This window comes from Paenibacillus sp. CECT 9249 (assembly GCF_918697855.1).
Taxonomy (GTDB): Bacteria; Bacillota; Bacilli; order Paenibacillales; family Paenibacillaceae; genus MSJ-34.
On record NZ_CAKKLI010000017.1, the window covers coordinates 1 to 57,671 of the forward strand.

General features: G+C 47.4%; 34 protein-coding genes and 4 pseudogenes. 11 read left to right on the top strand and 27 right to left on the bottom strand.

What is annotated here, in order from left to right; translation table 11 throughout:
- Positions 1-169 precede the first annotated feature (169 nt).
- The 8 genes from LQ229_RS13830 to LQ229_RS13865 form a co-directional block, all read right to left on the bottom strand.
- Entirely contained in the window at positions 170-3,472 is a 3,303-nt protein-coding gene (locus tag LQ229_RS13830; protein WP_230192059.1) for an S-layer homology domain-containing protein, read from the bottom strand.
- 209 nt (positions 3,473-3,681) lie between these two features.
- Entirely contained in the window at positions 3,682-6,918 is a 3,237-nt protein-coding gene (locus LQ229_RS13835) for a PQQ-binding-like beta-propeller repeat protein (RefSeq protein ID WP_230192060.1), read from the bottom strand.
- 288 nt (positions 6,919-7,206) lie between these two features.
- Positions 7,207-10,968 carry an S-layer homology domain-containing protein gene (locus LQ229_RS13840; protein WP_230192061.1) on the bottom strand — a complete coding sequence of 1,254 codons (3,762 nt, stop codon included), beginning with the start codon at positions 10,966-10,968 and terminating at the stop codon, positions 7,207-7,209.
- Entirely contained in the window at positions 10,968-14,048 is a 3,081-nt protein-coding gene (locus tag LQ229_RS13845; RefSeq protein ID WP_230192062.1) for a chitobiase/beta-hexosaminidase C-terminal domain-containing protein, read from the bottom strand. Before LQ229_RS13845 ends, LQ229_RS13840 begins: the two co-directional genes overlap by 1 nt.
- A 216-nt stretch (positions 14,049-14,264) precedes the next feature.
- A complete protein-coding gene (locus tag LQ229_RS13850) occupies positions 14,265-16,826 on the bottom strand; it encodes a LuxR C-terminal-related transcriptional regulator (RefSeq protein WP_230192063.1) in 2,562 nt (853 codons plus the stop codon).
- A 259-nt stretch (positions 16,827-17,085) separates the two neighbouring features.
- Positions 17,086-18,255: an ATP-binding protein gene (locus LQ229_RS13855; RefSeq protein WP_230192064.1), complete on the bottom strand. Its 1,170-nt coding sequence runs from the start codon at positions 18,253-18,255 to the stop codon at positions 17,086-17,088.
- Positions 18,252-18,941, bottom strand: coding sequence for a response regulator transcription factor (locus LQ229_RS13860; protein ID WP_216539087.1), 690 nt, complete (start codon positions 18,939-18,941; stop codon positions 18,252-18,254). The genes LQ229_RS13855 and LQ229_RS13860 overlap by 4 nt, the downstream gene beginning before the upstream one ends.
- 48 nt (positions 18,942-18,989) lie before the next feature.
- Positions 18,990-19,595 carry a hypothetical protein gene (locus LQ229_RS13865; RefSeq protein WP_230192065.1) on the bottom strand — a complete coding sequence of 202 codons (606 nt, stop codon included), beginning with the start codon at positions 19,593-19,595 and terminating at the stop codon, positions 18,990-18,992.
- Positions 19,596-20,568: 973 nt separating this feature from the next.
- On the opposite strand from LQ229_RS13865, the gene LQ229_RS13870 reads away from it, so the two are divergent.
- The 6 genes from LQ229_RS13870 to LQ229_RS13895 all read left to right on the top strand — a co-directional run bounded on the left by LQ229_RS13870 (position 20,569) and on the right by LQ229_RS13895 (position 26,677).
- Positions 20,569-22,053: a spore germination protein gene (locus LQ229_RS13870; RefSeq protein WP_230192066.1), complete on the top strand. Its 1,485-nt coding sequence runs from the start codon at positions 20,569-20,571 to the stop codon at positions 22,051-22,053.
- Entirely contained in the window at positions 22,050-23,234 is a 1,185-nt protein-coding gene (locus tag LQ229_RS13875; RefSeq protein WP_055109518.1) for a Ger(x)C family spore germination protein, read from the top strand. The genes LQ229_RS13870 and LQ229_RS13875 overlap by 4 nt, the downstream gene beginning before the upstream one ends.
- Positions 23,231-24,322: an endospore germination permease gene (locus LQ229_RS13880; RefSeq protein WP_216539091.1), complete on the top strand. Its 1,092-nt coding sequence runs from the start codon at positions 23,231-23,233 to the stop codon at positions 24,320-24,322. Before LQ229_RS13875 ends, LQ229_RS13880 begins: the two co-directional genes overlap by 4 nt.
- A 7-nt stretch (positions 24,323-24,329) precedes the next feature.
- Entirely contained in the window at positions 24,330-24,548 is a 219-nt protein-coding gene (locus tag LQ229_RS13885) for a hypothetical protein (protein ID WP_007130946.1), read from the top strand.
- 1,027 nt (positions 24,549-25,575) lie between these two features.
- Positions 25,576-26,244, top strand: a complete 669-nt coding sequence (locus LQ229_RS13890) for a DUF6431 domain-containing protein (protein ID WP_216539092.1) — start codon at positions 25,576-25,578, stop codon at positions 26,242-26,244.
- A gap of 172 nt (positions 26,245-26,416) precedes the next feature.
- Positions 26,417-26,677, top strand: a complete 261-nt coding sequence (locus LQ229_RS13895) for a hypothetical protein (protein ID WP_007130949.1) — start codon at positions 26,417-26,419, stop codon at positions 26,675-26,677.
- A 351-nt stretch (positions 26,678-27,028) separates the two neighbouring features.
- Here LQ229_RS13895 and LQ229_RS27305 read toward each other — a convergent pair whose 3' ends face one another.
- From LQ229_RS27305 to LQ229_RS13925, 6 genes and pseudogenes are all read right to left on the bottom strand, one after another.
- Positions 27,029-27,448: a VanZ family protein gene (locus LQ229_RS27305; protein WP_356710800.1), complete on the bottom strand. Its 420-nt coding sequence runs from the start codon at positions 27,446-27,448 to the stop codon at positions 27,029-27,031.
- Positions 27,437-28,296 (bottom strand): annotated as a pseudogene (locus LQ229_RS27310) (transposase); the annotation flags it as partial. The gene LQ229_RS27305 and the pseudogene LQ229_RS27310, both read right to left, overlap by 12 nt.
- 220 nt (positions 28,297-28,516) lie before the next feature.
- Positions 28,517-29,873, bottom strand: a pseudogene (locus LQ229_RS13910) (ISNCY family transposase).
- Positions 29,874-30,116: 243 nt separating this feature from the next.
- On the bottom strand, positions 30,117-32,222 hold the full coding sequence (locus LQ229_RS13915; RefSeq protein WP_230192068.1) for an MMPL family transporter: 2,106 nt from the start codon (positions 32,220-32,222) through the stop codon (positions 30,117-30,119).
- Positions 32,223-33,209: 987 nt separating this feature from the next.
- A pseudogene (locus tag LQ229_RS13920) lies at positions 33,210-33,393 on the bottom strand (GrpB family protein); the annotation flags it as partial.
- Positions 33,394-33,693: 300 nt separating this feature from the next.
- A complete protein-coding gene (locus LQ229_RS13925; RefSeq protein WP_095397584.1) occupies positions 33,694-34,287 on the bottom strand; it encodes a TetR/AcrR family transcriptional regulator in 594 nt (197 codons plus the stop codon).
- Between the two features lie 88 nt (positions 34,288-34,375).
- Between LQ229_RS13925 and LQ229_RS13930 the strand changes: the two are divergent.
- Positions 34,376-35,085, top strand: a pseudogene (locus tag LQ229_RS13930) (GAP family protein).
- Between the two features lie 31 nt (positions 35,086-35,116).
- Positions 35,117-35,329 (top strand): hypothetical protein, encoded by a 213-nt coding sequence (locus LQ229_RS13935; RefSeq protein ID WP_054819294.1) that lies wholly within the window; start codon positions 35,117-35,119, stop codon positions 35,327-35,329.
- Between the two features lie 106 nt (positions 35,330-35,435).
- On the opposite strand, the gene LQ229_RS13940 is transcribed toward LQ229_RS13935, so the two are convergent.
- The 9 genes from LQ229_RS13940 to LQ229_RS13975 all read right to left on the bottom strand — a co-directional run bounded on the left by LQ229_RS13940 (position 35,436) and on the right by LQ229_RS13975 (position 47,430).
- Positions 35,436-36,350: an NAD(P)/FAD-dependent oxidoreductase gene (locus LQ229_RS13940; protein ID WP_216539094.1), complete on the bottom strand. Its 915-nt coding sequence runs from the start codon at positions 36,348-36,350 to the stop codon at positions 35,436-35,438.
- Between the two features lie 129 nt (positions 36,351-36,479).
- Positions 36,480-36,671 carry a metal ABC transporter permease gene (locus tag LQ229_RS27120; protein ID WP_306437000.1) on the bottom strand — a complete coding sequence of 64 codons (192 nt, stop codon included), beginning with the start codon at positions 36,669-36,671 and terminating at the stop codon, positions 36,480-36,482.
- Between the two features lie 175 nt (positions 36,672-36,846).
- Complete coding sequence (locus tag LQ229_RS13945) at positions 36,847-37,740, bottom strand: class I SAM-dependent methyltransferase (protein ID WP_230192069.1); 894 nt, start codon at positions 37,738-37,740, stop codon at positions 36,847-36,849.
- Positions 37,741-37,799: 59 nt separating this feature from the next.
- The gene (gene bchH / locus LQ229_RS13950) at positions 37,800-41,498 is read right to left on the bottom strand and encodes a magnesium chelatase subunit H (protein ID WP_230192070.1); all 3,699 of its coding nucleotides are present in this window, start codon (positions 41,496-41,498) and stop codon (positions 37,800-37,802) included.
- Between the two features lie 39 nt (positions 41,499-41,537).
- On the bottom strand, positions 41,538-43,535 hold the full coding sequence (locus tag LQ229_RS13955) for a VWA domain-containing protein (protein ID WP_230192071.1): 1,998 nt from the start codon (positions 43,533-43,535) through the stop codon (positions 41,538-41,540).
- Positions 43,525-44,463: an AAA family ATPase gene (locus LQ229_RS13960; RefSeq protein ID WP_216539097.1), complete on the bottom strand. Its 939-nt coding sequence runs from the start codon at positions 44,461-44,463 to the stop codon at positions 43,525-43,527. The genes LQ229_RS13955 and LQ229_RS13960 overlap by 11 nt, the downstream gene beginning before the upstream one ends.
- Positions 44,464-44,499: 36 nt before the next feature.
- On the bottom strand, positions 44,500-45,327 hold the full coding sequence (locus LQ229_RS13965; RefSeq protein ID WP_216539098.1) for an ABC transporter ATP-binding protein: 828 nt from the start codon (positions 45,325-45,327) through the stop codon (positions 44,500-44,502).
- Positions 45,324-46,325, bottom strand: coding sequence for an iron ABC transporter permease (locus tag LQ229_RS13970; RefSeq protein WP_230192072.1), 1,002 nt, complete (start codon positions 46,323-46,325; stop codon positions 45,324-45,326). Before LQ229_RS13970 ends, LQ229_RS13965 begins: the two co-directional genes overlap by 4 nt.
- A complete protein-coding gene (locus tag LQ229_RS13975; protein ID WP_230192073.1) occupies positions 46,315-47,430 on the bottom strand; it encodes an ABC transporter substrate-binding protein in 1,116 nt (371 codons plus the stop codon). Before LQ229_RS13975 ends, LQ229_RS13970 begins: the two co-directional genes overlap by 11 nt.
- Positions 47,431-48,080: 650 nt before the next feature.
- Here LQ229_RS13975 and LQ229_RS13980 point away from each other — a divergent pair.
- Positions 48,081-48,446 (top strand): helix-turn-helix transcriptional regulator, encoded by a 366-nt coding sequence (locus tag LQ229_RS13980; RefSeq protein ID WP_055109574.1) that lies wholly within the window; start codon positions 48,081-48,083, stop codon positions 48,444-48,446.
- Positions 48,447-48,578: 132 nt separating this feature from the next.
- Here the strand turns inward: LQ229_RS13980 and LQ229_RS13985 are convergent, their stop codons facing one another.
- From LQ229_RS13985 to LQ229_RS14000, 4 genes are all read right to left on the bottom strand, one after another.
- The gene (locus LQ229_RS13985) at positions 48,579-49,073 is read right to left on the bottom strand and encodes a hypothetical protein (protein ID WP_230192074.1); all 495 of its coding nucleotides are present in this window, start codon (positions 49,071-49,073) and stop codon (positions 48,579-48,581) included.
- A gap of 119 nt (positions 49,074-49,192) precedes the next feature.
- Positions 49,193-50,131: a VanZ family protein gene (locus LQ229_RS13990; protein ID WP_230192075.1), complete on the bottom strand. Its 939-nt coding sequence runs from the start codon at positions 50,129-50,131 to the stop codon at positions 49,193-49,195.
- A gap of 1,138 nt (positions 50,132-51,269) precedes the next feature.
- Positions 51,270-54,464: an FtsX-like permease family protein gene (locus LQ229_RS13995; protein ID WP_230192076.1), complete on the bottom strand. Its 3,195-nt coding sequence runs from the start codon at positions 54,462-54,464 to the stop codon at positions 51,270-51,272.
- Positions 54,451-55,218, bottom strand: a complete 768-nt coding sequence (locus LQ229_RS14000) for an ABC transporter ATP-binding protein (RefSeq protein WP_230192077.1) — start codon at positions 55,216-55,218, stop codon at positions 54,451-54,453. The genes LQ229_RS13995 and LQ229_RS14000 overlap by 14 nt, the downstream gene beginning before the upstream one ends.
- A 186-nt stretch (positions 55,219-55,404) precedes the next feature.
- Between LQ229_RS14000 and LQ229_RS14005 the strand changes: the two genes are divergently transcribed.
- Positions 55,405-56,076, top strand: coding sequence for a response regulator transcription factor (locus LQ229_RS14005; protein WP_230192091.1), 672 nt, complete (start codon positions 55,405-55,407; stop codon positions 56,074-56,076).
- Positions 56,077-56,090: 14 nt separating this feature from the next.
- Positions 56,091-57,098 carry a sensor histidine kinase gene (locus LQ229_RS14010; RefSeq protein ID WP_230192078.1) on the top strand — a complete coding sequence of 336 codons (1,008 nt, stop codon included), beginning with the start codon at positions 56,091-56,093 and terminating at the stop codon, positions 57,096-57,098.
- Positions 57,099-57,671: the final 573 nt, after the last annotated feature.

The following is a 57,671-nucleotide window of genomic DNA, read 5'->3' on the forward strand; positions in this document are numbered from 1 at the left end:
ACTTTCGTCGATACGCTTCTACGTACAGATTTCGCCATACGTAGGTATCCTAGCTACGCGGGGGCTTGGCCCTTCCCGCGACCGGACTTTCACCGGCTAGAAGATGCGTGCTTAGCTGGGCACGCCGCAAAAAAAAGGTGCAGAAGCAAAAGCGCTTCTGCACCAAACCTTATTGTGACAACAGCTCCAACAATCTCAGGATACTGGTGACCGCTTCCGCGCGGGTCAGCGTCTCATTCGGCGCGAAGAGATTGCGATCGCGACCGTGAATGATGCCCATGATACGAACCTCTTCCACGTAACTTTTCGCCCATGCCGGAATACGGGCATCGTCTGCAAATCGGGTGTGCGTATGGTCGGTCAACTCCGCTCCTGTTGCTCTTGCGATCATCACCGCCATTTCCACACGAGTGACCGGGCGACCAGGTCGAAATGTTCCATCTTCATATCCTGAAACAATGCCTGCCCTTGCCGCCAAATCAATCGCTTGCTTTGCCCATTCGCCAATTTGCTCCCCGTCCGCAAAAGCAGGCGCATCGCCTCCCGCTTCTCCTTCCAGCCGCAAGGCACGAACGAGCATCAACGTAAATTCAGCGCGGGTGACGGCATGATCCGGTCTAAACGTACCGTCAGGGTATCCGGCAATGATGCCTTTTGCATAGGCTTCCTGAATGAACGGCTCCGCCCAATGACCCGCAATATCCGCAAATAACGGCTCCGGGGAAGGCGGGTCCGGCATCTCCTCTTGCATACGTTCCACGGTGATGGAATACGTTCTGCGCGTTCCGTCTTCTGCAGTGACCACGATGTCAATGATATCCGTATCCGTGTGCAAGGGGATGCGAATGCTTCCCTGATCACTCCGGACTTGCCGACCATTCACGCTGATTCCAGCCTGATGATGTGCAGCACGGATCGTGAGCTGGATGCTGTCAGCATCATGCGGGATCAAAGCCTTGTACGTCGTAATGTCCCCCGAAAATTCCGGTATCAACGCGCCTTCTGACAAGATGAGCTCCCTCAGTGTTGCATTGCCGGAGCGGATATAGACAGGCGGACTCGGCGGTTCTGAAGAAACCGGCTCCCGCTCTAAACGAAAGCGCCGGGATATTCGGTAACTCTCTTGACCAACCTGATCTTTGGCGTAAATGTGCAAATACCAGTCGCCGCCGTTTTTGTCTGCATGACTCAACGTGCTTTGGTTAATGAAAGGTTGCCAATATGCATGTTCATCCAACGGGTCTGAACTCGTTGACCAAACATAACGGAGGGAAGCGGCATCGATCCCGCTGCCGTCGTCCTTCACGTTGACTTGACTGGATATGGTCCGCGAAAGGGTTTCATCGCCGTCGGGTTTCAAATCGATCTCCGGATTCGTGTGATCGATACGGATGAGTACATGCTCGCTCATTTCATTGCCTAATACATCTTCCACTCTGAACCAAAGCGAGTACTGCCCCTCTGTTGTGAAGTCGAGCGGATCATGATAAATCTCCCAAGCCGCTCCTTCATCCAACGAATATGCAATGGGCCGCAGCGCGATCCCGTGGTCATGAGAAGCATAAACCGCTGCGGTCACACTTTGGTTCGTCCACGTTCCGCTGGGATATGCTTTACTGTCATTATCGGTAAAATACAAATCCACATCCAGCTTCAGGCCGCTTCTGCTGATCTTCACGGTCCGCTCAACGATCGTACTCTTATTGCCGATGTCATCCATCGCTTGCGCCTGGATCTTCGTTTGCCCTTCTTCCGTCACCTCTAAGCGGATAGGTGTACCGTTAAATGCACGATCCTCCCACTCCTTGTCGCCGACTTTCACACGAATCGTGTGAACATCTGTCTGCCTTGGGTTAGCGGCGCTGTGGTCGATCGCCACTTCCACTTTGGCAGCATTGGTCCAGCCGTCGGGATGAAGGGTGATCGTCGGCGGTTCCGGATTTCCGCTGTCCACGACGATGTCGAGAGTCTCGGACTTGTCGAATAAGGAGACGGTGATCGTCGCTTTGCCGCCTTTGACGGTGCTGACCTCCCCGTTAGGATCAACACGCACAATTTCGGGGTCATCCGGATCAACGCTATACCTGGCGGTTGTTGTCGCATTGTAGCGATCCCCGTTTTGATGTTCCGTATTCACGGTAATGTGGGTCTTGTCGTCAAGGTTCAACTGATCGTTTGCAATGGACGCAGCCCAGGAGATGAGCGGGTTTTGCCATTGGAGAAATGGCCGATGTCCGTTGTACTGGTACCAGCCCTCTGTGAGATCCCAATCCTTAAATGTTTCCGGATCGCGGAGATCCGCCTCTTCCACAGGTATTCCGATTCCATTGTCAGGGAGTTCACCATCCGTATAGCTATCGGTCAACCAGTAGCTGCCGGCGACCTCAATGATATTTCCTCTTTCTTCATATTCATTATTCGCCCCGACCAGCCCGCCAGTCTCAGAATGACCTGTTACCTTGCCTGTCGCGTAACAATGCTCAACTTCTATCACTGAACTTATTGGCGAATCGTAACCATTTGTAACATTAAATCCGATCAAACCACCCACGTATTGCTTACCGTTGACATTCCCTGTCGCATAGGAGTTCTTAATTCTGACCACACCAGATGGAAGGGCTTCAGCTTTACCAACAAATCCACCTACAAGCTGGTCTCCATTAACCTCCCCAGTCGCATATGAATTCGTGATTTCATTGACACTTCCTATATTTCCCGATGAAATTATGCCAACTAAACCACCTACAAGATTATTTATGCCCGCAACGTCACCAGTTGCAAATGAATCGCGAATCGTAATCTTTTTACCAGTCGAACCCCTAAATAGACCTGCCAGACCCCCGACTTCACGCTCTCCGACAACTTCGATATGGGCGGATGACCCGATCACGTCATTTCTAACAATACCGGCTAACCCGCCAACCTTCATTTCTCCTCGAATAAGGGTTCCCGTTACCGTACTGTTTTCAATCATCCCGTAGCTATACCCTACTAACCCGCCGATGTAATCATACCCCTTGATCTCCACGACCTCGAGATGGACATTCCGGATGACAGCCGTTTCTGACGTTACTCCAAACAAAGATTGGTAGTTCTCATCTTCACGGTTGATCTTTAAACCTGTAATTTGATAGCCGTTGCCATCAAATGTTCCGGTAAAAGGAGAAGAGTATTCCGTTGCGATTGGCAACCATCCTTCTCCGGAACTGTAAGTTGAAAGATTAATATCGGCTCCCAATTTGAAATGGGCATCCAGATAATCTCTCACTTTGTTCAGCTGTTCAGCGGTTTCGATAATATACGGGGCTTCTTCCGTGCCTGAGCCGCCGGCAAAATCACTGCTTAACGGCGCGAATGCACCGTCATCGGCGGCCTGAACCGATATGCCGACATTCCCAAACAGTTGTGTCCAGGTCCATCCGAAAAAAAGAACTAACGCCGCCAACAGAACGGATGATTTAAACGGTCTCATTTTCCTTTCACTTCCTTTCTAATGTGCGGAGACCGCAAGTTCCACATCATTGTCCGTCATAAAGTCCACTCCTCGCCTTCTCCAAGGCTTCCAGATCAATTCTTTCCATCGCAAGCATGGCCTTGTTCACGCACTGCTGTTGTTCCCCGGATTCGTCGGAACTGATCGCTTCCCAATCGGAGGGAAATACTTGTCAGCACGATGCTCTATCATCTATCCAACAATCTTAGCAGCATCACCGTCGCTTCTGCACGGGTAGCCGTTTCGTTCGGCACAAACCGGTTTCCGCCGCGGCCATCGACAATGCCAAGTTTGCGGATGGCTTCGACCGCACCTTTCGCCCACTGCGGAATCGTTTCATCATCGGCAAAGCCGGTTGACGCATTCGCGTTAAGCTGTAGTTGTAACGCCCGAGCGATCATCACCGCCATTTCTACGCGGGTGATCTGTGCGTTTGGCCGGAAGCTGCCATCGTTGTATCCATCCACGATGCCCGCTTGTACGGCCTGCGCAACGGCTTGCTTCGCCCATCCGCCGATCCGGTCATGATCCGTGAAAGTTAGCGCGGAGCCGTCACCTTCCAGTTTCAATGCACCTGCCAGCATCACAGTAAACTCGGCGCGTGTGACTGGATGATTCGGTTTAAATGTGCCATCTGGATAACCGCTGACGATGCCTTTCTCTACAGCACGCATGATGTAGTCCTCCGCCCAGTGTCCGGCAATATCAGAAAATGGCATCGACGATTCATGAGTAGCCGTCTCTCGAATCACGGTCAGCGTATATCGCTTCTCGGTACCGTCTTCCGCACGAACGACAAACGTGAACTCATTGTTGCCACTTGTCAGCTTCTTGCTGATCGGCACCGAGCGTGACAAAAGTACACCATCAACGTACACTTCGGCCGCATCGTGCGCTGCTTGAGCAATAAATACCATTTCCTCTGCATCTGTAAATACGGTGTAATCATGCACATCAGGAGCAAACGAAGGTTGTAAAGTTAACATCCGACCGTTTGCCCATATTTCCAGTGATGAAAGCTTGGCATCGCTGGAAACACGATCCGTACGGGAAGACGGTGATGACGAGGAGCTTCGCTTACGCTCGTCCAGCACGATCACACTTACCTTCGCCTTGATATTCAGCGGATTGTTCACCCACTCAGGCAATTGCAAGGTGCCTATAAATTCATAACGACCAGCCACCTTGCCATTGTATTCAGGGTGAACTTCATTCCAGCTCACTTGCACCTCAATCGTGCGAAGATCGTCCAACGTAACATACACCGAATCGGGTACGGAAACATCCTGCAACTTCGTGTTATAAGGCACATATATCGTATCTGGCCTTTGAATTTCCGTAATCGTTAGCAGTTGGCGCTCAATGTATAAAGAATAAGTGCGCTCCTCCTTTTCATTTTCTGATATAACTTGGATATAAATCGAATTGTCACCGATCTCGAGCACCGCTTCTTGCCCACCAATCACCTCATACGATGCCGATGAGTCGTAAGTTGAAGCTGTTACTGTCACGCGATCCATTGAATAAGGTACCGTCAAATAATAAGTAAACAGATCTGGATTGAAATTTTCTAAAATTTTACCATTGATTCGAATCTCAGACAACTTGGCATTCGACCCCGGTAAAACACGAACCTGTAGCTTTGCCTTCAATTTATCCGGGTTCAGATAATATTCGGGCAATTGCAAGCTTCCAGATATCCAATATGTCCCAGATTGATCCGGATTGTAATCAGAATTCACTATTTCCCAATTGACTCCCACATCCGGCTCTAACGTCTCGTTGTGCAGTTGTATAGAAACCTCGATTGGCAAATATTGCGCTAATTGATCGCTCGTGATATGCTTGCTTATTTCAAGCGTATTGAGATCATTCACCGCTTTTACCACAGCATACGGCGTTGCGCTAACCGGAGCTGACAACTGGCTTCTACTATTCCCTTCAGTAACGGCTTGCACAGCAAACCAATATTTTGTTCCTGCCTTTAACTCATCAACCAGCCATGATGTGTCCATAAGCGGCTCGTCATTTAATGGTTTCCAGTTCGATAAATCCTGCGTATCCGGCGGCTCTGATCCTGTAGCCATATAGATTGCGTAAGAGGAGGCATCAGAAACCACCTCCCATTCAAGCTGCACAGACCTTTCTCCAGCCTTTGCCGTTACGTTAGTCGGAGCATTTATATCAACCTGCCCGATCGCATATAAATGTCCATCGTAAGAACCCACATAAATCGTACCATCGGCACCGATGGCCGCTGATGAAGTAATCGAACCGCCTGTCTGAAATGACCACCGCATATTGCCCGCTGAATCTATCGCGTACAAATTGCTGTCGTGAGTTCCGACATAAAGCATGCCATTGGCATCGACAATCGGCGTAGCATAAGTAACGTATCCAAATTCCGCCGACCATCTGGGGCTAACGTCATCCGCCGCTTGTTGCGGCGCAAATGCATAGAGTTTCGAATGAGTCTTTATATAGATCGTACCGTCAGAACCGATAACCGGAGTGCTGGAGATCGGATCTTTTGCATCAAACCTCCATTGTAATTGACCCGACGAATCCAGTACATATAAATTACCATCCTCTGAACCCAAGTAGATCGTCCCATCATCCCCGATTGCCGGTGTCGCTCTGATCGCACTACCCGTTTTAGTTTCAAAGATCCATTTCGGCTTGACATCATCCGCATCTTGCTCCGGTTCAAATGCATAGAGAATACCTTCGAAATCACCCACATAGATCTTACCATCAGCTGCAATTACCGGGGACGACTTAATCATCGGCCAAAATGCTGATATTTTGTATGACCACTTTTCCCTTCCCGTGTCTCCATCGTCGGAAATTGCATGAAAAGTACCGTCCTCGGTAGCGACATAAATCGTCCCGTCCGCTCCGATGGCTGGTGAAGGGGACACGAAAACCAGTGACCCTATTTTCAAATCCCATTTCAAAGTACCGTCTGGATGAATCGCATATAAATAACTGTCATCCCCCCCGACGTAGATCGTCCCATCAGCTCCGATGGATGGCGACGAATAAATGCCGGGGTTGCCAAAATCACTACCATTGATCGCAAATTTCCATTTCTGCTCGCCACTCGCCGTCAACGCATACAAATGCCCGTCGTCTGAGCCGACATAAATTGTACCGTCTGCAGCTATCGCCGGTGATGAACGTACACGTCCTTCAGTTTTAAATGACCATTTCATATCAAACGCTTCGCTGCCGGAAAACCTCGACTGTCTCGTCCAGTTAAACGCCGTCGGTTGAATCGCTTCCAGGTCATAATTCCCTTGCTCATATCCAGAGCCTTGTATAAACGACTCAGCAGCAGATGCTTCAACGCTGCCATCGACAAGTATAATGGCCATATAACAAAAAATAGCGAATAACAGATTGAATTTTTTATTCATCTTCATATATTTCCCACCTTTGTATCAATGTATCAATGAAGAAAACGCTAAAAACCTGGCAACCATTATAAAAAGATTTACTCATTTCAAACTGAAAACATTGAAGCTAGAGTGAAAGGCTGGGCGGAGCCAGCCCCTCCTCATCAAACCGTACGTGAGGTTTTCCCTCATACGGCTTTCCGGTGATCGTCATCATGCAGCATACAGATTACAAGTGCGTTTCCAGTCTATATAGGACGGACATTGATTTCACTTCGTGACGATGAGGGAAATATTTGTCAGCACGATGCTCTATCATCTATCCAACAATCTTAGCAGCATCACCGTCGCTTCTGCACGGGTAGCCGTTTCGTTCGGCACAAAACGGTTTCCGCCGCGGCCATCGACAATGCCAAGTTTGCGGATGGCTTCGACCGCACCTTTCGCCCACTGCGGAATCGCTTCATCATCGGCAAAGCCGGGTAACGCATTCGCGTTAAGCTCCAGTTGTAGCGCCCGAGCGACCATCACCGCCATTTCTACGCGTGTGATCTGCGTGTTTGGCCGGAAGCTGCCATCGCTGAATCCAACCACGATGCCCGCTTGTACGGCCTGCGCAACGGCTTGCTTCGCCCATCCGCCAATCTGGTCATGATCCGTGAAAGTTAGCGCAGAACCGTTGCCTTCCAGTTTCAATGCACCTGCAAGCATCACGGTAAACTCGGCGCGTGTGACTGGATGATTCGGTTTAAATGTGCCATCTGGATAACCGCTGACAAAGCCTTTCTCTACAGCACGCATGATATAGTCCTCCGCCCAGTGTCCAGCGATGTCGGTAAATGCAATAACCGGTTCATTTGGCTTTGGCATTTCACGATAAATGGTCAGCGTATAGGTTTTCTTCGTGCCATTCTCCGCTTGTACCGTTAGCTCAATCGTATTGTCGCCTTCCTCCAAATCGACTTGAATACTGTCCGTAATTACCTTGCCCTTCCATATCACTTTCGCCGCGGAGTGAGCTTCTTTGACCACAATCTCAATTCGTTCGCCTTCTGTACGGGCCGTATATTCTGTTGTTCCAGAAGTAAATGAAGGGCTTAGTTTCAATAATTTCCCTTCCACCCATACTTGCAGATCCGCAAGATCCGCATTGTTGGACAACACACGGCCGCCCCCGCCACCACCGGAACCGCTGTTACCTCCTGGTGCTCTTGGGGTCGCTATCGCTACATTAGAGAAATCGCTGGCCCCCTTCACAGTGATAGCCTTCACTACAAATGCATACGTTGTTCCGTTCGTCAATCCCGTGACATTGTAGGAATTCGCCGACACATTCGATTGAATGAGCTTCCAGTTCGCCGGATCGACAGGAACTGATGTGCCTTCCGCTTGGTAAACCGCATAAGTCACGCTGCCTGTTCCCGTGACCGCATCCCACTTTAATGTAACGGAACGATCAGCCGCAGAAGCTGTTAAATTCGCCGGTGCAGGTATCGTTGCAATCGTATACTGTTCCTCCAGCACTTCGCTGTCTAGCATGCCGTCTTTTACGGCAATTGCTTTGAGCGTCATCTCTGTTGTCACTTCGATGGGCGCGGTATATTCGGCACTGCTACTAGTAGGCGTGCTGCCATCCGTTGTGTAGTAAATCGTTGCTCCTTCCGTTGTCGTGCTCAATGTTACCATTGTACCTGCCGGGACTGCACCGCCTGATGGTTCTGCAACAGGTTTCGATACTTGCTCTGGCTCCGCTTCTTGTGAGAGACGCTTCACATGAAGGGTATAGGTGACTTGCTCTTGTTGATCCTCTGCCGTTACCAGGATGTCAATTCGATTTAAGCCGACCTTCAGCGGTTGTACTTCGCCACGCACAACCTCGCTGACGACTTCGTAGTTCGCAGCCGGATCGTCAGTTGCCGCTGTCACGGTCACTTGCTCCGTTGCATAAGGAACCACAACATCGTAGGTATAAATATCCGGATCAAAATGTGCCAACGGTTCTCCGTTCAGGGCAATGCCGCTCAGGCTCGCATTCGTATTCGGCAGTACATGAACAGCGATTTCAGCTTGCAACTGTTGTGGATTGTGAACATATCCCGGCAATTGCAACCCCCCTGTAATCGCGTACATTCCGGCTTGATCCGGGTTATAATCAGCATGCTCCAGATCCCATTTCACACCCACGTCCATCGTGACAGGCAAGCTCGTTAATTGAATCTGAATATGTTCGGGAAGGTATGCCTCCAACTTCTCTAATGCAAATCCCTTGCCAACCTTAATCGCACCGGGAGATGCAACAGCCGCAACCGTTGTATACGGCGTTTCGGACGTTGATTCCGAATAGCCGCTTTCCATCTCATCCTTCACGGTCGTTACAGCAAACCAATACAACTTTCCAGCAGTTAAATGGTCGACCGTATAGGACGTTCCTGTTACCGGCCCCTTATCATTGTCAACCATCCATCGGTCGGCAACGGGAGGCGTACCTTCGTCAGCTTCTTGCCTATAGACGTTATAGCCATCGACCGCATCGATTGCAGTCCAACTCAGCTCTACTTTCCCGTCTCCCGCTGTCGCCTGCAAGCCGGTTGGAGGGACAGGTGTACTGTCGCTCACCGCTATGCTAAGCGTTGCATCGCTTCCTGCACTGAACGTAAAGAACAGTGTAGTCGTACCGATCGGCAGGTTGGCCAGGTATTCTTTTGTAATGGTGACGATGTTGCCATTTACGATGTAATCCGTGCCTTTCGATAACGATGTTGTGTCATTCGTAATATCTATGAGCGTATTGCCATTCAACTCCATCGTGACAGCGATCTCTCGCTGCTTCAGGATGTTCTTGTCGAACGACGCCTTGTCCGGATGAATGGTGCTGTCTTGCTTCGCTTCGATGATAAGCGCCAGGGAATGGTAATTGCCCGCCGCAATCGCCTGAATGTCTGACAAGCTCTCGATTTTCTTTGGCGTGAGTTGATTTGCCGTATCGTCATGTCCTAATTGGCCATAAGTACCGTATCCAAACGAGTACACGTCGCCTGACTTCGTTAAAGCAAGGGAATGTTTACCCCCGGCAGCTATCGCCTGAATGTCTGACAAGCCCTCGATTTTCTTTGGCGTGAATTGATCATCCGTATCGCCATGTCCCAATTGGCCAGAATCACCACGTCCGAACGAGTACAATTCTCCTGACTTCGTTAAAGCAAGGGAATGATCATCCCCGGCAGTTATCGCCTGAATGTCCGATAAACCCTCGATTTTCTTTGGCTTGAGTTGATCTTCCGTATTGTCATGTCCTAATTGACCATACCTGCCCCTTCCAAACGAATACACGTCTCCTGACTTTGTTAAAGCAAGGGAATGATTATCCCCAGCAGCTATCGCTTGAACGTCCGACAAGCCCTCGATTTTCTTTGGCGTGATGAGTTGACCATCCGTATTGCCATGCCCTAATTGGCCATACCTACCATATCCAAACGAATACACATCTCCTGACTTTGTTAAAGCAAGGGAATGATTATCCCCGGCAGCTATCGCCTGAATGTCCGACAAACCCTCGATTTTCTTTGGCGTGAATTGATCTTCCGTATTGTCATGTCCTAATTGTCCATACCTCCCCCTTCCAAACGAGTACACGTCGCCTGACTTCGTTAAAGCAAGGGAGTGGAAAGTGCCGGCCGCAATCGCCTGAATGTCCGACAAACTCTCGATTTTCTTTGGCGTGGGTTGATCTTCCGTATCGCCATGTCCTAATCGGCCATACGTACCGTATCCAAACGAGTACACGTCGCCTGACTTCGTTAAAGCAAGGGAATGTTTACCCCCGGCAGCTATCGCCTGAATGTCCGACAAACCCTCGATTTTCTTTGGCGTGGGTTGATTTGCCTTATCGCCATGTCCTAATTGGCCATAATCACTAAGTCCGAACGAAAATACGCCGATTAAGTTTGCATTTGTCTCTGATTCTTGAGCCAAAGCTGACGCTGGTATAACCAGCAGCGATTGAAACAGATTGAGCAAGAGCATGGCAATCAGCCATAGGGATACATGCTTTATCGGGTACTTCATTGAATTCATCATTACTGCAATCCTCCTTCCATATGCTGCCATTGAACAATGGCTAATCGAATCGATGGCTGTGTAAGCCCTCTTTTTTTAAAAATGGTGGAACCTAGTGCTTCTTTGGCAGGCACATTGAGAGAGGGGACGGAGATATTCTCCATCAACCGAAGCAGCATCACAACAGCTTCTGCGCGGCTAGCCGTTTCGTTCGGTACAAAACGGTTTCCGCCGCGGCCATCGACAATGCCAAGTTTGCGGATGGCTTCGACCGCGCCTTTCGCCCATCCAGGGATCGTTTCATCATCGGCAAAGCCGGGTAACGCATTCGCGTTAAGCTCCAGTTGTAGCGCCCGGGCGACCATCACCGCCATTTCTACGCGTGTGATCTGCGTGTTTGGCCGGAAGCTGCCATCGCTGAATCCAACCACGATGCCCGCTTGTACGGCCTGCGCAACGGCTTGCTTCGCCCATCCGGCAATCTGGTCATGATCCGTGAAAGTTAGCGCAGAACCGTTGCCTTCCAGTTTCAATGCACCTGCAAGCATCACGGTAAACTCGGCGCGTGTGACTGGATGATTCGGTTTAAATGTGCCATCTGGATAACCGCTGACGATGCCTTTCGCTGCGGCGCGCATGATGTAGTCCTCCGCCCAGTGTCCAGCGATGTCGGTAAATGCAATAACCGGTTCATTTGGCTTTGGCATTTCACGATAAATGGTCAGCGTATAGGTTTTCTTCGTGCCATTCTCCGCTTGTACCGTTAATACGAACGTATTTTTGCCTTCCTCCAGATCGACTTTCACCCTGTCGGTTATGACTTTTTTATCGTGTAGAATTACTTTGGCTGCGGAATGCGCCTCTTTTACTACAAGTTCCACTTGTTCGGCTTCTGTACGTGCCGTATATTCTGTTGTTCCCGAAGCAAAGGATGGGCTGAGCTTCAACGGTTTGCCTCCCGCCCATACTTGCAGGTCCGCAAGATCCGCATTGTTGGATAACATACGACCGCCCCCGCCACCACCGGAACCGCTGTTACCTCCTGGTGCTCTTGGGGTCGCTATCGCTACATTAGAGAAATCGCTGGCCCCCTCCACAGTGATAGCCTTCACTACAAATGCATACGTTGTTCCATTCGTCAATCCCGTGACGATGTAGGAGTTCGCTGTAACATTCGATTGAATGAGCTTCCAGTTCGCCGGATCGACAGGAGCTGATGTGCCTTCCGCTTGGTAAACGGCGTAAGTCACGCTGCCTGTTCCCGTGACAGCATCCCACTTTAATGTAACGGAACGATCAGCTGCCGAAGCTGTTAAATTCGCCGGTGCAGGTATCGTTGCAATCGTATAATGCTCCTCCAGCACTTCGCTGTCGAGCATGCCGTCCTTCACCGCAATGGCCTTAAGCGTCATTCCCCCAGTCACTTCGATGGGCGCGGTATATTCGGCACTGCTGCTCGTCGGTTCGCTGCCGTCCGTTGTGTAGTAGATTGTTGCATCGTTCGTATACGTGCTCAACGTCACCGTTGTACCAGCCGGGACTGCACCGCCCGCAGGACTGGCGATCGGCTTGGCGACTTGATCAGGAGGTAGGATCGTGTAATGCTCCTCCAGCACTTCGCTGTCGAGCATGCCGTCCTTCACCGCAATGGCCTTAAGCGTCATTCCCCCAGTCACTTCGATGGGCGCGGTATATTCGATGCTGCTGCTAGTAGGCGTGCTGCCGTCAGTTGTGTAGTAGATCATTGCATCGTTCGTATACGTGCTCAACGTCACCGTTGTACCTGCCGGGACTGCACCGCCCGCAGGACTGGCGACTGGTTTCGATACTTGCTCTGGCTCTGCTTCTCGTAAGAGCTTGATCGTATACGTTTTACTTTCTTGCAAATAAGGGGATACTTTCACTTGAACAACTGTTTGTTCACCTTCAACTTCGACCTTGACTCCTTCGACCTGATCGGATTGTCGCTTACCATTCACATACACATCGGCATACTCCGGGTTTTCCAATGTAGCCAGCACATTCACTGAAGTGACGCTATTATCAATTAGAACAGTGTATTCCTGCTCCGAAACATCAAACAAGAACTCCAATTCTCCACCACTTTGATCGGTCAGTTTGATCGTTTTGAGATCACTTGTTGGAATGTTGAGTTGACCTGAACGATTATCACCCCAGGCCACGATCGTCCCATTCTCTTTCAAGGCAAGCGAATGATAGAATCCCGCTGCAATCGCGATCACGCCGCTTTTCGCTGCATCAGGTACAACCGTTTGTCCGTGGTCGTCCGATTCTGTGTTGTCTGAAATGCCCCAGGCAATGACAGAGCCGTCAGATTTCAAGGCTAGAGAGTGTTTTTCCCCTGCCGCAATGGCGATAACGCCGCTTTCCGCCTCTTTCGGCACAGAAGATTGTCCGTAATCGTTACTCCCCCAAGCAATCACCTTGCCCGAAGCAGTTAACGCTAAAGAATGATCAGATCCTGCACTAATGGCTACTGCCTGGCCCTGCACCTCGTCAGGCACATCGAGTTTTCCTCGGCGCCCATCTCCCCATGCAATCACTTCCCCGGCAGCCGTTAACGCTAAAGAATGCCAATACCCCGCCGCAATGGCGACTACGCCGCTCTCCGCTTCTTCCGGCACATCCGATTGACCGTTAGAATTGGAGCCCCAGGCAATGACTTTCCCGGAGGACGTGAGGGCTAACGAATAGAAGGCAGTAGGACCCGCTGCAATGGCTATGATATCGCTTTTCGCTTCCGCCGGTACATTGGCTTCGCCGAATCTTCCCCCTCCCCAGGCGATGACCTCGCCGCCGGATGTGAGAGCGAGAGAGTGGTCTTGTCCTGCGCTCACCGAAACAATATTGGACTGTGCCTCAAGCGGCACCGTTGTTTTGCCATACCCATTCGATCCCCAAGCCAGCACTTCCCCGTCCGCTGTTAAAGCGAGGGAATGGTAACGCCCTCCTGCAATCTGCTGGACCCCGCCCCAACGATCACTCAAGGCTGGATGAAAACTCCCTTGAGCAGACACGTTGTCATAGGGTACCGTGATCAGAAACGACTGGATGAGCAGCAAAGCGATGCACAGCTTCACCAAGCCGCTCCTCCTGTTGCATATGTATGATTGTTCCAAGCTTTTTCCCCATGGATTCATCTCTTACAAATCCTCCTTCAAGTTAATCTCTGCATAGCTTCACCCCATCTATTGTATATTCTTCCAATCCCATTGTGATCAACCCTGCCCGGCACAAAAGATCAAAAAGGTTGAGCAGGGTGGTTGAGATAATTTGTACAAAATAAAAAGAACGGGTCAGAACAATTGTAGTGTTCTGGCACGTTCCAACGCTTGTAAGCGATTTTTGGATTGCAATTTGCAGTAGATATTGTTAATATGTGTTTTTACGGTTGCCAGGGAAACATTCAATTTAAGCGCGATTTCTTTATTAGACATTCCCGTTTCCATCAACCGAAGCACGCTTTGTTCTCTGGCTGTAAGAGCAGCCAACGTTCTATCATGGGGAGTACCGGCTTCCCTTTCGGCTAGCGGAATCAGTCTCCGCAGCCGTTTCACATAGGATAAAGGCACCTTATGGCTGGGGCGGCGAAGCTGATTTTGGCGCAATCGGATATATTGATCCAACAATTGCCCAAGTGATGCTCCTTCGTCGACAAAGGTCCGGATATACCCTTCCGGCCGCGCCAATGCCAGCGCTTCTTCCAGTACGTCCATGGAGTCCGAAATCTTTCCTTGTAAGGATAGGATCATACTCTTGTGAACGAGCAGACGAATTCGGTCGCTTTGCCGTCCTTCTTCTATTGACAGCTGGAGTAGACGCTCCGTCAATGCTGCGGCTTCTTCCATTTTTCCTTGCTCCGCCAATATAGAGGCCAGTAAATCGTATTCCTTGATCATGGATACCGGAATTTCATCACGGAATCGCAAGCGGCTCTTTCTCAGCCATTGTCTCACCGGTTTCTCTTCTCTATGCATCCTGCCCAGCATGGCGCGAAACGAGGCGATTTTCCCGGACAAACGCGAATTCGCCGTCTTGGACGTGAGTTGGGTTAGCTCGCGTAATATGTGCTTTGACGTCGCCTCGTCTCCTTGTACGGTGGCAATGCGGGCAAGCCAGAGCGCTGCGATGGTCGCCAAGCTTCGATGATCATGCAATCTTCCAATATCATAGGCTTGGCGCATCAGCTTTTCCGCTTCGACCAAGCGATTTCGTTCGTACTGCATTTTGCCTAAGTCGATATAAAGATGAGCAACAAAATAGACATTTCGGGTTTCAGACCAAATCGACAGCAAGGACGTTAACACCTGCTCCGCCAATCGAAGGCTGTCATCCGACACGTAGATATCCCACACCGGATGATAGCCATCCTCGTCGCTCCCAAACTCAATGAAGAAATCGCCTTCCGGATGCTTCTCGACATATTCATGTGAAAATTGAACGGCATATTCAAAATCACGATCCAAAAACGTGCGAAATGCAGCCAGAAAAGCGAGTCCGGCTTGCAATGTTTCGGCTTCTTCAGGAGGAAGGGGATCTGTGTCCTCTTCTAGCCTGCGAACCGCTTGCCAATACCCGTCAGTGGCCGCTTCGACATGCCCGGACAAGTACTGGGAAGCGAGTTTTGTCAACAGCATCATCGGTCTGGCAAATAACAGCGTGTCGGGAATTGCGTTTAACCACTTGCAAAGCGTCGTCCATTCATTGGTCATCAGCTCCGGTGTCATCTCCTCTATCAATGATAGCGCATGTTCATAATCGGCAGCCGCAAGGTAATGATCTACCGCTTCATGCGGATAACCGTTCTCTTCCAACCATTTTCCCGCTGTCATGTGAAGTGTTTGCCATTGCCGCGGCTCGCGCATTTTCAACTGCGCCGTCAAAAATTGCCGGAATAAATGATGATACCTGTACCACTCCCGCCACTCGTCCAAAGCTACAAGAAACAAGCTTTCCTTGTCTAATTGTTGCAGATACGCATCACTTTCGGCTATACCGGTTACCGCTTGACAAAGTTCGCCCGTCATCCGATCCAAAATCGATGTATAGAGTAAAAATTGCTGCATCGTTTCGGATTGAAGGGAAAACACTTCATCGAAGAAGTAATCCGATATATCACGTTCCGTTCCCGCCATCTTCCGGATTAGAGATACGGGATCGGTATGTTCGTGCATTGACAAGACCGCCAGTCGCATCGCCACTGCCCAACCCTCTGTCTTTTTTTGTACGGTCGCCACATCTTCATTGGATAATTGTATACCACCGCACTTCGCAAAAAATTCAATCGTTTCGTCCGGAGCAAAGCGGAGATCGCTTGTATCCAACTGGTTCAACCCATTTCCCGCTCTGATTCTGGAAAGAGGAAGCGATGGAGAATTTCGGCTTGCAAGATAGAGATGGACATGTAGTGGTAAACGTTCCAGCAGATAAGTGACGCCCTGCAAGATGGACGTTTCTTCGATATGATGAAAGTCATCCCATACGAGCACCATCGTGTGTGAAATGCGATGTAGCCCGTTGATGAGCGCAGCAATCAGTGACACACCCGATGGATCTTCTGCGGCATGACGAAGCACGGCCTGTTCGTTAAAAGACGGATAAGCTTGTTTTAGCGCCGCAATCGTATGTGCCCAAAAACGCATGCGATCATTATCCCCTTGATCGAGTGAGACCCAGGCGACAGGCTTTTCCAGCGTCATCGCCCATTCACCGAGCAAGGTGGTTTTGCCATACCCGGCTGGTGCTGTGATCAAAGTAAGTGTGCGCTCCAAACCTTCATGTAAACGATGAATGAGGCGTGAACGCACGACCAGCTCGCTTCGTGATTGGGGAATATGAAGTTTCGTGGCTATGATCATGGTTTGACCCCTCCCTTATTTGACAATCGTCATGAGATATGAACATTTTTTCTATTATTTTACCAAAAAACTTTTATTTAGGTAGGGCCTTATCGGAGCATGTCGATGCTCCTTTTACATTTGAGGAATAACACGATGACATCACGTAGTCTCGTCGACGCGACTTTTCTCCGTTGAACCATATCAGGGTGAAATCACTTTGATCGACAATGCTGGGGGTTACTATTAACATGAAATAGAACAAAGTTCGTCCTGCTCGCTAGTCGAGCACAGGAAGGCGGACGATAAAACCTTTCAGCGTTTGCTCACGACAATATTCAATCGTTCCCCCATGCTTTTTAATAATGGATAATGTTATGGACAGACCTAGACCTGTGCCTGCCTTATTCTTCCTTCTGCCTTCCGAAGTTCTATAAAACGGTTCAAAGATAAATGGAATGTGTTTTTCATCTATACCATCTCCGGTGTCCATAATTGAAACGAAACACTCGCCTTCTTGACTTGTGCATGTGATGATCACTTTTCCTTGTGGCTTGTTGTACATAATAGCGTTCTCGACCAGATTGCTAATGGCTCTCTGGATTAAAAGATCGTTCCCGTATATCTCAACACCAGGATGGTTGTGGATTTCAATAGAAATTGTCTGTCTTGAAGCTAAATCGTTTAATTCACTCACTACTTTACGGATCAGCGAACCAACTTCAATCACATCCTTATCCGGGTCATTATTTTTAGCCAGTACAAGCAGTTCATTGATCATATGATTCATTCGTTTTAACGTCTTTTCAAAAATGTCCGAGAGCTGCTGATAATCTTCCATAGTCGCGGATGGGTCACTCCTCAAGACTTCCAGATTCGTCTTCAAAATCGTCAAGGGAGTTCTAAATTCATGAGCGGCATTGGCCATAAAACGATCTTGCTGTTGAAAAGCATGTTCTATTTTTTTCAGCATGGTATTGAACGATTCCGTTAATTCTTTCAATTCATCATTGGGCAGTTCCTTAACAGGAAGCTGCACAGACAAATCGTTGGCATTGATTTTCATAAGCCGTTCACTCAATAAACGCACTGGCCACAGACTTCTTTTGGAGAGATAAAACGCCCCGACCCCACCTAATATAATCATGATGATCAGACAGATCAGCGAAAAAAGGAGAACTTGTCCTTTAAATGCGATCAATTCAGATGAAAAGCTTACATCCGATATGAGCATTCCCTCTTCGTTTACCTGATTCACTTCAATGGTGGGTACGATCACTTCTTGGTCTTGTGGAAGCAGTATATCGTTAGGCTTCACATGGACGGCAGGAAGCATAATTTGCACGAAAATATTGAGCGAAACCATCAGAAACACACCTGTCAATATGATTAAACCCAGGTTCCACAACACGATTGTTCCTGCCAATGTAAGCCGCCTGCTTTTCGTCATTTTGGCAACTCCTCAATTTGTTTGTTCAGTTGATAGCCGTACCCTGGCACTGTATTCAAAAAGTTTGCATGGATAACGGATCTTATCTTACTACGCAAAGTCGTAATATGTACCCTGACGGAACTGGAAAAAGGGTCCGCATGCTGATCCCACACATGTTCAACCAATTGTTCAGAAGAGATAACTTGATCGGGATGAGATAAAAAATACTGTAATATGGCAAACTCCTTACGAGTGAGTGTCAACTGTTGCCCAGCGCAAGTTGCTGTCTTCGTAATCGGATTCAACTCGATAGGGCCATAAGTGAGCAACGGGCTTTCTCGTAAAAGATCACGTCTCAATAAGGCGCGTATTCTTGCTTTCAGTTCTTCAAAATCAAATGGTTTACCAAGATAATCGTCCGCTCCCAAATTCAATCCTTTCACACGAGAAGATGTATCAGAAAGCGCTGTTAGAATCAGCACTCTGATTTGTTTGGACAGATGTCGTATGTGTTGCAGCACGTCTAACCCATTCCTATCTGGCAAGTTTAAATCCAAGATGATGATATCGTAGGCATGGATTTCCGCCAGGTGACAGCCTTCTTCTCCATCTAATGCAATATCTACCGCAAATCCTTCCATTTCCAATCCTTTTTTAATCGCATTGGCCAAATCTTGCTCATCTTCAATTACCAGCATCCGCATCTTTTGCTCACCTCTCATAAAACAATGTAGTCGGGGAATGGTTTTTGTTTAGATCGTGATATTTCCGGTGACTGTCACTTGATGGGTATCGGTATTGTAAATCCCCACTCGATAGTTGTCAGCGACATTCACTACAAAGGTTCGACTATCGGCACCGCCTGTAAAGTTCACATAAAAAAATGTATTGTCCGAGTCGATTAAACCAACTCGAAGTGTAGCGTCCCGAGGCAGCCATGTCAATGATATGGTTACCTCTTCGTTCCGAGTCAAATACCACGGGTTTCCAGACCCATCACTTATTGTGGCAAGTGATGATCCCGGCAAGTTGAAGTTAACCGGATAAGTAGCCTGTACACCAACATCGTCAGAATCCCCAAGATTCAATTCAATGATGTTTTCCTCTGATAGTTGAATTTTGTGTACCGGCTGCCCGTCCACAGTGACATCACTTGAAGTTGGGTTTGTGTCATTCACTTGAGAAATTGCTTGTTGATTTACTGTAACCGCTCCGGAAGACTGACCCGAAATATCCTCTGACTTCGAAACAACATCACTCGTTTGAATCGTTACTGGCAGCGCATCATTTGCCAAGGCAAATGCGGTCATGGGCAACACGGTTATCAACAAAACAGCCGTAATTAAAAAACGTTTCATTCTCATTTTTTTCACCTCATTTTTTCTTTTCCCCGACTACTTAACCACAGTGTATTTGATCTGTTGTTAAATTTTTGTTAAGACAGCTGTATTTCAGAAAAAGAGGAAGTCAGCTGAGGAACTTCTGGGGCGAGAACGATGCTTACGGTTATCGAGGCAGTCACGAGCCCCATCAAACATGATACTGTCCACCCAAACCTGCCAGTAAAACCGGTAGCTTTTCCGATGACAACCGGCAGTCGATCCGTTAAATCCACGACGATCTGACAGAGTCACCGCCGTAGATGGCGGGGAAGCAGATAGAGAAGAGTCAGTACATGATCGCAAGGCCCAAATAAAATTCGCGCGAGTGTGCGCCCATGTTGAGGGATACGATCAAATTCGCCTTGCCGGTAATATCCATGAATCCGATAGTTAACGCCGGAGCGCCTGCGCGGGCGTTAGACCGACGGAAACAGCCGCCTTGGGTTGTCCACGCGCACACCTTCCTGTCTTCAAATCGGCCCCGTACCACCACCCCATTTTCGTTCTCGACGGACTAGGGGAGTTCGTTTACAAACAGAATAGTCACGCGATCCGCAAAGCCGAATTGTTCTGCCTGTTTTTGCAGACGGTGCACAAATATGAGGTCAACGGGCGACCCTCTTTTTTTTCTAATCGATAATCTATAAATCATGAATAAGAGAGTCGTATTTACGTTAGATCATCCAACTTTGGCGAATGCTGCGAGCGGATCTATAAAAACCTGCTTCTACCTTCATGCCAGCAAGTACGGGAAGTATGTTCAAGAAGACTGCGGCAGTTGCGGTCATGTACTAGACATCCTCACCTATCGAATAACTTAGTAATGTCGTAACCTGAATCTTGATTTCACCTCACGATAATTTGCAACAGCATAACTGCCAATGGAATAAGAATCCACCCAATAGGAAATAATGATAATGATGAGATGTGAGAATCTGGAGGTTCGTCGATGGCAAGAAAAAAACAAAATCAATCGATCAAGAATGATTTTTTCGGAGACATTCAATCAGCCCTCGGGTTACCCCCGGACTTGGTCTGCCGATCCTTGTTTGTCCAAGGGGAACAAACCGTGCAGTGCGTATATCTGGAATCGATGGTCAATAAAAAAACGATTGACGAATACATTTTGAAATCGTTCACGGAAAATACGTTTTCCGAAGGGGAAGCGCCTCGTTCCGCCGAAAGCGGTTTTTTGCGCGAATTTTCCTTTTCCGATCCATATGAACAGTTGCGGGAACATGCCGTAAAAGCACTCCTTGCAGGCCATTGCGCACTAACCGATTTTGCAAGGGAGCGCGTTTGTCTCATCAATGTGACCGAATCCAAACAACGCTCCATTGAAGAACCGAAGTCGGAATCGACCATTCGCGGGCCGCACGAAGGCTTTACGGAAAGCATTCTGACCAATGTGGGGCTTGTCCGCAAAAGAATCCGCAACCCATTCCTCCGGTTTGATAAAATGAACATCGGCAATCAAACCGGGACGACTTTGCTTATGGTGTACATGGAGAACCTCGCCCCGGAATCGCTGGTCCGGGAAGTGCGCGGCAGATTGTCAGCCATCCGGACGGACAGTGTGCTGGAAAGCGCTTATGTGGAGGAATTCATCCAGGACCGGATTTGGTCTCCTTTTCCGACGCTTACCAACACCGAGCGCCCAGATATGGTAGCTGCCCAGTTGCTGGATGGTAAAGTGGCCGTAATGGTGGACGGAACGCCCAACGTCCTGCTTGCCCCCATGACGTTTTTCGAGTTTTTCAGTTCTCCTGAAGATTATTATCAGCGGGCGGACATCGCCACGTTTATTCGCTGGATTCGGTTGATTTCCTTTTTTATGGCCGTGTTCGTCCCTTCCTTGTATGTCGCGGCCACGACGTTCCACCAGGAACTGATCCCGACCCAACTCCTGATCAGTTTGTCCGCCCAGCGGGAAGGGGTTCCCTTCCCCGCCATCTTCGAAGTGTTGTTAATGGAAGTCGTGTTTGAAATTATCCGGGAAGCGGGGCTGCGTATGCCGCGAACGGTCGGACAGGCGCTTTCGATCGTGGGGGCGATTGTACTGGGGCAGGCGGCGGTGGAAGCCGGTCTCATTTCCGCCGCGATTGTCATTGTTGTAGCCATAACCGGCATCACCAATTTTGTCGTTCCGGTTTACAGCTTTGGCATGTCACAACGCCTGCTTCGTTTTTCGTTCGTGCTGTTGGCCGGCTTTATGGGCCTTTTCGGCATTTTATGCGGTGCCCTGTTTCTGGTTGCCCATCTGGTGTCGCTTAAGTCCTTTGGCGTTCCTTACTTCACTCCCGCTTCCCCGTACATAGGAACCGATTGGAAAGATGTGTTGGTGCGGCTGCCCCGGCCCTGGCTGAATCCGAACGGTCTGCCCGGATATATTCGGAATATGAAGAGAAAAAGTAATCTGGAGGATCAAACATGACCAACCGGTATGCAGCGGGTCTGTTCATCCTGATGATGTTTACCGCCCTGCTTACGGCTTGCTGGGACAGAACGGAAATGAACGAACTGGCGCTGGTCAGTATGATGGGGGTGGACAGAGATCCTGAGAGTGGAAAAATAACCGTATATTACCAGATCATCAACCCGCTCAGCGGCACTTCCGCCAAAGGTACGTCGGGAGGCGAACAAGCCCCTGTATACACTTACGAAATCAGTGGATCCTCTTTTGGAGAAATCAAATCTACGATTTACAAAATGTTGCCGCGCAAGTTATTTATGGCCCACTGCAAGGTGCTGCTCGTTTCTCGACGGGTGGCCAAACAAAACATACGCGATATTGTCAACTTTATCGAAATGCAACCTAATGGCCGTTCGTCGGTCCCGATGCTGATTGTCGACGGATCGATATCTCAGGTCATGAGAACATTAACTCCCCTGGAGCGGGTGCCGTCTGACACGATCGATTCCAGGCTCGACCTGCTGATCCGGAATTCGCTCCTAGTGGGAAAACAGATCAAGGTCAGTGATGTCATTGAACGGATGGAAAAGTCAGATACGATCGTATTACCGTTGATCACCGGAATGACAGAGGCACCTTCTTCCAACAGCGGGGAAAGGTCGGCGGATATCGACGCCAATCAAAACAACTTTATCATCCGAGGCGGGGCGGTTTTCCGTGATTATCGCATGGCGGGCAAACTGAATGATACGCAGCTGGTCTGGTACCATTTGCTAAATGGCGATCGAGGTCGCCACGTGCGACAGTTTCAGGTGGAAGGAAAACAGGTATCCGTGGAATTGAGACTGGTTCGCATAAAACGTGAGGTCTTCTGGAAATCCGACCAACCTGTCGTTCGGATCCGCATGGACCTCGAACTTTCCACTGCCTATACAATCGAGTCCGTCCCGAAGTCTCGGAACGAGGTGGAGAGACTTGAAAACAGACTGAATCAGATCATAGCAGACGAGTCGCTTGCTTTCTATCAAATGATAAGGGAGCGTGGCTGGGATCTGTTAAGCATCAACGACTTGTTGCGCAAACAAACGCCAAATCATCCGGATATCGACCAAGCGGCGAAAAATGTACAAATTGAGATTCGTGCAAATACCCGGCTGCTCCGAACGGGAAGCATGAGTCAACCTTATGGAGGAACAGGATGAAGCCAATGATTTCCCGATTCCAGTTTTATCTGCTGACAATCAATTATATCCTCGGAACCACCCTTTTCGTGCTGATCGGGCGGCTAGTCGTACAGGCGGGACAGGATGCCTGGCTCATGCCCTTGTGGGCAGGAAGTTTTGGCATACTCGTCGGTCTGTTCTGGACTTTTCTTTTCCGATACTACCCGGGCAAAAGTCTGGTGCAAATCCCGCTGGAAGCTTGGGGACGTTCTCTGGGAACGCTTGTCTCCGTCTTGTATTTTCTTTATTTCTGTATTTTGGCTGGATGGGCTCTTCGAAATTTAAGCGTTTTTTTAAATGGAACCATCATGCCGGAGACGCCGAAAACCGTTTTTCACGTCATGTTTTTGCTTGTCGCCTTTTACACGGTCGCTCAGGGGACGGAAGCCATCGGACGATTAAATCAAATCATCACTCCGTTTTTGTTCTTCCCGTTCTGGTTTGTTCTGTTGCTGGCAATGGTGAACTGGGATTGGGGAAGACTTCAGCCAGCTTTCCATTCCGGCCTGGGTGCCATTTTGCAATACCATTCCTTTTTGGGCTTTCCCTATATGGAAGCCATAGCGCTCACGATGCTTTTTCCGCTGGTCAAACAGGGGGCAACACGCCCCTTTTTGCTTGGGCTCTTGACCGCTTCCCTTTCTCTTAGCATGACCTTGTTTATGATTATCGGTTTATTAGGAGTGGAGAGGGCGTCACAACTTACCTTTCCAGTGTATACGACCGTGCAGGAAATTTCCATCGGAGAGGTGATCGTCAACATCCATTCCATTATCTCCGTTATTTTACTGATTCTGATTTTTATCAAGCTGTTGGTACTCGTTTACGGAGCTTCCGAAACGCTGCGTCAAGTATTTCGTCCAAAAACCCGGTGGCCTCATTTTCTGGGTTTGACGATTTTGTTGTCGGCGACCGCCTTGTCCATCTATGAAAACCCGATCCAAAACGAGGAATGGGATGAAAAATATACATTCATATATGACAGTTTCTTTGTTCTACTGATCCCCTTTTTGTTGCTAGTGACAACATGGGTCAAACGCACGTTCGAGAAGCGAAAAGGAGGATGAATTGAACATGTTGATGCTTCACATCCTGCTGGCGCCTTTGATAGGTTTACCGATGTTGGGATTGCTTCGAAAGAGACTTTATCGGGATGCAGCAGTTTTTGGGGCTGTATCTGTTATTGGATACGGATTATGGATTTGTATCGTGAATCATCGTCCTTTTATCATTACGATTTTTATTGAAAGAATGATTGAAATGTTAAAATCCATTTCAACGACGATGATATAAACGTAGAATGAATGAATTGTTTTGCGGGTTCTTCCCAGTTTAGTACCACTATGATCCGCCAATCCTTGTGACAGAACCTTAACAGGAGATATGAAGGATGACTGAAAACGAATGATTACTAGCGGCAAAATTAATGCTTATAATAAACCGTTCCTTCATACCAGCCTTGTAGCCAGATTCTAGGGTACTGATTTTGAACGGGTTGATCTCGTGCGGAATAACCATTTCATAGATTTCCCTATCAAATAATACTTCTGTCGGAGGAAAGCAAGAAGTGAAGTCACTATAATCATAATTAAATAACCAAGCATTAAACTATTTTCAAAATCTTGGTGCATTGAAAAATAAACAAAACAGACTATTAGAATACCAATTACCGTTTTTTTTATATCAGTATCTCCTCGTATAATATGTTTATAAAAAATAAATATATGTGGTAAACTTGGGCATCAGAAGATTATCATAGGTTAAATTTATCGGAGACCAAGCAATGATCAAATATCAGGGGGAGGTCGTCGGAAACGACGGCCTTTTTACTTGGTTCAAGGGTTATGCGGCAAACTGGTCTCGTAGTAGATATGCGGCATGATAGGATACCTAACTAGAGACTGCAATTTTGCATGCTTCTTGAGACAAAAAGGACGCGTAAGCTTATGCTCTTTCATTTTACTGGTGATTCCGGATACTTTACCTTAGGTTTAGGTCCTTTAGCAAACCCGGATATACTCCTTTCAATTTTCTTCTTCCCTTAATAACACAGCTCAAAACTTCTTTTCATCGGGCATTTTTTCTTGTTATTTCGCCCCCCTTCCCTCCCTCTTTTTATTTCATAGCTTTCAGAAAAGTTGCTAAAGCAATATCATGTTTGTCTATTATTAAAAACGTTTGAAATCATGATATGCTGTTCGCCGCCTGATTATTTGGCGGAAAAAAACCATGGATTCGCCATTCGGTTTGGCGGAGCCAAACCGAATAAACAGCCGACAATAGCCTAATCCCTTCTGTACATTGACGGGGGATTAGGCTATTGTCGATTAAAAAGAAAAATGCTCCCGAACCTTTGGCGAGGATCCCCGGGAGCATTCACTTCATCATGTCAAAAGTACTTTATTTCGGCCTTTCTTGCAAGGCTTATTTACGCACTTTCGAGAATCAATCTCCTGACGTCCAAATCTGCTGTGACGATTGCGGCCGGCTTCTCCATAAACACGGTCGTTATTGGCGAGGCGTTGTGACGAAACACGAAGTCATCCTGATCCCCATCTACCGCTGGTACTGTCCTGCTTGTAATAAGACGATTTCCCTTCTGCCGGAATTTCTGATTCCATGGGCCCGGTATGCGACTTGGGTGCGAGAAGCGGCATTGAAGCGCAAGCGCAAGGGATTCTCTTGGCGGCAGATCGCAGAAAGCACGACAACATCTAGCGTCCGTTACAGCTTCCGTACGTTGAAACGCTGGTGGGCAAGGCATTTGCACCGCGCAGCAAATGCGGCACTTTGGGTTGCCGGGCAATTCATTGCCGGGGGAGTAGACGAAGATATGCTCCGCCTTTACCCCACCATGATGAATCCAACGCCAATGGACACACTGGATTGGCTGAACAAACTGTTATCCCGATTCATCCCCGCTGGCGCATCTAGACGGGGCTATTGGACTTTTCTAAATGCAGGGTTACCTGCAGCATCACGCTTATAAATTCCTTCAGCATCCGCCGCCAAGGAGCACGGCAAGCGAAAGTCGCCCCCAAAATCGCTTTAAAAATCGCCTGGACGGCAAGTTGCCCTCCCGATCCCACAAAATATGCGCCCTCCCTGGTTTCTAGCGTCTATGGGATACTCTCATAGACCACAGGGAGAGGAGATTTTGCATGGATGAGCAAGCAAGGCAGCAAGAGGCTAACTTCCGTTACGGCTTGATTGCGCCCCTGGTTAGCCGCAAATTGGATCCCGGAGAGCAAATGGCACTCATGCGCGAAATTGTAAGCCACGAGTATGAAACACCGTCGGGAAATGCCGATAACCTTATGCTGCAAGATCATCAGCATTTCTTATTTTCTTTACAAATCAGTCAAATGAGTAAACTCCATGTGCGTATAATAAACGCTTGTAATAGGAAAACAGACTTCTAAATCTGAATTCAAATCGCTATAAACGAAAAAAGACCGTACAACAGTCTATTTACAATTTTTATTCATGAAATAATGCGTACTAAGATCAGTTCTCTAGCTCGCGTACTGTTTCTTTTACCTAGATGCTAACCCGGTGGAAGCAAAGTTTCCAGGGCAAAAATCTACGCGGATTAGCGGTCAGACTAGCTGACGGCTATAAAAGTTTAATACCTGATTGCAGGTCCTTATATCCAGTTGAGTTATTTAACCCCTTTTTCTATGAAAGTCAAGTAATCGCACTCTATGTGATGTGTTCAGCATCCAGCACCATTATCTAAGATTTTGAGCCCTTTTCACGTATTCATAGAGTTGTTACTTTCGAAATTCAGGTTTAGCTATTTTCCTGGCTAATATTCTAAACCCACTATAAACAAAATATCCAATTAAACAACCTGTCATATTCAAAATGATATCATCAACATCAAAATAACCTAACATTGTGACAAATTGGAAACTCTCGATCCCAATTATACTGATTAAACAAATCAACAAAGTCTTAGAAAGTTTCCTGTACTTTGTAAAAATAGTAGGGATTAAGAATCCTAATGGACAGAACGTAACAATATTACCCAAAATATTTATGAAGGCAAATGGAGTCGTTTTAAAACGGAAATAACTTGAGATACTTCGAAAAGGATCTACATTGTAGTTCCAGATCCCGATACTCCTATTTTCAAGTATGGATTGTATTCTATCAATAAAACCAATAGGTTTTACTACAATGATCGCCACGCGGCGGGGCTTTTTCCAGGATGTCGCTTTGTAAATGAGCGTTATCCCTTCGATAATCCAGTCTTCATCGACAAATCGTTTCCAGTACCGGCAGGCTGCACCTGCGCCGCAAGGCGCTGCGTCCTTTTCAGCTTGCCGACGTAGCCGATGTTCTTGCCTTCCCACAGGCTATAGAACTCCTCGCCGCCGAAGCCCTTGTCGAATCGGGCATATTTCACCGAACGTCCGCCAAGGAGCTCGAACGTGTTGTCTAAGAATGAAGCAGCATCCGTAGAGGCATGCGTGTTCCCAGATCGGAGGAAGTCATTCAGGCACAGGCGAGACTGCCCCTCAAATGTCAGTAGCGGGTGGTAGCTTTTGCGGCCGGGCTTGTGCGGGTTCTTTCCTTTCTCTGCGCCGACTTGATCGCCGTATACGGTTTCCGCCGTCGAATCCAGATCAAGGACAAGTTTAGACGGCAGGCAGGGCCGAATGACGGTCTGATTGAGCGTTCGCAGTTCGAACCGCAAGTTAGGACAAGATGTTCTCAATCGAATCAGTTCTTTGTACAGCAAGGTATGGTGTGGGCATCGCCCGCCAAGAAATCGCTTCAGAAGCTAGTCGCGCTATAGTTTGCGAAAATGAAAGAGCCGCTCGCAGCCGAGCATCCAACCCACGATGAGATAAAGCAGAATGCGGTAAATCGGAAAGAGAGAATTTCGTCCTTTGCCGCAAGAGATGTCACGTAACGCTTCGGAGAGCTTTATTTTCTCAAGGTATTCCAGAAAGATTTTGATGCCTCCGAAGCTGGTGGCATTCTCCAAGGAAAATTCAGTCTTGATCTTGCTGACGGGTGTGGTAGACTTCACCTAAAAGGTGCTCCTCTCTTTGGGTGATGTGTTTCAGTCAAACACCATTCTACCAAAGATTTGGATCCCTTTTCACGTTTCCACGGAGCTGTACGTTCGAAATTCAGGATTACTTTTCGTTTCTAATTAGTTACCCCTGAAAAATTCGAATTTAGAGTTCGCTCTACTCTCCTTGAAATTTTCAGGTGGACATATTTCCTTTGTATTCCATTTCTTTGCCTTATTTGATCATCTGAGCGGCTTTTCTGAGGTTATGAACCCAAATTCCCAAGCCGATCCAGGTTTTTGAGCCAACAAAGCCCCTGTACCGGCTGCGGTTTAAACCGTACCTGCGTTTCAGTAAAATGATTTTGGCTTCACCTGCAGCGCGGAAGCGTTGCAAATCTTTATACCATAACTGTTTCTCAAGTTCCGCACGTTTCTTGCTCTTCTTCCCTCAGAATGGGGTGCTGATTCGTGTTACACCCAGTTCTGCAAGGGTCGATTCATTTTTCTTGCTGCCGAAGGCCGCGGTCGGTTGCCACAGCACGGGGCACCGAGCCAAATCGTTCTTTATGTTGTACCACGGCGGGAACGAGCATTTCGTCGTCCGAGGGGTTACCTTTGTATAACTCATAGCCGGTTACAAACCCATTTTCGGTTTCATCGATTCGCGCTTTGTATCCGAATTCCGCGCTCTTGGATAGCTTCCCTTTTTTGATCGGGCGTGCTTCAGGATCAAAGAAGCTGACGATCCGATCTGGAATAATGCGGTTTCCGGATACCACTTGCTTGGCCTGATCGACGAGCTTTTGGGTCAAGGTAATAGCTTCACCTAACTTCTCTTTCATCGCCTTGACGGACGCCTTACCTTTATCCTTTGTAAGATTCATAACAGCTGTTGATTTCTGACATACGTCTTCCGTCATCGCAACGACTTGCTCCGTTATGGCATTGAGCTCGTCCCATGACTGTTGCGTGCGCCGGCGCAGCAACTTGGCGATCGAAAGGATGTGTTGCTTCACTTCACTGTTTTTATCCTCGAAGTTCCGGGTCGCTTCGGACGCCACTTTCCGGATCTTGCCTACCAGGCGAGTGATGACCTTTACGCCATCCTGCAGCAAGGTCGCATCGGTCGGATGATGTACATCCGATTCGACTACGGTGGTATCCGTCCGCAGCTTCCGGTGTTTGAGCACCTTCGCTTCATCCAGTTTTTGAAGCAAAAGCTCATTGAGTTGTTCGACCCATTCTTCGCCATAGCGCTGGCGCGCTTTGATCAAGGTCGTCGGATCAGGCATCTTTTCGTCAATGGGTATGCGGCAAAATCGCCGCCACGTCAGACTGTCGCCTACTTCCTGCACGAGGGATTCGTAACCGAAATTGTAGCGGCGCTTCAGATACATGAGACGCAGGAAGGTTTCAATCGCTTTGGTCGGACGGCCCCTTCGGGTGTGATGCTTCTCTAGAAAAGGCTGCATGAAACGTTCATCATCCAGCAAGGCATCTATTTTAGCCAGTTCTTCAGGCAACGACCATACGCTCTCAGAGATGATGGAATCCCACAATGTGATTTGTTCTTCACGAAGTTTCAACATTTTTCTCACCTCAAAAGGATTTTGAGGGGCAATGAAGAATTCATAAGCATAGGAATTCGGCCCCCCTTTGGATGGTTATCTGGACAATAACTAATTCCATTTTGAGGCAGTGAATTCCTTTTATTTTTGATCAAAACCCTGATTTTTTCAGGGGTAACTAATTAACAGTGAGCAACATTCAACATGCATCGCATCGGGAGTTTGTCTTCATTCTGGAAAGCTGCAGAATGCTACTTTCTTGATTTATTCTTCATTTCTTTCTTTATGCGTAATAGACTCTCCTTCTACATCTATATTAGGAAGAATTTTATCTAACCACTTCGGAATATACCAAGCTGATTTTCCCATTAGAGTCATTACAGCAGGTACTATTGTCATTCTGACAATAAACGCATCGAAGAATACTCCAAAGGCTAGTGCCATTCCAATTGATTTAATCATCGCATCAGGATTCATCATAAATCCGAAAAATACTGCCATCATAATAAGAGCTGCAGCAGTTACTACTCTACCGCTGTCTCTCATTCCATATAAAATAGCTTTACGACTATCTCCAGTATGCATATAACTCTCTCTCATTTTACTAACTAAGAATATTTCATAGTCCATAGCTAGTCCAAACAATATCCCTATTGTAATAACAGGTAAAAAGGCTAATATTGGAGATTCCGATGGAAATCCAAAGAAATTAATGAAATGCCCATCTTGAACAACAAATACCATAAATCCTAATGTTGCTCCTAATGAAAGTAAGAATCCAACTACTGCTTTCAACGGTACTAATAGTGATCTAAAGACCATTACTAAGAGTATATAAGCAAGACCAATTATTAAGGATGCAAATAATGGTAAAGCATCATTCAATTGCTGTGATATGTCAATGTTCATAGCCGTGCTACCTGTTACCATTAATGCAATATCATGTTCTTTTTCTGTTTCTTTAGATTTGTCTCTAATAAGATTTACCAAATCCTTTGTTTCTATATCATCCGGTCCGGATTCTGGTGTAATTTGAATCATAAAAATTTCTCCGGAAGGTCCAGGTATAAGTGGTGATACAGATTTAATATCTTTTAAATCACTAATTTCTTTCACTATTTCTCCAATAACTTGAGGTGTTTCCTCTGTTACTTTACTAACTTTTGCAGCAACAACTAATTGTGCATTAAAGCCTTCTCCATACCCTTCCGTTAGTAAATCATATGCTCTTCTTTCCGTCATTTCCGTTGATTTAGCTGTTCCATCAGATGGTAGCCCCAAATTCATATGGAAGAAAGGAATTGTAAGAATTGCAAGGAATGCAATGGATACTAGCGATATAATGATAGGATGTTTAGTAACCAATCTCCCCCATCTATTAGCTTTTTCTTCGTCTGTTCTATTCTGACCATTGATTTTTTGCCAAAATCTACTTTCCTTTGCAGGCGACAATCGGTGGCCTATCATACCTAAAATTGCTGGTAAAGTAATAATCGAAATAAGCACGGCTGCCAGTATACTAATAGCGGCTGAAACACCCATAAGGGTTAAGAATGGAATTTGAGCTACAGATAAACCCAATAGTCCAATAATAACAGTCAAACCTGCAAATACTACAGCACTTCCAGATGTTCCTATGGCTATTGAAATTGAATTGTTGATGGCATGTCCCTTTGCCAATTCTTGTCTGAATCGTGTAATAATAAATAGTGAGTAGTCAATACCTACCGCTAAACCCAACATAGCTGCTAGAATTATAGAAATAGAATTCAAATCAATAAAGTAGGCACCAATCATAATACCTAATAAGCTAATTCCTAAACCTAATACCGCTATAAGAATTGGTAAGCCTGCTGCAATAAATGAACCAAAAGTAATTGCTAATACAATAAATGCAACCACTACTCCAATTACTTCATAAATTCCTTCAAACTGTATGCTAGAGAAGGTAATATCTCCTCCCATTATTTCTGTCTGAATACCTGCATCTCTTGTTATTTCAATACTATCCAAAATGTATTCTTTCGATTTTTCTGACACTTTGTCAGCTTCTAACGCAAACGTAACTTGTGCGTAACCAATTGTTTTATCTTCATTTAAGTTGTTCAGCTCTATCGGTGATTGAACACTTGCTACTTTCGAATCTTTACTTATTTCATTAAGTACTTCCGTAATTTTGCTTTGGACATCCTCTGATTCCAACGTTCTATTATCTGGTGCTTTAAATACGATGTTTACAGTTGATTGTTCGGAAGTACCTGCAAATTCTCCTTTAATCAAATTGGCTGCTTTTTCCGCAGGTGTATTGGGAATAGTTAGTTCTCCATGAAAAGATGGTTTTAAACTCAGTACTAATACTGCTAATATCATCAAAATTCCTACAGTGCCAAAAAGTACCGCTTTTTTTATGTGTTGCTGACCAATTTCCTAATTTATAAAGATACTTTGCCAATGTAATCTCCTCCTGTATTTCCTGTCTGTATATGTGCTAAAACAACCAAATTGATAAAATAAACACCATGAACGATTGTTCATTTTTGTTTCAAAAAAATATCCACATTATTTAAATGTGAGACATTTCTTTAAATCGGCTTTCAGTACCGTGAAATGAGAAAAACATCAACTGGTCAATGAGGATGCTAATTTTTTCCCCATCTTCTTGAGTCTTTAAAATGGTATATAATCCTTCTACAAAATTTGTTGATAGGACATAGAAAATAAATGTCTAAACAAAAATGTAAATTATTAGGGGTTTTTAACATGTTCCATTCCACCACAGATGTGTATGTAACAAAACGGGAAACGATACATTTTGCAAAAGACCTGGTATCCGAATCTGGTCAAGTCGAATCCAAATTTATTACCCAAACCATTTACTGTCTGTTGAAGTCCAAAAGTGTGATTCTTAGAAATATCGCAGTCGCCTTGAATGAATTCATTCAGGTAAAGAATACAATTGATCGATTAAGTCAGAATCTGCAACGACCGTCTCCGTCGCTCACCACCCGCTATGCGAAATAAATGGTGAATGCACTTGATGAGGACGCGTTAATTCTGGAGGACGACTCCGATGTGATCAAACCGTATGGTCGAGCATTCGAAGCGTTGGGGCAGGTCAGAGACAGCTCGAGTAAAGATTACAAGATTGAAAAGGGTTATTCGGTCACGGAAATAGTCGGTTTGACGCCCCGCAGAAGCAACCCGTCAACCTCTTCTCTCGGATCCATTCTTCCACAGAGAAGGGATTCAAATCAACAAACGAAGTGCTGTTAGAGGGACTCCGTCACGTCATCGGCCATTTGAAAAAGTAGGCTACATTTGTTTTTGACGGGTGTACCCTTCTTCCTCAAAGTCGGAAACGTAGGCCGTTTCGTCAGCTGAATTCTCTACTACCAGCAACATATCGATGATTGGCTTGGCCCGGCACCGAAGTATATCCAACATGCTCTAATTGCAGAACCTTGTTGCCAAGTATTGAACGAATTCGTTCGGCCTCTTGCTCGAAACGTTTCTGAAGCCTTTCCTCACTGGCAGATGCCATTGTCGAATGGTCACGATACGGTGTCAAATATTCCACACCGCTTTCTTTCAGATAAGATATGGAATCGCAGAACTCTTTAATATACCACAAGCGTATATGTAAGCCAAAGCATATACCTTGCCCTCGACCCTTTAAACGGCGTCAGCAGCTATTGGTTCGCTTAACTCGATACTCGTTGGAAGACTTTTAGAAAAAGACAAAAAACTTTTTGACTCCTTCGGCTTTTATAGTGGGACCTGCTTCTTTTCATTGTCGATTTCTTCAACAAGGTTTATTTCGAATCAAATGTTAACTTAATATTTATTGGTTGCAAAGTTCTTTTAAGTGGTGAGTAATAATTTGTTCCGTTTTTTCAATGGTGAATATATCCGGTCTTAATAGAGCATGTATGGATAAACCTTCAATGACTGCAGAAAGCCTTAATTTTTCGATTTCAATATCTATGTCTTTTTTTACATAGCCTGCCTTTATCAAGATTTCAAGCAGTGCCTCCATTAAAATGTATTCTCCTTCGATGAGTTCATCTTTTTTCGTGTTCAAAACTGCACTTGTAAGTGAACGAATGACGAAAACCAGCCATACGCCAGCTTCAGCTTGTTTATCCCGATCGACAGGAACCAATTCTAACAACGTTTCCTGTACCGCAATGAAAGGGTCTTGTGACCATGATTTATTCTTCGACCGTTCTTTCCCGCGAGCAAGAAAATAATCCATGATAAATAATAGTAACTCATCCTGGTTTGAGAAATAATGTCTCAATGCTCCGGCAGACATTCCAGCCTCAGATGCGATTCTGCGGATAGATGCTTTTTCAATACCTTCGGTTTCAATAATTTTCCAAGCCGTTTCAGCGATGAGCTTTCTTTTGTGATCATGATCAACAATTTTCGGCACTTCAAATCACCTCTTGTTTTATTTAACACACTGTGTTATTATTATTTTATCACAGTGCGCGAAATAAATAAATAAGGAGGATGTTTAGGTGATTGAAATCATTGAATCATTAATTCCTGCCAACATAGATTTCACAACAGCACTCCTCATTATTGTGCTCTGTGCTGTCATTGATATTTTAAGCCCCGGGGTATTGGCGATTACAGCTTATATCCTTCTCATACAAAAGAAAAAACAGCATCGCGATTGATCGTTTTTTTATTTTCGACACAATTTTGCTATTTTATAATGGGTATCTTGGTTTATCTCGGAGTTGGGCCGATTCTTGGTATTATAGAAAGCATGGCGAACAATCAAATTTCAAGTTGGTTTTATACGATACTTGGAGTCGCCTTTGTACTCATTAGTTTTTATAAGCCTAAAAAAGGGATGGAATCCCGATTTTTGGAATGGTTACCTACGCAAGTGTCTATAAGAGGGATGATCATACTCGGTATTATTGTCTTTGCGATTGAGTTTACCACAGCTTTACCGTATTTTTACTCGATATTACTAATGGATGGTTTAGCGTTTCATACGGGTTTGTCCATTGGCATTTTACTTGGCTATAACGCGATTATGGTACTTCCTTCAATCTTACTATTGATCGTGTTTATACTATGTAAAAACTGGATAATGAATCAGCTTGAACAACTGCGATCAAAATTAGTAAAAGCTCCGTTGTCTTCTGTATTAGTCGGAGTGGCAGTTATTGGGGCGATTTTATTCAATATTGGCATCAGGGGAGTTCTATCTTGATATTCGTTATGTAAAAAGGAGATGTAGCGTTATGAAAGAGATTGCAAGCGGTGCAAGTTTACTTCTATTGCTTCAGGGAGTTGGAGGTATCATAAATCGATTGGCAGGCGGGGGACCAAGTTGGTTTCTCGTCAATTACATCGATGCATTGCAAGGATATGAAATAATAGCCAGTATAATTTTAGTGATATTGGGAGCAATTATTGGTGTGGGTTCTCTTAAAATAAAGGATAAAGTTGACTAACCTATTATGTCTTGAAGACCTCATAGTTATTCCTCACCCTTGAAGTTTATTCTATGAGCATGATACTTGGGTGAGGAAGGCTCGTAAAGTGTTCATGGTTATTCAATCAAACGTTGCTCTTCCGCCATTCTTCTTGATTTAATTCCCCGTTTATTGCAGCTGCGGATACAGCACCTGAAGCAGCTGCAACAATAGATTGGTGTAAGTGTGTAGTTGCATCCCCTGCTGCATAAACACCAGGTACACTAGTTTTTCCAAACTCATCGACTTCAATGATTCCAGTATCCAACATCCGGCAACCAAGGGCAACTGGCAAATCCGATCCAAGTTCCAATTCCGGCTTGAAGAAAATCCCTGTGCACGAAATTTCCGTCCCATCCTCAAGCTTGATATGGCTTACCATGCCTTGATTTGATTGGATTGAATGTATTGGTGCATTAAATACCGGGATATTATGTGCGCGCAATTCTTCACGTTCTGCTTCACTCAATTCATCGGGACCATTTGTACAAACTACTAACTGCTTCGACCATCCAGAAAGCAATGGGACAAAATGCATTAATGTCGCTCCTCTGTTTATGATAACTAATTGCTGATCCCTTAGTTCCCAGCCATCACAATACGGGCATACAAACGCACTCTTACCATAGACCTCTGCCAACCCTGGTATGCCAAGATCACGATCCTTCATTCCGATAGCAAACAGCAGTTTACTAGCGGCTATCTTCACCCCCGAAACAGTTTCCAACAAAAATTGTCCATCTTCCCCTTCTATCAACCTGACGATATCTTCCAGATGTGAAACCGATGGATAAGTGCGAAGCTGTTCTTTCGCAATTTTTCGAAAGTCATGTGGGCTAACGCCATCACGTGTTAAAAAGCCATGAGCCTCTCTAGTCACTGCATTACGCGGTTGGCCCTCATCAATAATCAATGTCTTCTTTCTAGCACGTCCTAGTACAAGTCCAGCACTTAAACCTGCAGGACCTCCTCCAATAATAACAACATCAAATTCCTTCATGATTAACTCCCTCCCACTTCGTTTAACTTTCCATACGAGAAGTGATTACTCAGTATAATGCATGGGCTTATTTTCAAAATGGCAAATCTACGGCGTAAACTCGATTTGTCATTTTCTGCATATTTCATTCTAGACTTGACTTTTATTAAATAGTCTATCCAATTTCAAGTAATCTAACATGTACTTTGCAAGTGTTATGACTGAAAAAATCAACATTAAAATTAATGTGATGGAAGCGCCGGGTGGTGTACCCAATTCATAAGAAGCGACTAAACCACTTAACATGCCAACAAGCGCAATGACCATTCCATTTAATATGATAAGTGTTGTTTTTCAAAGGCAAATACAATCAAAGTACACGCCTCTTTCTTCATCCGCCTGAATATCATGCCCATCTGGATCAAAAATTCCCGCACTTCCGGAACCGCCATTGTTTCGTACAACGCGTCCCTTATGCGGGAACTCATCTGATGTAGGCGCTTTGGTTGATTCATCCTCATGAATAAGTAAACATGCTTTGCTCTTCTAACTGAATGAGCACTTTGCCGAAGCGCCCTCCTTGTTTGATTGGGATCGTTTTTCCAGGATAAGTTTGATCCAGATAATCTTCAATGATGGCCTGCGTATTCTCATCTACTGGATAATTGTAAAAGTTAAGCCAATGTAAAACCTCTTGAATGGCTTCCGCACGAGACACAACCCTGACTTTCATTTCTCGTGTGACGAGTGAATGAAAGGCGTACCCTTTTAGATAAAGCAGCTGTAGCAAATACATCATCTCGGAGTTTTGATGCTTGTTGTATGAATGGTTTAACAGCGGCAATATTTCAAGGGTGAGGCTGTGTTCTTTAGGACCTGCCGCTAGGCTGATATAACAAAATTTTCGAGCGCAGCTGATCACTTTCTCCACCATCTCCCAGTCTGTGATCGCCGGGCACATTGACACAAAGACAAAATCAAAAGCTTGGTTCCAGCCTAATGTCTTCGTATCCATATCTTCAAAGGCTGCGCGCACGATCTTTACCTTACCGTCGGCCCATTTTTGATTGTTGTGCTCCAATAGTTCTGTGAACGGAAGCGACGGCTCAACGGCGGTCACATCTGCTCCTCTTTGCGCAAAGGGAATAGAAAATATTCCAGAGGCCGCTCCGATGTCGAGGACAGAGGCGCCATTAAAATTTACGCCTTGATTTTCCAACCAGCCGATAATACGTGCTGACCGTCTTCTTCCTTCATCGTTGAACGATTGCTCATTGTAGTTTTGGGCCGCGATGGCGCCAAAAGTGAATCTCGGCTCGATCCCTGCTGATTTCATCAAGTTTACACCTGTCGTTTGGTCGTCCTTCCAAGCTTGTTCCCAAGCAGCTTCGTTGCGTAAGATTTCGATCATCTAGGTAAACACCTCATTTCTTAATTTAAATGGATTTCAGCTTATGCCTCAAGCTGTTCTCATTCCCCTTCCAACTCTCCTTCAAGCTCTAGGTATTTCTGCCGCAGCTGATGCAAAACTTGTTCATCCGGTGTCCAGTATCCTCGCTGCTCGCTTTCCAGCAATGTTTCGATCATCGCATGGTAAGCCCAACGGTTGTTGTCCTGCAGCTTCCGGCTAAGTGCTTCATCAGCCATATAGACGTCATGCAGACGATCGAATACCCAAGGTTCTACTTTTCCAGTCGTGGCTGCAAGTCCCAGTACATACTCGAATCGGCTGGCCATTACCTTTGCGCCATGATAAGGATGCTTCAAGAGATCGTTGATCCATTTCGGGTTTGTTAAGCGAGTCCGTACTCCGCGTGCAATCGCATGTTCGGCAGATTCTGTCTTGATTTGCTCCCCTGTCGTATCCGTAATATGAATGTCTGCTTTACGACCTTTCATTACTTCCACAGACTTTGCCAAGCCGCCAAAATACTCATAATAGTGGTCAGAATCCGTTACTTCCCATTCATGACTGCTGCGAATTTGCGACACAATATCCACCTCCAGCATATGTGACCGGTACAATTCCGGCTCCGCCTGTCCTCGCGCTAGTGCGCTGTATACATGCTGCTGGCTGTCCGTGTATGCCGCTCCGAGCTCAGACTCCTCGTTCCATAGCTTCGTCTCGATCATCCGCGTCACCGTCGTGCCATACTCTCCTTCTGCCGGGCCGAAGATGCGGGCGCAAGCTAAGTCATGCGCTTGACTTGCCTCATATCCGGCAGCAAGCAGCTCCTCCTCCATGCTTCGTGTATGAGCCTTGAACCAATTGAGCTCATCAGGTTCATCCAGCTCCGAAACCTTGCGGAATAGGTCATGTAATTCTTCCAGCAAATTCGGAAACAAATCGCGAAAAACCCCAGTAATATGCACCATGACGTTCAAGCGCGGTCGGCCTAATTCCGCAAGCGGGATCACTTCATATTCTGTACGGAACGTTCCGACTCCCCCGCCAATGCGAACCCCCATATAATGCAGGATTTGCCCGATGGTTTCCCCTTGTGTGCGCGACGTCTCAATCCCCCAGAGGATGACCGCCGTCGTGTGCGGGTAGTCCCCGTGCTGCTCGCGATATTGCTGTATGGAGTTTTCGGCGACAATCGCCCCCCGTTCAGCAGCTGTACGGCTGGGCACTAAGCGGGGATCGAATTGGTACAGATTGCGTCCGGTCGGCAATATTTCAGGTGTTCGCAGCACGTCACCAGCGAGCTTAGCTGGAACGTACCGGCCTTCCAACGCCCGCATCAGCCCTTCTGCTTCCTCATTTTGCAATGATCTTAGGTAAGCTTCGTAACCGTACTCGAGCGAAGCTTCCAACTGCTTAAGCCAATCTGGATGTTCACTCTTATACATGTCCGGGATTGCCTTGTTTGACACATAAGCGGTCACTAACGCATTCGCTTCCTCATCGAGCTGGCGCAGCAAGCTCACATGCTTGCCCGAAGTTAGCGCATCCGCCCGAACGCCTTGACGTTCAGCGAGCAGTCCGCGAATTGAGCGAATATTTCCCCGCTCGTGGCGAAGCACGAATTGCATATGGTTCAAAGCGACTTCAGGAGAATAGCTGTCGCCAAGCACATGCAGTCCACTAGGGATGAGCGAACGCTGCATGCGATAGAGCTCCTCCTCCATGTGTTCTACGGTCTCCGCGGAGAAGTCAAGCGACTTCGCTACCGCCTGCAGCTCTTGTAGAATCGCCTCACATCGTTCCGGCGCGAGCTGCTTCGCTTCACGATATTCGTGCAGCAAGGCTTCAAGCTCACGCCATTCGCCATACAGCTCAGCTTCAGTAAAAGCCGGCGCCTGATAGCCGATCAATACGGCATGGCTGCGCCGCTTGGCGATCATCGCTTCGGACGGATTCCCTACGTAATAGTAGTACAAATTTGGCAAATCCCCGAGTAAGTCATCCGGTACACAGTCCCCAGACAGAGCGGCCTCTTTCCCCCGCTGAAACTCTAAGGTGCCGTGTGTCCCGATATGGACGATGGCATCCGCTTGAAACTGTTCACGAATCCATTGATAAAACGCAGTATATTGATGCGTAGGTAGTAACGAACGATCGTGCAGTGACTTCTCTGGATCCTCATGGATACCGCGTGAAGGTTGCAGGCCGATAAACACTTGGCCGATCATTAGACCGGGTATGAGAAAGGAGCCGTTGTCCGTCATGATGTCACCAGGCGGCTGACCCCAGCGGCTTATCGCTTCTTCTCCCCATGAACGACCGGATAGCTTCTGTGTGAAATGGGGATCCGCATAACGGATCAACTGACTCGAAGCTTGAGGATCAGACCATTTTGCGGAATTGACTAGACCGCCCTCTATAAATCTGGCACGCAGCTCCGCCGCTGACAGTTCCTCGGTATGATATCCTTGCTGCTTCAGCCAGCTCAATAAACGTGCTATCGATTCGAATGTATCCAAGAAGGAACCGCCGAACACCGTTCCTTCGCCTGGCGGATAATTGTAGCCAATGAGCGCCAGCTTCTTCTCTGCATTGGGCTTGCTCCGCAGGGCAAGCCAGCGGCGGATGCGATCTGTCAAGCGTTTTGTCCGTTCAGGGATAAGTGCAAGTCGCTTTAGCGGAACGTTTAGCTCGGCGTCTTCTCCTTCTTCCTGCAGTGCCGCTATCGGAAACATCTCCACGCTCCCGTCAAGCTCCGGAAGCATGACCTGAACGAGTAGCAACGAAGGCTCAAGTCCACTCGCAGACTGTCTCCATTCTTGTTCCGTTCTACTGTTCAACAATAGCGGATGCAGCATCGGCACATCGAGCTGTTCCAGCATCTGCACAGCCCCGTCCTGATTTCCTCCGCCGGGACCAATCCCAAGTCGGAAAGGCAGCAGGTTCACGATAAGGTCGACTTGGTGACCGTCGCCAAGTAGCAACTCGCGCAGACGGTCGAGCGGAATGTTCATCACTGAAGGAAACGCGATCGGCATGACGTTCACGAAAGCCTCCAATTGTTCCTTAAGCTGCGCAATACATTCTGCGGTATCGAGCGGATTGCTATTCCCAAGATATAAAATCGCGACATTCGGCCGACCTTCGTCGTAGCGATTGCTTTGCCGGTAGCTGGCTGCAGACGAGTAAACCGTGCGACTGCTCGGCTCCATGATCGTTAACTCCCGAACATATACCGGATCCTTAGGCTCCGGCAACAGGTGACAGCTGCCATATTCTCGGCCAGCCAGACAAATCAGACCGAGCATATTGTCAGTACCTCCGCCCCGCCAATATTCGGTAAATCGAACGTAGTGTTCATAATCCGCCTTACCCTCATCCATTCCTTCTAGCGGCAAGAACGTTGCCGCATGTGTATGCCCTTCTTGTCTAGGCAAATTTGCAAAGGTCAGACTGCCTAGCCTGAGCAGCGAAGCGATCTCAGCGGAGTTGCCGCCAAGCGGAACGATATGAGCCGTCCCTTTGCTTAGCAGGCTACTCAACCATTCGACAACGTCCTGGCGGACGCCATGTGCATCGAAGATGACCAGGTCAGCTCCAACAAGCGTGGCTTCCACGTCCTCAAGCTCGTCGATCTTCCGATTCCCTAAATCGATGATGGTCAGATGCAGCTGATTTTTCTGATTTTGATCAAGCAATTGATATGCTTCAGACAAATGCGACAACGTCGTTTCCCCGTTTGTGAGTATGGATAGCTTCAACGCGCCATCCTCCTTTCCGTAATCCATAAATCATTATTTTTAGATCAACGTCCGTACAGCTCGTTCGATACTCCCAGCCTCCAATTGTTCTAACCGGTAATACCGCGCTTGCATCGCTTCCGCCAGCTTGCGGGCATAGCCGAACCGTACTACACCATCCTCCGTATCGATCACAAGTGTGCGTATGCCAGCCGCTGCGATGCGTTGTGCAGCTTGCAGGCTTTCCTGCCATGGATCACCTGCCGCTTCTGCGCTGACGTTCGCCTTTCCATCGGTCATGACGATCATCGCGGGGATGAGTCCACTTCTTCTATTTAACAAAGGGCGGATCGCCATAAGTCCCTTTTCCAGTCCAATACCTAGCGGAGTTTTCCCGCCAGCTGGCAGCGTCCTCAATTTGCGTTCCGCGAGCTCTACACTGCGTGTCAACCCGAGCAGCAATTCAGCTTGTTGATCGCGAAAGGCAATCAAGCCCACATGGTCACGCTGCCGGTACGCATCACGAAGTAAAGACAATACCGCACCTTTGACAGCCTTCATTCTCTTATTTGCATTCATCGAACCGCTGGCATCGACGACGAATAGCAAAGCAGTTCCTGTCTTGTTTTCCCTAACCTTCACACGCACATCACTCGGCTCAATCCATAGCTTTAAGTTCGTGTTATATGAACTTGATTGTTGCTTACGTATCCGCTGAAAGGGAGCCGCCATACGAAGCGTGGCATCAAACGCAATGTCTCTTAGAGGGCCGCGCGGCATCGCAGCCCGCACATATCGACCGTTTACCGTTCCTACTGACGCTTGATTTCGTTTCCCAGTTTGCGCTTGCTTCATTGGATGCGGCGAGGTAAAGACGAATGGCTGCACAGCGATTTCCCGTCCAACGGCTTCCACTACAGCCCGCGCCTCTGAGGAAAGAGATTGTCTACTATCGGCTTCGCCATTGTGGTCGCCCCCAAGTTGTGCAGGCGAAGCGAATTGTGACCGGTCAACTTGCTCGCCGTTTGTCGCATTATTCTCTCCTTCCGCTTGGCTTTCTCTTTGGCTTTCCTTATCGCGATGCGATCCTGGTGATGGATGATCGCCATTCGAATCATGCTTCGTTTGCTCTTGATCCGGCAAGTCTCCAGGCGACTTCCCTCGCGACACTTCCGGTTGAGATGCTGCACGCATCCGGTGCGGCAGCACAAAGCCCGCCGCTTCTTGCAGATGTTCCTGTGTCGTCTCGCTAAGACCCTCCCAAGCTGTGATCGTACGGACCGCTTCGATCAGCAGGATGTCCGCGCGGTGTCCCAGACAGCCAGCTTCCTCAGCGATTTCGGCAGCCAAACGTAGCAGCTCTCCATCAATATGTACAGCAGGCAGCCGAGTCCTAGCCGCTGCGATACGTGCTCTCAATTCCTTCGTTTCCGATTCATAAGCTAGGCGAAACGACTCAGGATCTTGTTCGAAGGCGAGCAAGCGGCTTGCGATTTCCGTTCGCTCCGCAAGGTCCGCCGAGGTTTCCAGTCGCACATATAGCCCGCAGCGATCAAACATCGCCGGCAGCGGCCTCCTATCGTCCGGACTCATAGCTGCGAACAGGCGGAATGCTGCACTGTCAAGGCCACTTCTTCGCTCAGAGCTCTTGCGGACATGCCCATGCGCGGGCTCGCCCGCCACATTGTCGCCAGCAGTCAGGACCGCTTTCATTAACCTTTCGGGCATGATATGCGCATTGTCTACCGTGACGATGTGCCCATCCGCAGCTGCAAGCAAGCCGGGTACAAACGTTCGTTTGCCGCTGCGGACAGCAGCTGCCATATCCCAGTCGCCCCAAAGCCGTTCCTCATCCACGTTCAAAGGAATGTTAATGACGTTAAGTTCCGGCAGAAGCTCTGTAACACCATGGATGAGCGTGGACTTCGCCGTTCCTGGTGGGCCTGCCAGCAGCACCCCCTTTAATCCCGGATTTACAGCATGAAGCAGCAGCGCCTTTTGCGCACGTTCTTGACCGACTACAGCACAGAACGGATACAAGTGAGGCTTAACTTGCATGGGTGACCTCGGACAGAAGGTCGCCGAGCAGCTCGCGTATCGTCTCGTGGTCATATGCTCCCTCTTCGAACGGCCGCTTGCGCATGCGATGCGGCATCACCATCATCGCCGCTTCTACCATATCGTCTGCCACGATCTGCGTTCTTCCCTGGAATGCAGCCATCGCCATGGCGGTTTTCATTAACATGATATCCGCACGATGTCCGTCTACCTTCAGCCGAATGCCGACTGCGGCGGTCCATTTCAGTAACTCCTCGGACGGTTTGATCTGCTCGAGCAGCTGACGCGCTCGTTCTATCCGTTCCCGAAGCTCTAGTTGTTGCGGCTCATAACGTCTTCGGAATTCGTCTGGATCTGCTTCGAATGCTAGGCGCCGGCGAATGACCTCCATTCGGCTCTCCACATCTCGTTCCCCATTCACCTCTACTGAAAGCGCGAAGCGATCCAGCAGCTGCGGCCGCAGCTCCCCTTCCTCCGGGTTCATCGTACCGATCAAGATAAAGCGGCTCGGATGCGAGTAGGAGACGCCTTCTCGCTCAACGGTGTTCACCCCCATGGCTGCTGCGTCGAGCAGCGCATCGACGATCGCATCATCGAGTAGATTGATTTCATCCACGTACAAAATATGTCCATGCGCCTTCGCTAACAGTCCCGGCTCGAACTTTTTCTCTCCTTCTCGAATCGCATGCTCGATATCCAATGTGCCGACGACGCGATCCTCCGTAGCATGTACGGGCAAATTCACGACGCTCAGCTCCGGCATTAAGTCCGCGAGTGCGCGTACGGCCGTCGATTTGGCTGTGCCTTTCTCCCCGCGGATCAAGATGCCGCCGAGCTTCCGATTGACAAGATTAAGCAGCAGCCCTTTGCGCATCAAGTCCTGTCCGACGATTGCCGCGAACGGATATACGTCTGCTTTCCCCTCCATGTTGATCCTCTCCTTTGTAAATGTATTAGACATTCGTTATTTGACTGCTGCGATTGCGGGTTGAGCTGAGAAGTCAACCGCCTCAAGCAGCCCTTCGATATGGCAATGCATGCGACCGCTTCGATCATCCCTTCCTACGCTCCCTCTCACACCGAACACATCGCGCAGCATGCGATCGGTGATGACTTGCTCCGGCGGTCCGCTGGCATACATTTCGCCAGCTCGCATCACCAACAATTCATCGGAGCAAGCTGCAGCATGGTTGAGATCGTGCAGGACCATGACGATCGTGATGCCATATTTGCGATTTAAGTTATGGACTAGCTCCATAACCTCCCACTGGTGATTGACATCGAGATAGGTCGTCGGTTCATCTAATAAGATGAGCCCCGATTGCTGTGCCAAGGTCATGGCAATCCATACGCGTTGCCGTTCTCCGCCGGATAAGTTAGACAGCTTTCGCTCCGCAAAGGGAAGCGTTCCGGTCTGAGCCATGGCCCATTCGACAATCTTCTCGTCTTCCTTGCGCTTTGCGCCCCATACAGGCTGATGAGGAAAACGTCCGTAACTGACCAGCGAACGCACGGACACGTCCGGCAGAGATGCTTGACTTTGCTGAAGCATTGCCATATGCCGTGCCAACTGCCGACGGGGATAGCTGTCGAGCAGTCTGCCTTGCAAGAGCACCTTTCCTTGCGCAGGCTTTAATTGACCGGCGCAAGTTTTGAGCAAGGTGCTTTTGCCGCTGCCATTCGGACCGATAATGCTGTAAATTTTTCCGACCTCCACCTGCCAATTCAGCGAATCCAGCACCGTACGGTTGTGAAGCCTCACAGACACGTCTTCCAAGCGTAACAACGTCATCTCGCTTCCCTCCTTAGCAAATATAGAAAGAACGGCGCCCCCAAAGCTCCCATCATAATGCCGACCGGCAGCTCCAAAGGAGCAAACATCAAGCGGGCGAGTGTATCGCAAAAGGTCACAACGGCCGCTCCAAGAAGCACGGATGCAGGAAGTAAGAACCGATAATCACTGCCGATCAGCAAGCGGGCTGAATGCGGAACGATCAGACCGACGAAGCCGAGCAGGCCGACGACGCTGACCGCGCTTGCGGCAAGCAAGGTAGCGAGCGCCGTCAGGAAGAAGCGAGCTGCTTCCACCGACAAGCCGAGGCCGCGTGCATTGGAATCGCCAAGGGCAAGTATATTCAAATGCGAGCTGCCAATGAACGCCAGGCTCATGCCAATGAGCGAATAAGGGAGAATGATTTCAAGCTCTGGCCAGCTTTTGGCGGACAAGCCGCCAACCATAAACACGAGGGCACCGTTCACCCGATCGCTGAAGAAAATTAACAATGCGGAGATGCCAGAGCCGAGAAAGGCGGACACGGCCACGCCTGCAAGTATTAGGCGCACCGGCTGTACACCGTCCTTCCAGGCAAGCAAATAAATGATGGCGGCAGCTCCGGAAGCACCGAGAAAAGCGATAGGTGTCAGCATCGACCATAGATGTGGAAATAAAATGAGAACGATGATGCCGAATAATCCTGCTCCAGATGACACGCCGATGATGTGCGGATCTGCCAGCGAGTTCCGCATCACGCCTTGCAAGAGCGCACCGGACAGTGCCAGATTAGCGCCAACGAGCATGCCCACTAACGTGCGAGGCAGCCGAATGTTCCACACAATTTCCTTCATTGGACCGTCATAACCGTGAAAGACATATAACCAAATCTCTGACAACGAAATGCGGACTGCTCCGGTACCGATGCTGAATCCAGTAGCGAGGATTGCCGCAGCCGTCAAAGCGACAATGACAAGAACGCCTTTGGACATCGGAATACGGAAAGCATTAATGACCATTCTCATATGTATCCGGATAAACAAGCTTAGCCAAATATTCGACCGATTCACTTAATCGAAATCCCGGGTTTGAGAGAAACCGATCAGACGGCAAGATGATCATACGGTTTTCCTTCACAGCACGCAGCGATGTCCATGCAGGTTGGCTGGCCAGATCGGATTGAATTTTCTTCTCCCCATCTTCTCGCGCCCCGTGGATCAGAATAAAAACATAATCCGGATTTAGCTCGACGATTTTTTCCAGACTAAATGGTGCAGTCGACGGACTGTCGCTTGCTGCTTCCCATGTTTCCGCCAAATTGTGCATATGCAGCATAGTTGCGACCTCGATTCCGACGGTATCTTGCCGCTGCACAGAAAGGCTGTTAGGGGTCACGTTCAGCATGATGAAAGTTGGTGCATCACTGGCCGGTACCCGGGCAGTCCATTCACGAATTTCCTGATCCAAATCGGCAAGTGCTTCCCTAGCTTTGTTTTCCGTCCCGGAGAGCTGACCGAACAACACCGCTTTTTGCTTCAAGTCCGCATATGTACTCAGATTGAACAGGGCGAACGGCACGTTACTCGCATCCAAAATCGCCGTTAACTCACGGTGAAACACCACAGAGCCGATCACGAGATCAGGCTTTAAAGCAAGTAGCTTCTCCGTATTGACGGTCGTCATTCCCCCGACTTCTTCGATTCGCTCCGCTTTATCCGGCACCGTTCCACCCGGTGATGTGGCGTGGGCAATGGCGTGACCGTCAACCGAATAAAGCAAATCCAATAGCTGCGGCGATAGGACGATGATGCGCTGTGGTTGCTCAGGCAGCCGAATCTCCCTTCCAGTGTCGTCTTCGAACGTGAGAAACGACTCCCTTTCCTCCGCATCATGAACAGATACAGGTCTAGACTCCGCTGACGGCGATAACTCCAATGCATCACGATTATTGTCGCTCGCAGGATTGGACGGCGCTGCACAACCGGATACGAACATAACTCCTGCTAGCAGTCCTCCGCTCCATTGGCGAAGTAAATTTTGCCGCTTGTATGCATGCATCACTTTGAACCTCCTGTCTTTTGATTCATACAACACTTCACTCAAAATAATATTATTCGTAATCATTACGATTAACTCATGCATATTGTAACAGCGCCTACTTTTATATGTCAACTACTTCGTAATGTTTACTATTAATTTTTTTGAAAATCAAAAGGACTTGACGGTTACAAAGGTTCCACAAGATTTAGGTGGGAGGATGGCAAATATGCTGTAACGCCACCTCTATCGATGCCCCACCCTTTAATGCGTAGCTTGCAAATACATGACGGAATGTATGGCTAGTAAAATCAATTAATTCGTTGTTCTTATCTCGGATATTATGCTGTTTAATCCATGGTCGCAAATGATTCTTATTCCAATTTGAATGCGAAGCCAATCCAACCGGGTAGCCTTTTTTGCTTCTATTTCTTGACAGGAACAAATATGGAAGCCCTGATTCCTTTTGTAACGGCACTGCATATCTTTGATTTTATCCAATGCGTATACTACTAGTTGATTCGCTGGCTTTGAAACCTCTACTGGTTCGGGACTCAACTTTCCAGTTGAATAAATTAGCATCGTATCGCCGCCTACTTGCTTGATTGAGGCGCTATAAATAGTGATCAACTCACTAATACGCAGTCCCAATTGAGTCAATATATTTAACTTATAATGTTATGTATTTTTTCGATTGAAACACTTACCCTTAGGATAAGCAGGGAGGTTGTAAATCGATGTCTGATTTAAAAAAACTGATCGGTGAAAAAATTCGTAGCATACGTAATAAAAAAAATCTGACCTTACTTCAATTAAGCCAAATAACAGGGCAACAAACCTCATATTTAACCGAAGTTGAACTTGGAAAAAGAAATCTATCCATTGATTCATTGGAAAAAATCATGGACGCTCTTAACATAAAGCCAGGAAATCTTTTAGATTTTCGAGAAATCGATCCAGATTCTCAGGAATTTGAGACCAGAACTGTCCTTGAGGTCCACTATCAATTTCTATTAGGGAAGAAGAGCGAAGATGTAAAGATGATCCATAAGGTAACAACGGAGATTTTCAAATCAATAGATGCCGCAGCGAGGTCTGAATAGCCATTTTTTATCGCCATTAACACAAAAAGAGCGTTTTCTTTTTTACACGGGATTTCGCTCTTGTATTTTCTTTAACTGTACCTGCCAATAATCGCTTCAATAATTTGTAAGTTTTAAGAGCTGACAGTATCCCTATGCAACGCTTAGCCATGTTTTAATTTGGTCTAATGTTGCCTCGCTTTTGGCATGGTTGTAAATATATTCAATCATGTCGTGCTTTTTCTGGATACGGTAGTGATGTAACCCATCGTTTAAACTTCCTTGGCTGTCATACTGGTAATATAACGTAGAAAACATGAGCAGGGTCAAGTAACGATCAATCGCCTGAGTAGATCGAACCTGGTAACGATCCATGGCCGGTTGTACTTGCGCAGTTCGAAAATACGTTTCAATGTCCCAACGTTTGCTGTAATAGCATAGAATCTCTTCATTGCTCAGTGAAATATCCGTGCTCAGAAAGGCCTTCATCAGCTTAGATTCAAAGCCATCTCCCTCTTTCCAACATAGGAGCAGGGCGGCATTTTCCAAGAGATTGAGCTTCCCTTCATAGCGATATACTCGGTAAGCGGAGGAGCCGATCGTTCTCCAGACCTTCAGCTCCTTTAAAATACCCAATTGGACAACCAACCAGCCTAGGTTATAACCAGGTTTCTGAAAATCCCGATCTCAAAAGTAAAAAAAGCGCTTGAAAACCCAAGCGCTAGGTGTTATTCATGATAAAATGGCGGCGAAATCCCTTTAAGCACTTAGTTCCAGAGATACTGCATCCGCGTATACCCGACATCCCATGCTTTCATGTCGCCCTTAATCGTGATCTTCAGCTCATCCCCCGGCTCAAGCGGAATCTTGAATAGCGAAGGGAACAGATCAGGATGAGTACGCTGAAGTTCTCCAGAATTGCTCATGATCTCCCTGTCATCCCGAGTAACACTGATACTACCGGAATAATCCGTTGGTTCGGGGCATCCGTAATCGAAGGAGAAAATCGTCTGTCCCTCAGACTTGTACGTGAACGTTCTGGAATCTCCGCCTTCAGCGCCATATAGGTTATAGCGGAGCGGTATCTTCTGTCCGTTGATTTGAATACTGTCCGGTTTGTCTCCGGTGGATGAATTGCCCGAGTTGTCCGTCCATTCAGTGATCGCCACAAACGGACCCTCTACTTTAGTTGTTATTTTGTCTACCGCCGCCCCTAATCCCCATAAAGCTATAAAAAGAACCATACCCGATATAGCCGTTGCCACCAGATTGCGCCCGAGGCTCCGGTAACGGAAACCAAGCTTGTACGCCCCAAAACCGAGGGCTGCTCCAATCGAATTCTGAAGAGCGTCGTTGATATCGAAGCTGCCCAGGAATGTAAGGGCCTGGATCGTTTCCAGCACAAGAATCGCGATGAAGAATAAGATGATGAAACGGACAAAGCTGACCCGGTATAGCCATGGAATCAATATACCGAAAGGAATAAACGCAATAGTGTTCCCGAAAGCCACCATACTCATTAGGTTGGGATGCAGGAGATCAGCTGGAGACGGCAAACTAATAAAGTTCTCGAGCATGAAAATAAAGGTGTAGCTGGAAATTTGCTCCGAAGCCTCTCCTCTGCCGAAAGCGAAGAACATAAAATAAAGTACAATAATGGTATAGACAATAGTTGCGGTTAGTAAAATTTTGCGTTGTTTGACCATGCTTAACTCCTCCACTCTATTTTTCCACTTGTCACTATAACCTACTTGCCTGTTTCATGAAACCCCCACCCCTTAGCTTGATTAACTTTACTTGCCCAAATTCAGTTCTATGAAATGTAAAAAGAGACACCCTTGACTCTCTGACCAACCACTCCACGCAGAGGAGAACATGATATGTCTCATACGTTTATCACAACAAAATCATTGGAACAATCGGTCGGAACAATGGAAACTTCCGCTCCCCTGCATGATACACGCAGCTCATGCTTACTTGATGCAGGGTTTGAACCGGTGATCCGACTTATAGACGTCCGCATTACACACAAGAGCTAAGCATCGCAAGGCATGTAGAATTCAAGGCAATATCTTCACCCAGCGATTAGTTTCTGAAGTATTTGGCGAGTCATGAATGTGATCGGTCGGTCTTCGCAAATCATGTTCCAGATTTATTGTGTTATTCGCTTTTGCTTCATCCAGCAGGGCGGCCATTAACTTCTAGTATTCTTGGTAAGTCTGATCCGACCTCTTGGCTTACTTACGGCAAATTTTGAAGCAAGAAACGCCGGAATCCCCGGTTGTTCTTCATTTCACCGAATTACACTTTCCACCTCGATCATGCGCCGGACGGAAAGTTCACGACCTTCCTCGCTCTGAAGTTCTTCACGTGCTTTTGTCTTTTAGCCAAGATAAGTCATTTCTCACTTTAATCTCGCGATTCCCTTGCGCTTTGCTGCAACGCTCCTTAAGTGGGCAACCTTCAAGTCTGCACATCGGTAGTAACGCATTTGTACTTCATACACTTTTTTTTTTTTTGTATGCTCTCGCGCAGAAGTGAAGCGCGCATGGGCTTAATGACTGCAGGCGGCTCATTCAGGTTACAAATGGGCGAGGGAGTGGGTATGGGTGAAGGAGTTTACGTCCGCCCTTTGAACGTCGTGTTGTACTCTTCTAACCTTTTCCAAGAACACGACGTTCAAGAGCGACCAGAACTCGTTCCCCCTCCCGACAACTGCAAGATTATAAAAGAGGGATCTGTCCCTAGTCATTTATGACTTTGAGACAGCCCCTTAAAATTAGAGTAGTCAACCCGTAGTGCTTGATTATACAACTTTTCCTCAAGATGGTTCAGTCGTGACCGTTATTCCAACACCTCCACATCCGCATAAGGCGATGCCGGTGACTCCAGCAGCGGCTGCGGCAACCCTTTCAGATGCATGTCGAAAAACGCGCCAATATAACCGCGTTGTGCCGCGAGCGCCTGTTCCGGCTCGACGGTTCCAACACTCCCCTGGACGACTTGAGGAGAAAGGCTCAGCTTATTGCTTATTTGCGGCAACAGATATTGTTGATCGGTGAACGTATAATGCGCCCCGTTCGGTATCGCTACATCTAGTTTCCACCCGCTTGACTCGTTCCAGAACGATGCCCTATCCTCCGCCGTGAGATGGGAATCCACCTCTCCCTCATCGGTAAAGCCTGCATTCATTAGTAAAAACGGGCGGTCAAGTCCATACAGGGCAACAGGTAGCAGGTGATCGGGCAAATAACCCATAGAACCGTCCATATCGATACCTGCGCCGATTCGCTCATCTTCATACATGGCCTGGGCAGCCGTTGCGCCCCCGGCAGAATGTCCGAAAATACCGATTCTAGATAGGTCCAGCGCCCGGTCCAACCCTTCAGGCAGCTCACGTTTCGCATGATCCGGATTGTTCCCTTCCTTGAGCGCCTCCAGTCGATCCAGTACAAACCGGACATCATCAACCCTGACGCTCATCATTTTCAGTACCGTATCCGCCCCGAAATCAGGCAATTGCTCGGTCTCTATTCTCCCTTCGGGAAACTCGACGACCGTTGTCTCATATGTGTGGTCAATGGTCACAACGACATAGCCATTACTGGCCAATTCTTGGACGTTAATCGTACCTAGACTTCTCGGAACAGATCCGCCCGGAGAATATATGATGACAGGCCAGCCCTTCTCTCCGTGCTCTGCGGGTGCGTTCAGCGAAGCATGAACGCCGATGTTGGATAGATCGATTCGGCCGGGCTCTACTCCGATTGTCGGCATGACGGTTTCGTCGTAAAATGCAGCTGCGTTTGGCGGTATATATTTGGCTTTCTGGCCAACCTCCCGGGTGGCCGGGTACCAGATACTGATCATAAGCTCCCGCTTTCGATCCTTTACCCAAGGATCGGCTCGGTCGATATCTGTCAAGTGGAGCTCCGTCACGCCCACTGGCATCTCGCCAGTCGGCTCAGGTAACGTGATGTGAATCCGTTCACCGGTATGCGGTTCGTCGTATCGTACTGGCGGTTCCGCCAAGATGAACAGGCTAACGGCCGCAACCATTACGGCTGCTGAGGCGAACATGGCGAACCTAACCTTACGAGCAGACTCCCCGTTGATAAACTTTATGATAGAATTTACTGTGATCATGTAATATGTCATATAGATCACCATAAACAATCCAACGCAAACCAATATTGGAAGCAGGAGATTTATACCACCCATTCCTCCGAAGAGCTTCCGCAGCCAGTTAAAGATAATCAAATAATGACCGAGGCCGACCAACAGCGGCAACAAGAAGATCAGTGCGTTCTGTTTCAGGATCGTAGCGGCGATTTCCTTGTGGCTCACGCCGATTTTTTTCAATATCTCATAGCGAGAACGATCGTTCGTCGCCTCCGTCAACTGTTTAAAGTATAGGATACTGCCCGTTGCGAGAAGGAACATCACACCCAAAAACCCTAGAATGAAAACATTGAAAGCTGCATTCTCGATGCCGAGGCGATACACGGAATAATAGGTCGATAGCTTCATTTCTGATGTCTGTATAGCTGCAAGCGCATCAGCGGTCGCCTTCGTATTCTTCTGGTCCTGAACGATGTAACCAACATATTGCTCGGTAGGAACTTGCGCTTCCAGCATGCGAAATGTATCGTCCGCAACGACGACCATAATATCCGGATAATGCCAATTGAGAACACGTTCAATCGTCATGCCTGCAAATGCTAAATTAACGTTCCCATTAGGCAAATCCAGGGTGATGGTTTCTCCTGCATAATTCGCCCATTCGTAATCGGTATACATGGGGCGAATCGCGATCACTTGATCTGATTCGTTCAGCGTTAACCGGTCAAGACTCAGTGCCTCCGCTACGCGATTATATTCGCTGGCCGATATCACTTTCACCGGATGCTCGGCTGCCTTGCGCTCACGATCAGACAAGATTTCGTCACTTGACGCTTCGCCGCTCAGATGGATGACCGGAATCGACATCTTGGCTTTCACGGGATGCGCATCGTCGCCACGTATGATCTCCTCGATCTTTTGATCGACTTCGTCATCCTGCGCAATATGCATGTAACTGAAAGGTGCCGTTACACGTGCCGTGTGCTCGTAAGCGTAGTAAGTGCTGAAACCGAAACTGAAGGCGCATAATGCGATAGCGGACAAGATGGAAATGACGCTTAGCGTACGTGCATTCCCTTTCATTCGGTACACCAGGTTGGAAATCATGATTAGGTTCATGCCCTTGTAATAATGGGACTTCCGCCTCTTGGCGTATTTCAGCAGGTAAATAACGAGCGATGAGAAAAGCAAGAAAGTTCCTGCGATGATGCCGACGGTCATGACGCCCAGGTTCGTAAAGATCTGTTCATTATTTTCAAAATTCCGAAGTCCAAATCCGTAGCCGACGATGAGCAACGCGACCGCGGCGGCAGCGGGAACGATCGACGCCCTCGGTTCCTGCTCCCCTTCCTGCTCTGCGCGGAACAATTCGATAAGCTTGAATCGATAGACCAATCGATAAGCTTGTATAGAAGTTATTGTAATTAGTATAAGAAATATAACCACAGTGGTAAGCACCGCAGGAAGGGAGAACGTGATTCCGACATCGACAGCTACTCCCAATAAGCGCATTAAAATCATGGCAAACAGCTTCGACAATAGCGTACCGGCCACAATGCCGAGAACCAGGACGCCGGCTCCAATTATCATATTTTCATAGAACAGCATCCGGCCGATTGTTTTTTTTGGAAAACCTAATAAAGCATATAGCCCGGCTTCTTTTTTCCGTTTGCGGGTAAAAAATTGGCCGGAGTACATCATAAAGACGGATACAAACAATACTAGGATGATTGATCCAACCATGAACACAGATTGCATGCTATCTGAAGATTCGACAGCCTCGACTACCTGCGTACTATATTGTAGTGAAGCAAAAACATAAAATATGGCGACGCTTGCGAACATGGAAAATAAATATATGAAATAGTTGCGAAGATTACCTTTTATATTTTTCTTGGCCAACTCAAATAACGTCATCCGTACGCCCTCCAAGCACCGTCAACACATCCAGTATCTTTTTAAAGAATGCTTGTCTCGGTGTCGTTCCTTTGACGATCTCGGCAAAAATGACACCGTCTTTTAGAAAGAGAACTCGACCGCAGTAGCTTGCCGCTAATGCATCATGAGTCACCATCAGAATGGTCGCATGCTTTTGTGCGTTCAGTTCATTTAACGCCTCTAGCAGGCTGGCCGCAGCTCTAGAATCCAGCGCTCCCGTCGGTTCGTCGGCCAGAATCAGTCGCGGACGCGTCACAATGGCACGGCAGGCAGCAGTTCGCTGTTTCTGACCTCCGGATATTTGGTAAGGGTATTTTTCTAGAATATGCTTGATGTTAAATCGTTCCGCAATGGCAGACACTCTGTTCTCCAATTCGTCGATGGATATACCGGACAACGCGAGGGGGAGCAGAATGTTTTCCTTGACCGTCAACGTATCCAGCAAATTATAGTCTTGAAAAATGAATCCTAGCTTGGATCGCCGAAAAGCCGATAACTGCGCCTCGTTCATTTGAAGAACGTTTTCCCCGTCGATCACGATGCTGCCGGAGGTCGGTTCATCGATGGTGGCGGCCATATGAAGCAGTGTTGTCTTCCCGGAGCCCGATGGCCCCATAATGCCGACAAATTCTCCTTCGCCTATGCGCATATCGATCCCGTGAAGCACCGGCACGACGTTCCCTTTATTCCCATAACTTTTCGTTAACGCTTTTATTTCAATAACCGTTTCCACTGTGTCTTTCCTCCCTGCTTTCCCTTTTTCAATTCCCATCGTACCATGCCGGTGACTAGTTATCCTTACGCTGAACTTACGTTTTTCTACTGGCGAGCTTACATTTTTGTCACGGTACTAGTAGCAGTAGTGTTAGCCGAATTAAGATATAATAGGATTAAGGATATGGAGGCGGATGGAATGAAGATGAAGATAATGATCGTAGAAGACGACCCGACTATTCGGGGGTTAATCGGCGAGACCGTCGGGAAGTGGGGATACGAATCCGTATTGTGTGACGAGTTCAACAGGATTCAAGACATGTTCCTTCAGACCGAACCGCACCTCGTGTTAATGGATATTAATTTACCCATATTCGATGGATATTATTGGTGCAGCCGAATTCGGGAATTGTCTAACGTGCCGATTATTTTTCTCTCCTCACGGGATTCGCCGATGGATATGGTCATGTCGATGAATATGGGCGGTGACGATTATATCCAGAAGCCGTTCTACGACGAAGTACTTATCGCTAAGATTAAAGCATTGTTGCGTAGAACTTACTCTTATGCCGAAACGCCAGTCAACATAATCGAGCACGAAGGCGTCCTGCTGAGCCTGGGTGATCGGAAGCTTATTTCCGGCGATCGATCGGTTGAACTGACAAAGAACGAATTCATCATCATTCAGCTACTGATGCAGAATAAAGGCCATATCGTAAGCCGGGACAAAATCATGCGCTGCCTATGGGAGGACGAAAGTTTCGTCGACGACAATACGCTGACCGTGAACATGACCCGAATCCGAAAGAAATTGGATGAGGTTGGACGTTATGGGTTCATTACGACGATCAAGGGAGAAGGTTATATAATCAAATGAGCTTTCTACATTATTTGGATGATAAACGTTATTTTCTGATTTTCTTTGCTGGGATGCTATCCTTCGTTGCTTTGATGATGTTCGTAAGCACCGAGGGAACGTATCGTGTTGGAGACATAATGTATACTCTATCCGGATGCGTGTTGTTGGCCGCGGTATACGTGGTCGGAGGCTATTTGCGCTGGAGAACCCGCAACAGGATATTACATGACCTGGTAAACAACAGATGGGACGAACTAACCGTAGCTTTGCCCGAACCTCTAACATATGAACAGCGTCAGTATACGGCACTGATCAAGAAGCTCTACAGCAATAAGCTTGAGGCCATCGGAAAGCTTCAAGATGAGAAAAAAGATTTTCATGATTTTATTGTCTCCTGGATTCATGAGGTCAAGCTGCCGATTACGGCATGTACCCTGCTGTTTAGAAATGCGTCAGGTAAGTCGGTAGAGGAGCTGATCCATGTATTCGAAGATGAATTGTTCAAAATCGACCATTATGTCGAGCAAGCCCTGTTTTACGCAAGAATTGATTCCTTTTCCAAGGATTACTTGATCGCGGAAGTCTCTCTAAACCGAATCGTGCGAAACAGTGTGAGAAAGTACGCAAAAATGTTTGTAGCCAAGCGAGTTCATTTTACAATGTGGGAAAAAGAGGAATGGGTGCATACCGATGCTAAGTGGCTCGGATATATCGTAGATCAGATCATGTCGAATGCCTTGAAATATGTCGGTGACAGCGGAAGCATCGTGTGCTCTTTCGAGGCAGATAACGAAGAGAAGAGGCTTTCCATAAGGGATACGGGTATTGGTATTAAAGCTGAAGATATTGGTCGTATTTTCGAGAAGGGGTTTACGGGCACTAACGGAAGGCAACTTGCAAAATCGACAGGATTGGGGTTATATCTCGCTAACCGCATGGCCGTCAAACTCGGACACCGATTGTCCGTCCAATCGGAAGAGGGAAGCTATACGACACTTACGCTTCACTTCCCTAACTCGAACCATTTATATGAAATGTGAATTATACTTTCAACTGGCGTAACGCCTTCAGCTCGGTTAAGTATCACCAGGACGGGGGATTACCTGCCTTGGCGATTGCTGTTAGGGGTGTATCAATTACCTTGTGAGACAGGGGTTGCCAAGGAGTTATTTCTTGACCAGTATGACAATCTATCTTTCCTATAACATCTCCTTCATTTTTTCTTGGTACCCTGTATTCCTGACGGACTATTTAATTCTTTCTTCCTAACAATGACTAATCCATGATTGCTCATCCCCAAGATACTCCGCTCTCTACATGTTCTCATATGATATTTCAGCCATATCTCCTACTCGTCATCGTCCAGTCTATGAATGACCCATTAAGAGGGCGATACCATCTGTAGCAACATGGTCAATGATTTCTATTTCTTGTTCACCTAGTAACTGTTCGCTGGGCTGCTGGGAAAATGGCCGGCGAATGCCCAAAAACGGTGGAAACTTGTGAAAAAAGCCTGACTGCGACCAGGATATGCCCAAGAGGTATCGGATGAAATCAATCGTTGTATTTGACAAGGGGCAGTAATAAACCGAATTGCATCTGCTGAGGTGACT

Bases quoted from the DNA above. Each gene is read 5' to 3' on its own strand.
- LQ229_RS13980 (WP_055109574.1), top strand. From the start codon at position 48,081: ATGTCTGATTTAAAAAAACTGATCGGTGAAAAAATTCGTAGCATACGT.
- LQ229_RS13855 (WP_230192064.1), bottom strand. From the start codon at position 18,255: ATGACGAAAAGCAGGCGGCTTACATTGGCAGGAACAATCGTGTTGTGG.
- LQ229_RS13865 (WP_230192065.1), bottom strand. From the start codon at position 19,595: ATGAAACGTTTTTTAATTACGGCTGTTTTGTTGATAACCGTGTTGCCC.
- LQ229_RS13885 (WP_007130946.1), top strand. From the start codon at position 24,330: ATGTTGATGCTTCACATCCTGCTGGCGCCTTTGATAGGTTTACCGATG.
- LQ229_RS13940 (WP_216539094.1), bottom strand. From the start codon at position 36,350: ATGAAGGAATTTGATGTTGTTATTATTGGAGGAGGTCCTGCAGGTTTA.
- LQ229_RS13895 (WP_007130949.1), top strand. From the start codon at position 26,417: ATGGATGAGCAAGCAAGGCAGCAAGAGGCTAACTTCCGTTACGGCTTG.
- LQ229_RS13915 (WP_230192068.1), bottom strand. From the start codon at position 32,222: ATGATATTAGCAGTATTAGTACTGAGTTTAAAACCATCTTTTCATGGA.
- LQ229_RS13880 (WP_216539091.1), top strand. From the start codon at position 23,231: ATGAAGCCAATGATTTCCCGATTCCAGTTTTATCTGCTGACAATCAAT.
- LQ229_RS13945 (WP_230192069.1), bottom strand. From the start codon at position 37,740: ATGATCGAAATCTTACGCAACGAAGCTGCTTGGGAACAAGCTTGGAAG.
- LQ229_RS13995 (WP_230192076.1), bottom strand. From the start codon at position 54,464: ATGACGTTATTTGAGTTGGCCAAGAAAAATATAAAAGGTAATCTTCGC.
- LQ229_RS13870 (WP_230192066.1), top strand. From the start codon at position 20,569: ATGGCAAGAAAAAAACAAAATCAATCGATCAAGAATGATTTTTTCGGA.
- LQ229_RS13840 (WP_230192061.1), bottom strand. From the start codon at position 10,968: ATGATGAATTCAATGAAGTACCCGATAAAGCATGTATCCCTATGGCTG.
- LQ229_RS13970 (WP_230192072.1), bottom strand. From the start codon at position 46,325: ATGGTCATTAATGCTTTCCGTATTCCGATGTCCAAAGGCGTTCTTGTC.
- LQ229_RS13850 (WP_230192063.1), bottom strand. From the start codon at position 16,826: ATGATCATAGCCACGAAACTTCATATTCCCCAATCACGAAGCGAGCTG.
- LQ229_RS13990 (WP_230192075.1), bottom strand. From the start codon at position 50,131: ATGGTCAAACAACGCAAAATTTTACTAACCGCAACTATTGTCTATACC.
- LQ229_RS14005 (WP_230192091.1), top strand. From the start codon at position 55,405: ATGAAGATAATGATCGTAGAAGACGACCCGACTATTCGGGGGTTAATC.
- LQ229_RS13830 (WP_230192059.1), bottom strand. From the start codon at position 3,472: ATGAGACCGTTTAAATCATCCGTTCTGTTGGCGGCGTTAGTTCTTTTT.
- LQ229_RS13955 (WP_230192071.1), bottom strand. From the start codon at position 43,535: ATGCAAGTTAAGCCTCACTTGTATCCGTTCTGTGCTGTAGTCGGTCAA.
- LQ229_RS13860 (WP_216539087.1), bottom strand. From the start codon at position 18,941: ATGCGGATGCTGGTAATTGAAGATGAGCAAGATTTGGCCAATGCGATT.
- LQ229_RS13935 (WP_054819294.1), top strand. From the start codon at position 35,117: ATGAAAGAGATTGCAAGCGGTGCAAGTTTACTTCTATTGCTTCAGGGA.
- LQ229_RS13975 (WP_230192073.1), bottom strand. From the start codon at position 47,430: ATGATTACGAATAATATTATTTTGAGTGAAGTGTTGTATGAATCAAAA.
- LQ229_RS13835 (WP_230192060.1), bottom strand. From the start codon at position 6,918: ATGAAGATGAATAAAAAATTCAATCTGTTATTCGCTATTTTTTGTTAT.
- LQ229_RS13875 (WP_055109518.1), top strand. From the start codon at position 22,050: ATGACCAACCGGTATGCAGCGGGTCTGTTCATCCTGATGATGTTTACC.
- LQ229_RS13960 (WP_216539097.1), bottom strand. From the start codon at position 44,463: ATGGAGGGGAAAGCAGACGTATATCCGTTCGCGGCAATCGTCGGACAG.
- LQ229_RS13965 (WP_216539098.1), bottom strand. From the start codon at position 45,327: ATGACGTTGTTACGCTTGGAAGACGTGTCTGTGAGGCTTCACAACCGT.